The organism is Kitasatospora sp. NPDC088160 (assembly GCF_044741445.1).
In the GTDB taxonomy this organism is placed as follows: Bacteria; Actinomycetota; Actinomycetes; order Streptomycetales; family Streptomycetaceae; genus Kitasatospora.
This window is the reverse complement of the sequence record NZ_JBIUSS010000045.1, coordinates 1-41,171: the sequence shown is the minus strand read 5'-3', so window position 1 is coordinate 41,171 and position 41,171 is coordinate 1. Positions and strand designations below refer to the sequence as shown.

The window sequence follows — 41,171 nt, the reverse complement described above, 5'->3', positions numbered from 1 at the left end:
GTCATCAAGCAGGCCATGGAGATCAACGACCGCCCGGTCGTCATCGACTTCATCGTCCACCAGGACGCCATGGTCTGGCCGATGGTCGCGGCCGGTACCAGCAACGACGAGATCCAGTTCGCCAAGGGCATCCGCCCCGACTTCGGCGACGACCTCGACTAACGCCCCCCTGAACCCCGGTCGTAGGCCCTCGACCCCCGCGAGGGCCTACGACCGGCCTTTTTGTGCCCAGGATCTCGTGCCGTCCGGGCAGACGGCCGTTGGAGCGGGCCGCTCAGCGGGTCGCCGACGCCGACCAGGAGAGCAGGAGGCGCAGGGCGTCGTCCGACGGGGTGTGCGGGTCGGCGGTGTAGGTGACGAGCGCCTGGTCGGGGTCGTCGGCGGGGCGGAGCGTGTCGTAGGCGAGGTCGAGGGGGCCGGCGATGGGGTGGTGGAAGAGCTTGCGGCCGGAGGTCTTGTCGGCGACCGGGTGTTCGGCCCAGAGGTGACGGAACTCCTCGCTGTGGACGCAGAGTTGGCCGACGAGTTCGGCGAGGAGGGGGTCGTGGGGACGGCGGCCCGCCTCCAGGTGGAGGAAGGCGACGTTCTCGCGGGCGCAGGCCGTCCAGTCGCCGTAGAGCTCGCGCGAGGCCGGGTCGAGGAAGGTGCCGCGGGCGATGTTGCGGTCCTCGACCGGCAGGGCGCCGTAGTCGCCGAACAGCGCGACGGCCGCACGGTTCCAGGCCAGGACGTCCATCCGGTGGCCCATCACCAGCGCCGGGACGTGGTCGAGCTGGTCGAGCAGGCGCAGCAGGGAGGGGCGGGGCTGCTGCGGGGCGGTGCGGCGGCGGGGCGCGCGGCGGGTGGGGCGGGCGAGGCGGTGGAGGTGGCCGGACTCGTCGGGGGCGAGTTGCAGGGCGCGGGCGACGGCGTCGAGGACGGCTTCGGAGGGGTTGCCGACGCGGCCCTGTTCGAGGCGGGTGTAGTAGTCGACGCTGACCCCGGCGAGGTGGGCGAGCTCCTCGCGGCGCAGCCCCGCGACCCGGCGGCGTCCGCCGTAGTCGGGCAGGTCGACGTCCTCGGGCCGCAGCTGGGCGCGGCGGGTGCGGAGGAACTCGCTCAGGGCACTGGTCGGGTTCATGGGGATGATTCTCACCCGGAGGCGGCCGGCCGTGCCTGGCCCTGCCAGGACCAGGCACGGCCGGCACCGGGGCGCGGGGGGTAGCGGGGGGGGGCAGGCGGTAGCGGGGCGCGGCCGGGGGCAGCCGGGGATCAACCGGACGTCAGCCCGCGACGGCCTGGACGGCGGGCACCAGGCCGCCGTCGATGACGATGTCCTGGGACGTGATGTAGGAGGACCGGTCGGAGAGCAGGAAGGCGACGGTTTCGGCGACGTCCTCGGCCCGGCCCAGGCGGCCGAGCGGGATGCGCGCGCGGATCGGCTCGTGAGCGGCCGGGTCGGGGATCACCGCGTGGAACATCTCGGTGGCGATGTAGCCGGGGCTGACGGAGTTGACCCGGATGCCGCGCGCGGCGAGGCCGCTGCCGAGGGTGCGGGCGAGGCTGAGGACGGCCGCCTTGGTCGCGGCGTAGACGGGGGCGTCGGGCAGGCCGCGGTGCGGGGTCCAGGAGGCGTTGAGCACGATGGAGCCGCCGCCGGCCGCCTCCAGCAGGGGCAGGGCGTGCTGGACGGTGAAGAACACGCCCTTGAAGTTGACGTCGACGGTGTGGTCGAAGTCGTCCTCGGTGACGTCGGCGGCGGGCTGGAAGACGCCGACGCCCGCGTTGGCGAAGACGCCGTCGAGCGCGCCGTGGCGCTCCCGGACGGTGGCGGCGAGCCGGGCGAGGTCGGCCCGGGCGGCGACGTCGGCGCGGACGGCGAGCAGCCGGTCGCCGCCGTCGAGCCGTTCGGCGGCGCGGGCGAGCCGGGCGTCGTCACGGCCGGTGATGACCACCCGGGCGCCGGCGGCGAGGAGGCGGCGGGCGGTGGCGAGGCCCATGCCGCTGGTGCCGCCGGTGATCAGGACGGTGCGGTCGGCGAATTCCCGGGAGTCGGCGGGATCCCGGGTCATGGCGTTGTCGGACGGGGCGTTGTCGGTCATGGCACCCACTCTCCCGACGGCCGTGGAGCCGGGGCCAGGCCCGGCCCGACCCTGGGTCCGGAAGAACCACCCTGCACCGGGAATCGACGGCGCCACCGGGTGGTTGGGGCAGGACGACAAGCGTGTGACACTCGCGAACAGGGGTCTGACATGAAGATCGGCATCATCGGTGCGGGCAACATCGGCGGCAACCTGACCCGACGGCTGACGGCGCTCGGGCACGACGTCTCGGTGGCCAACTCGCGCGGTCCACAGTCGCTGGCCGCCCTGGCCGAGGAGACGGGCGCGACGGCCGTGCCGGCCACCGAGGCGGCGCGCGGAGCGCAGGTCGTGGTGGTGACGGTGCCGCTGAAGAACGTGCCGGACCTGCCGGCCGGGCTGCTGGACGGCGCGGCCGAGGGCGCGGCGGTGATCGACACCGGCAACTACTACCCGCAGCAGCGCGACGGCCGGATCGACGAGATCGAGGACGACGGGCTGACCGAGAGCCGGTGGACGGAGCGGCACCTCGGCCACCCCGTGGTGAAGGCGTTCAACGGCACCTACGCGCAGGACCTGCTGGAGCGGCCGCGGCCGGAGGGCGACCCGGAGCGGATCGCCCTGCCGGTGGCGGCGGACGACGAGGCGGCCAAGCACGTGGTGCGGGCGCTGATCGACGAGTTGGGCTTCGACACGGTGGACGCGGGCGGGATCGACGAGTCCTGGCGCCAGCAGCCGGGCACGCCGGTGTACGGGCTGCGCGCCGGGGTGGAGGCGGTCACCCGGGCGCTCGCGGAGGCGTCTCCGGAGCGCCCGGCGGACCACAAGGCGTGACCCCGGGAAGGCGTGCTCCCCGCGCCGACCCCGACGGGCCCGGTCAGCCCGTGCGGCGGGCCCCCTCGGCCGGGACGGCCGTGAGGGTGCGCGGGGCGGCGTAGCCGGCCGCGCGGAACGCGGTGGTGACGGCGGCGGCGACGGTGTCGGCGGCCGGTGCGTCGACGAGGGCGATCACCGAGCCGCCGAAGCCGCCGCCGGTCATCCGCGCGCCGTGGGCGCCGGCGGCGAGGGCGGCCTCGACGGCGAGGTCGGTCTCGGGGCAGGAGACCCGGTAGTCGTCGCGCAGCGAGGCGTGGCCGGCGGTGAGGATCGGGCCGAGCGCGGCGGGCCGGCCGGCGTCCAGGTGGGCGACGGCGGCCGTGACGCGCTCGTTCTCGGTGACCACGTGGCGCACCAACGGCCTCAGCTCCTCGGGGAGTCGGGGCAGGGCGGCCGGCAGGGCGGCGGGCGTCAGCTCGCGCAGCGCGGGCAGTCCGAGCAGCGCGGCCGCCCGCTCGCAGCCGGCCCGCAGGGCGGCGTAGGCACCGTCGCCGAGGTCGTGCTTGACCCGGGTGTCGAGGACCAGCAGGGCGAGGCCGGAACCGGCGAGGTCCAGCGGCACCTGCCGCATCGCCAGGTCCCGGCTGTCGAGGTGCAGGGCGGCGCCCGGGCGGCAGCACATCGAGGCCATCTGGTCCATGATCCCGCAGGGGACGCCGACGAAGTCGTTCTCGGCCCGCTGTGCGATCAGGGCGAGGTCGGGTGCGGACAGGCCCAGCCCGTACAGGTCGTTGTACGCGATCGCGACGACGCATTCCAGGGCGGCCGAGGAGGACAGCCCGGCACCACCGGGCACGTCGCTCTCCAGTCGGAACTCGGCACCGCCGACGGGGTGCCCGGCCTCGCGCAGCGCCCACACCACGGCGGCCGGGAAGGCCGCCCAGCCGGGCACCGAGCCCGGGGCCAGGTCCGCGACGGCCAGGTCGGCGACCACCCCGTCGCCCTGGGCGGACCAGAGCCGCAGCCGGCCGTCGTCGCGGCGCCGGGCCTGGGCGCGGACGGCCTGCGGGAGGGCGATCGGCAGCACGAACCCGAGGTTGTAGTCGGTGTGTTCGCCGATCAGGTTGACCCGGCCGGGGGCGGCCCACTCCCCCTCGGGGGCGTGGCCGTGGAGCTCTTCGAAGGAGGCCGCGGGGGTGTTCACAGGAGTCTCCACGGGCGTGGTCACGGGCGTCGTCACGGGCGTACTTAGGGGCGTGGTCACAGGGCTACCTCCCGCAGCCGGCGGGCCGCGTCCTCGGGGGTGACGTCGTTGACGAAGGCGTCCATGCCGGATTCCACCCCGGCCAGGAACTTGAGCTTGTCGGCCGCGCGCCGGATGGTGAACAGCTCCAGGTGGAGGGCGAGTTCGTCCTCCTGGCCGGCGGGCGCCTGGTGCCAGGCGGAGATGTACGGGGTGCGGCCGGCGCCGAAGAGGCGGTCGAAGCGGCGCAGCAACTCCAGATAGAGGCGCGGGAATTCGGCGCGCTGCGGCTCGTCCAGGCCGGTCAGGTCGGCGACCCGGCGGTGCGGGTAGAGGTGCACCTCGTACGGCCAGCGGGCGGCGAAGGGGACGAAGGCCGTCCAGTGCTCTCCGGCGAGCACCACCCGGGCGCCGTCGGCGCGTTCGGCGGCGAGCAGGTCGTCGAAGAGGCTGCGGCCGGTGGCGGCGCGGTGTTCGGCCGCGCGCGCGGCCATCCGGGCGGTGCGCGGGGTGGTGAAGGGGAAGGCGTAGATCTGGCCGTGCGGGTGGGCGAGGGTGACGCCGATCTCGGCGCCCCGGTTCTCGAAGCAGTAGACCTGCCGGACGCCGGGGAGGGTGGCGAGTTCGGCAGTGCGGTCGGTCCAGGCGTCGAGGACGAGGCGGGCGCGCCGCTCGTCGAGGTCGGCGAAGGAGGCGTCGTGGTCGGCGGTGAAGCAGACCACCTCGCAGCGCCCGGCGCCGGGGCCGCTGACCCGCAGTCCGTCGACGCCTTCCAGCGCCGCCGGGGGGCCGGCCAGCGAGGGGAAGCGGTTCTCGAAGACGGCCACCTGGTAGTCGTCGGCGGGGATCTCGCTGTGCCGGCCGTCCCGGGAGGGGCAGAGCGGGCACTCCTCGGCGGGGGGCTGGTAGGTGCGGGCCTGGCGGTGCGCGGCGACGGTGACCCAGGCTCCGGTGGCCGGGTCGAGCCGGACCTCGGAGCCGTGGGCGGGCGGGTCGAGCGGGCGCCGGTCGACGGCGTCCCGGGGGACGGCCTCGCCGCTGTCGTAGTAGATCAGCTGTCGCCCGTCCGCGAGTGTGGTCGCGGTCTTGGCGGTGGGCTGGGTCAGGGTCCCGGCCATGGCCTTCTTCCCTCTATCCGACACGAAACAACAATATCCAACATTATCCATCAAGCCCGGCTGTCCGGAAGAGGCCCGCGCCTGCCATGATGGCGGTGACCGTGGCCCGCCGGGCGGCCAGTCGAACGGACGGCTGGACGGACGGCCGGCCGAACGGTCACGCCGACCACACCGACCCGAGGAGCCCCCCGATGGCTGACAGCGCCCAACCGCTCGCCGGACAGCGCCGCGTGCTGATCCTGGAGCGGGTCCGCGCGCGCGGCGGCGTCCGGGTGACCGAACTGGTCCGGGACCTCGGGGTGTCCGACATGACCATCCGCCGCGACCTGGACGCGCTGGCCCGCCGCGGCCTGGTGCACAAGGTGCACGGCGGGGCGGTGCGGACGGAGGCGGCGGCCAGCGGCGAGCCCGGGTTCGAGACCAAGGCCAACTGGCAGCTCCCCGCCAAGGAGGCCATCGCCCGGGCCGCCGCCGCCCTGGTGCCGCCCGGCTCGGCGGTCGGGCTGGCCGCCGGGACGACCACCTTCGCGGTCGCCCGGCAGCTGCGCGCCGTCGAGGGCCTCACCGTCGTCACCAACTCGCTGCGGATCGCGGAACTGCTGGAGGAACCCGACGAGGACGGCACCCCCGCCACCGCGACGGTGATCCGCACCGGCGGCGTCCGCACGCCCTCCGACGCGCTGGTCGGGCCGGTCGCCGACCAGGCGATCCGCTCGCTGCACGTCAACGTGCTGGTCATGGGCTGCCACGGCCTCTCGGCCGAGACCGGGCTGACCACCCCGAACCTGGCCGAGGCGGAGACCAACCGGACCTTCCTCCAGTCCGCCCGCCGGGTCGTCGTGGTGGCCGACCACACCAAGTGGAACGCGGTCGGCCTGGCCTCCTTCGCCGCACTGGAGCAACTGGACGTGCTGGTCACCGACGACGCACTGGCGGCCGAACACCGTTCGTCGGCCGCCCAGTTGGTGGGCGAGCTGATCGTCGCGCCGACCGGGGAGCAGGGCCCCCAGGCCTGACGGGCCCCCTACGGACCCGTCCGGGAACTCGCCCGCACCACCAGCTCGGCGGCCAACTCAAGACCGCCCGCCGGCGGCGCCTCCCCGCGCACCTGGCCGAGCAGCCGCTCCACCAGGGCGGCGGCGATCGCCCGCAGCGGGAGCCGCACCGAGGTCAGCGCGGGGTGCAGGTGGCGGCAGAGCGGCGTGTCGTGGAAACCGGTGACCGCCACCCCCGCCGGCCCGACCGCCGATCCCTCCGCCCGGACCGCCTCGTAGACGTCCAGCGCCAGCAGGTCGCTGCCCGCCGCGAAGGCCGTCGGCCGCTCGGGCCCGCGCAGCAGCTCCCGCACGGCCGCGACGTCCGGCCGCGCCGCCGTCACCGCGGACAGGCCCAGCCGGGCCGCCTCGGCGAGGAAGCCCGCCCGCCGGGCGGCCATCCACGGCAGGTCCTCGGCGCGGCCGACGTACCCGATCCGGCGGTGGCCGAGCCCCGCCAGATGCCGCACCACCACGGCCATCGCCGTGTCGTTGGCGATGTCGACCCAGTGCTGGGGCTGCCCCGGGCCCGTCCGCCCGAAGGTGACGAACGGGAGGCCGGCCCGGACGACGTGCCCGATCCGGGGGTCGTCGCCCAGCACGTCCGCCAGCACCAGCCCGTCGACCTGACGGGCCGCCACCAGTTCGTCGATGGCCGCCAGCGGGCCGGCCGCCCGCTGGACCCCGCTCTCGGCCGCACCCTGCCCCGGACGGAACAGCAGCACCCGCTGCCCCTGCGCCCCCGCCGCGTCGACCAGCGCCTCCAGGAAGCCGGCCATCAGCGGGTTGGGGTCGAACGGGTCGTCCACCGGGGCGAGGTAGCCGAGGGTGCGCCGGGCGCCGCTGCGCAGCGAACGCGCCGACTGGTCGGGCTGGTAGCCGAGTTCGCGGATCGCCGCGGTCACCCGGGCCAGCGTGTCCGGGCGGACCCGCTGGGGGGCGTTGAGCGCGTTGGAGACGGTCTGCCGGGACACCCCGGCCGCGCGGGCCACCTCCTCGATGGTGGTGGCGCCGCGGCGCGGTCGGGGTGTTCCCTCGGGCATCGGAGGCTCCAGGACGGCTGCTCGGGTCTGACGGGTGCTCGGTACCACTGCTCGGTTCTACGGACGGCGCAGGGTCAGCAGCCCACCGCGCGGCACGGCGATGCCGCCCGCCCGGTCGAGCTCGACCTCGCCCTGCCGGACGATACGCCCTCGGGCGTCCTGCACGGTGGCCTCGGCCGTCCCGCCCCCGCCGGTGAGCCGGACGTCCGGGTCGGCGTCGGCGTTGGCGACCAGCAGGGTGCGCCAGTCCGCGCCGGAGACGTCCACCGGCAGCGCGGCGTAGCGGGCCACCGCGACGGTGCCGCCGCCGACGGCGGTGACCATCGGGTAGCCGAGGTCCGGCCGGGCCGGGCGCAGCTCGCCGAGCTGCAGGGTGGCGACGTGCTCGCGGAAGACGCCGAGCCAGAAGGCGATCGCCTCGCGCTGCCCGGGGCTCTGCGCCGCGAGGTCGACGGAGACCTGCGGCACCGAGAACAGCACGTTGATCAGGTGGCAGGCGATCTGCTCGGGCGGCTCGGCCGGGTGCCACATCAGCATGTCGGCGTGGACCGGGACGGGCCCGGCGGCGAGCCGCACGTCGATGGTGCGCTGCCGGTTCTCCTGCGGGCTGAGCGGGCAGTCGGTGGCGCGGACCATGGTGACGTACGGCCACAGGCCGGGGCTGACGTACGGCTGGCGGTGCTCGATCATCGCCCCCGGCTTGACCGCGGTGATCCGGCGGCGGATGGCGGCGAGCAGCCGCTCGACGCCCTCGTCCACGGTGGCGCAGTCGGCCTCGGGCCCGGCCTCCGGCGCGTCGGCGCGGGCGAACCAGTCGACGAAGTCGACCTTCAGTCCGTCCATGCCCCACTCCTCGACGGCGCGGGCGAGCCGGCCGGTCAGGAACTCGCGGACCTCGGGGTAGCGCGGGTCGGCGACGACCGCGCCCATGTGGGCGGCGTCGGCGAGCGCGTAGCGGCCGATCGCCTCGAAGGCTGCGCTGTCCTTGCCGATGAACGGCAGCGCGTACCAGAGCAGGTACTGCACGCCGAGGTCGTGGACGCGCTGGACGTGGGCGGCGGTGTCGGGCAGCGAGACCGGCTCCCAGTCCCCGCAGTGCGCGTAGCCGCGGGTGCGGTCGGCGGTCATCCAGCCGTCGTCGACGATGATGACGTCCATGCCGAGCTCCTTGCCGAGCGCGGCCTGGGTCTCGACGGCCTTCGGCGAGACGTCCTGGTGCATCGAGTACCAGGTGGAGTAGGCGGGGCGGCGGGCGGCCTCGGGGATGTCGGCCTCGCGGTCGGTCCACCACCAGGCGGCGAGGCCGGCCAGGCAGCGGGCGAAGTGCCGGCGGGATGTGTCGATGCGGACGGTCAGCCGGCCGGCGGCCTGCGCCCAGAACCGGAACTCCCCGGTCTCCTCCAGCACTCCGGCGCCGGCCAGGACGTCGGCGCGCTCGGCCGCGAAGGCGCAGATGGCGATGTCGCCGGTGCCGATCAGGGCGGCGATCGGGGCGCCGTTGGCCAGGCTGGTGCGGCGCGGAGCGCTCCACGCGGCGGGCAGCCAGCCGGTGCCGCGCGGCTCGGGCGTCCAGAACGCGGTGGCGTCCACGCACGGCACCCGCCACTCGATCCGGACGTCGCCCGTCCCTTCGGCGGTCACCTCAACGATTCCGTCACCCGCCCCGCGGGCGCTCGCGTTCCCGCTGACCCGCAGGTCCAGGCCCTCTGCGTAGAGCGAACGCAGGCCGCCGGCGACGGCGGGGGCGTGCGGTTCCCAGATCTCGGTCATGTTCAGCCCTTCGTGGCGCCGGCCAGCAGGCCGGAGATGAACTGCCGCTGGAGGACCAGGAAGAGGACCATCATCGGCAGGGTGGACAGCGCGGTGCCGGAGAGGATCGCGCCGTAGTCGGTGTTGCTCTTGTTGCCGTGCAGGGTCGCGAGGGCGACCGGCAGGGTGTGCATCCCGGGGCTGCGCAGAGCGATCAGCGGCCAGACGAACTGGTTCCAGGAGCCGAGGAAGAGGAAGATCGAGAGGGCTGCCAGCACGGGCCTCATGACCGGTACCACCACGCTGAACAGCACCCGGAACTCGCCCGCGCCGTCGACCCGGGCGGCGTCCAGGAGTTCGTCCGGCAGGCTGCTCAGCGACTGCCGCATCAGGAAGATGGCGAAGGGCACGCACAGGCCGGGCAGGATCAGCGCCTGGTAGGTGTCCAGCAGGCCGAAGTTCGTCATCATCTTGAACAGCGGTACCAGCATGACCTGTTCGGGCACCACGAGGGTGGAGAACAGCAGGGCGAACAGCAGGGTCCGGCCGCGGAAGCGGAACTTGGCGAAGGCGTAGCCCGCGAGCAGCGCCACCACGAGGGCGCCCAGCGTCTGGACCCCCGCCACCAGCAGGGAGTTCCCGACGACCCTGAGCAGGCCGATCTTCTGCTCCAGGTGGCTCAGGTTCTCGCCGAGGCTCCCGCCGGGCAGCAGCTTGGGCGGCCAGTCGAAGACCTCGGTGTCCTTGCGGGTGGCGGAGACCACCAGCCAGTAGAAGGGGGCGATCGACAGCCCGGTGATGCCGGCGAGGAGGAAGGTCAGCGGCCAGCCGCGCAGCTTCTTGAGGGGGTTCACGCGCTCGGAGGCCTCGCTCTGGGGGGTATCGCTCTTGGAGGTATCGCTTTGGGAGGTATCGCTTTGGGAGGTCACTTGTCGCGCTCTCCCATCAGGCGCATCTGGACGGCGCCGAGCACCGTCACGAGCAGGGTGAGCGCGTAGGCGACGGCGGAGGCGTAGCCGAAGTCGTAGTACCGGAAGCCGTTCTGGTACAGGTACATGGAGACGGTCAGGGTGGCGTTGTCCGGCCCGCCGCCGGTCAGTACGTACGGCTCGTCGAAGAGCTGGAGCGTTCCGATGGTCGAGAGCACGACCGTGAACAGCAGCACCGGGCGCAGCGCGGGGACGGTGACGGAGGTGAAGCGGCGGATCGGTCCGGCGCCGTCGACCATCGCGGCCTCGTACAACTCCCTAGGAATGGACTGGAGTCCGGCGAGGTAGATGACGGCGTTGTATCCGGTGTAGTGCCAGGTGAGCACCACGACGACGGCCGCCCGGGCCCAGACGGGCTGGCCCAGCCAGTCGACGGAGGGCAGGCCGACGGCGTTCAGCACCCAGTTGACCGCACCGTCGTCGGTCTTGAGCAGGTAGGCGAAGATCACGCCGGTGGCGACCAGGCCGGTGACCGAGGGCATGAAGACGCCGAGGCGCCACACCGTGCGCCAGCGCACCACCGCGGAGTTGATGCCGACGGCCATCAGCAGGGCCAGTCCGAGCATCAGCGGGACCTGCATGACGAGGATCTCGCCGGTGTTGGACAGGGCCGTCCAGAACAGCGGGTCGTCCAGCAGGCGCCGGTAGTTGGCGAGGCCTGCGTCGCGGGTGGCGGCGCCGGAGCCGGTGGTGAAGGAGAGCAGCAGCGACTCGACGACCGGGTAGGCCTTGAACACGCCGAAGGTCAGCAGGGCGGGCGCGAGCAGCAGGTACGGTACGGCGGCGCGCCGCCGGCGGGACCGGCGCCGCGCTGCGGACCTCCTGGAGAGGGCGGCGGGCGGGCTGGCGGCACTCATGCGATACCGCGCCCGGTCTGCTGGGCGAGCTGCTTGGCGGCGTCCTGGAGGACGGCGGCCGGGTCGGCGCCCTTGAGGAGGACCTTGACCTGGGCGTCGCTGACGAGCTTGAGGGCGCGGGCGTAGTCACCGGAGTAGTTGGTGGGGTAGCCGCCCTCGGTGGCGAGGTCGGCGAAGGTCCTGAGCACCGGCTGCCCGCCGTAGTAGGCGCTCGGCGCGGCGTACAGCGGGTCGGCGTAGGCCTCGGTGAGGGCCGGGAAGACGCCGCCCGCGTTGAACATGGCGTTCACCGAGGCCGGGCGGGTGACCGTGTACTCGACGAACTTCCAGGCGGCGCGGCGGCGCGGGCTGGAGGCGGCGACGGCCAGGTGGGTGGAGTTGACCAGGGCGGTGCGCTTGCCGCCGGGGGTGACCGCCGGGGGCTTGGTGAGACGCCAGTTGCCGCTCTGGTCGGGGATCTTCTTCTCCAGGTAGTGCGCGACCCAGGCGGGCATCGCGGCCACCGCGAGCTTGCCGGCCTTCATCACGGGCGGCCAGCTCTGGACGCCGGGGGTGTCGCCGATCAGCCCGGCCTCGTCCAGCCGCTTGACGATGGTCAGGGCGCGCACGGCCGCCTCCGAGCCGACGGTGATCTTGCCCTGGAGGTCGAAGTAGAAGGCGCCCTGGAGCTGCATCAGGGCCTGGACGAAGTCCAGGTCGGGGGTGGGGTTGGCGGCCCTGTTGATGCCGATCAGGGCGACGCCGGGGTTGGCGGCCTTGAAACGGTCGGCCACGGCGAGCAGGTCGTCCCAGGTGGCGAAGGACTCGGGGTCGATGCCCGCCTTGTCGAAGTAGTCCTTGCGGTAGAAGAAGCCGAGCGGGTTGACCTCCCAGGGCAGTGCGTAGGCGTGGCCGTCCTTGCCGCTGACGACGGGCCACAGGCCCTTGGCGAACTTGTCCTTGTGCGCGTCGGCGCCGAGCGCGGAGAGGTCGGCCAGGCCGCCGGGGAACTTCTCCTGGTATCCGGGCAGGTAGTCGCAGCCGATGTGCAGCACGTCGCCGAGGCCTTGGCCGCCGGCCGCCAGGCCGACGGTGATCTTGTCCCAGATGGCCGGTTCGCCGATGTCCTGGACGTCGACCGTGATCCCCGGGTTGTCCTTCTGGAAGGCCGGGACGATCCCGCGCAGGGCTTCGGCGGCCGTGGCCCAGGACCAGACGGTGATGTTGCCGGTGTCGGCGTCCCCGCCCGAGGCGCCCCCGGAGCCGGAGTCGCCGCAGGCTGCGAGCGTGCCGCCGGCGGTCAGGGCCAGCAGGCCCGCTCCTGAGGCTCGGAGCAGATCACGACGGGAAAGGTGTGACATTGCATTCCTCTCTGAGGGGTGGCGAGGAAGGGTTTGAGGCAGGAAGGGCGAGGCAAGGGGAGGGAGCTTGAAGGGTTTTGAACGTTCAAATACACAAAACAAACCAGAACCAAACAGGTTCGAACGAGCGGGTCACAGCAAACGCCCACCCTCCCCGCGCCGTCAAGACCTGGGCGCGGAGAGGGTGGGCTCCGAAACCGTTCTGTTATCCCAGGACCGCGTCCGGAGCGCCGAACACGGTTCCCGGGGTGACCGGGATCCCCCGCGCCATGGCCTCGAAGTCCAGGATCGGATGGGTCAGGATCTCCTCGACCTCGTCGGTCAGGAGGTTGCCCAGGATGAACTCCTCCTCCGCGCCCGACCCGAAGGTGACCACCTGCCCGCTCGACTGGATCATCCAGTTCAGCAGCTCCCGCTCGCTGCTCTCCGCGAGGTGGATCTCCCGGCCGGGGTGGTCGCGCCGGATCCCGTCGACGACCGCGCGGACCTCCTCCACCGCCACGCCGAGCCTGCGCACCGTGGCCGGCGAGGCCCGCCGGCCCCACCACTGGAAGATCACCCACTGGGCGACCGACGGGTGGGACAGCACCTCCGCGGCGAGCTCCGGCAGCTGGTGGAGGTTCTCGGCACTCGCCACGGTGTGCACCCGCACCCGGTCGAAGCCCTCGGCGTCGCACAGGGCCAGGGACTCCAGCAGCGCGTCGAGGAGCCTGTCGTCCGGGCTCCGGCGGAAGGCGCGCTGCACCTCCGGCGTGACGGCGTCCAGTGGCAGCCGCAGCGAGGACAGGCCGTGGAGCCGGGAGAGCTTCTCGGCGGTGAGCGTGTAGCCGGTGGTGTCGAGGCCGACCTTGAGACCACTGGCGATGGCGTGGTCAACCACGTCGAAGACCGGCGGCCACAGCAGCGGGTCACCTCCGGCCAGGACCAGGTCGGTGGTCCCGTGCGCGGCCAGCTTCCCGACGATCCGCCTGGCCTGGTCGAGGTCGATCTGCTCCGCCGCGAACGGGTTGTAGCAGCCCTGGCAGGACATCGGACAGCGGTTGTTGATCGACCAGTTGACCCGCCGGACGCGGCGGCCGGTACGCGGCTGGTCGGCCCTGCTGCGGATCCCGGCCACCAGCCGGGCCAGGCGGACGGCCTGCGGGAGGGTGGAGCCGGCGAGCAGTTCCCCGGCCCGTTCGACGCCGGCCGCGGTGGCGTTGTTCTGGAGCAGGAGGAAGGCCAGGCGCCACCGCATGGCCTCGTCCCCCGGGTCCTGGCCCAGGGCCTGTTCGACCCGCTCGGTCAGGGCGCCGAGGTAGCCGGGGGTGAAGTTGGCGGGTTCCAGGCGCCTTTGGAACGCATCGGCTATCGACCCGCGCGCCAGGGCCCGGTCGTAGCCGGCCCGCAACGGGTGCGGGGGCAGGATCTCCACGTGCTGCCGGGTGGGCATTCGGTGTTCTCCGGTACGGGTCAGTTCGGGGCGGACGGCAGCATGACGACCATCGAGTCGGCGGACGACAGGCCCATGCCCTCGACGAAGACCGCGTCGCGGACGAGCTGTGCGATGGCGGGGTGGGTGGGGGCGGCGAGGTAGCGGGCGGTGGATTCGAGCGGGGTGATGTCGTGCTTGGCGATCAAGGTGCGCAGCGAGCCCGGCAGGTCGTCGAGGCCCTCGCGGATGTCCTCCAGGTCGAACCGGTCGGCCAGTCGCATCGCCGCCCTGCGGGCCTTGGCGAGGTTGGTCGTCGGGTCCAGGATGGTCGCCTTGGCCAGGTAGTAGGGGACGGGCTGCATCATCCAGGCCAGCGCCTCGCCCGGGTCGTCCTCGTCGTGGCCGGAGTGGTCGAAGGCCTCCGGCCCGAGCCCGAGGCCGTCGCAGAACCACTCGGGCCGCATGCTGATCCGGTAGTGGGCGTGGCCGGCCAGCCGGAACGCCGGGAGCCTGGCTATGACGGACGTCGTCTCGATCCGGAACGTGTCGGAGATCCGCCGCATCGTCCGCCCCAGCACGGCCCGGACCTCCGGCACGTCGGCCCCGTCGGCCACGACGTGGATCAGGTCGAGGTTGGAGACGATGTCGCCGGCGGGCCCGGTGCGGTGCTCGCCTCGGGCCAACGAGCCGGTCGCCGCCACTGACATGTCGGTCACGTCCGCGAACTCGCGGGCCAGCTCCTGGAACAGCAGGGGGACGTCTTCGGCTCTCACGCGCTTCCTCGGGTGTCGGCTACGGAGGTGGAGTCGACGCCCTCTCTTCCAATGCCGCTCACATCATGGAGAGTTGGCGTTCAGATGGGCACCCTAACAGCGACCCGCCACAAATGGTCGTGTTTGCACCACATATCTCACACACCACAGCTGACGGACCGACACAAGCGGTCTCAACCAGTCACTCAAGTGCCGCCCGCGACACGTGGATCGGGTGGGCATCGAGACATCTGAACCACACCTGCGCGAGAAGTCGGCCGGGCCGACTTCTCGCGCAAACCTCATCCGGCCAGCACGACCGGCGTGCCCGTCAGGTCCACGCCCGCCTGCCGGAGTTCGCCGAGGGCGGTGACCGTGGTGTCGGTGGCCACGCCCGCCGTGTAGTCCAGCAGCACCCTGGTCGCGAACCCGGCCTTCACGGCGTCCAGCGCCGTCGCCTTCACGCAGTGGTCGGTGGCGATCCCGACCACGTCCACCGCGTCCACGCCCTGGCCGCGCAGCCAGTCGGCGAGCCGGGTGCCGTCCGCCGCGAAGCCCTCGAACCCGCTCTTGGACGCCGAGTGCGCGCCCTTGAAGAACACCTCGTCCACCGCGCCCGCGTCGACGGCGGGCGCGAAGGACGGGTGGAACTCGCCGCCCTCGCTGCCGACCACGCAGTGCACCGGGAAGGACTCCCGGAAGTCCGGCCGCGCGGAGAAGTGCGGGCCCGGGTCGATGTGGTGGTCCCGGGTCGCGACCACCCGCGCCCAGCCCTCCCGCTCCGGGCCCTGGACCAGCTCGGCGATCGCCCGGGCCCGGTCGGCGCCCCCGCCGACCGGGACGCTCCCTCCCTCACAGAAGTCCTTCTGCACATCCACCACGATCAGCGCGCGAGCCATCGACCGGCCTTTCCTCGGGGGTACGGATTTCGCGGCCAGCTTGACGCCTTCGAGGTGCGTGGACGAAGCAACCCGGGCTGCCGTTCACCCGGACGGGCCTGGCGCGGCGATCAGCACGCCCCGGCGGCGCCGCCAAGGCCCGCAGCGGAGCGTTCGAGGGAGTCGGTCAGCCACAGGTAGGACAGGCCGACGGTGACCGGATCCCCGCTCGCCTCGGCCACGAGCCGCCAGTAGCGGCGCATCCGCGGGTCCCGGTCGACGGCCACGTAAGCCAGCAGGCGGCCCCTGAACTTCGGGGTGTCGCGGTCGCCGCGGACGGCGGCGTGGGCCGCGACGAACCGGTCGAGCGCGGGGCCCGCCCGGGGCTGCTCACCCGCCCGCACCAGGGGCTGGGCCAGCGCGCACGCCTCGCCGATCCCGCTCACCAACTCGTCCTCGTCGGCGATCAGCGTGGCGCCGGCCCGCGCCCTGGCCAGCAGGCCGCGGCTCAGTTCCCGGTCACCGGCCAGGGCGAACAGTTCGGCGAACGCGACCACCTGCGGCGGGGTCGGGTCGGCGGGCGGCTCGGGTACGGCGATCGCCACGAACGCGGTGAGCATCGCCTCCGACACCGGGGCGGCCATCGCGCGCCTCCAGAAGCCGATCAGCGCGTCACGGGCGGCTCCCCCGCCCTCCATCGCGGCCAGCAGCTCCAGCCTGGCGGCCCGGTCGGCCGGTCCGGCCTCCTCGACAGCGCGCAGCGAGGCCCGCCGCCAGGCCAGGTCCGCGAGCCGCACGTCGAGCGCGGCCCGCTCGGCCGCGACGACCTCGGCCACGGAACGTTCTCCGGCGAGCACCTGCCTGACCGAGGGCAGCCCGAGCCCGAGCCTGCGCAGCCGTCTGACCAGGCCCAGCCGCTCCACGGCCACGTGGTCGAACCTGCGGTGCCCGCCCGTGCTGCGCACCGAGTCGACGATGCCCTCGTCGCAGTAGAAGCGGATGGTCCGCACCGGCACGCCGGTCAGCCGGGCCAGCTCGCCGATCCCCAACGTCTCATCGAGCAAAGGCACTTGAACCTCCACCGGACTGGAGTTCCTACCGTACCCAGGTAACCCCGAGAGAGGAGCGCCGTCATGACATCAACACTGGACACCGCACGGCTCGTGGAGGGACTGCGGGAGCAGAGCGCGAGGACAGGCCGCGCGGTCGCCGGAAGGGACCCGGACACCCCGGTGCCCACCTGCCCGCAGTGGCCGCTGCGCACCCTCGTCGGGCACGTCGGCCAGGAGCACCGGTGGGCGGCCGAACTCGTGCGCACGCGCGAGCAGTTGCCCGCCCCCGACCCGTGGCAGGCCGATCCCGGCGCCCCGGACGGGTGGGCTCGGTGGCTGCGCGAGGGCGCGGAGGACCTGGTCCGCGCGGTCCAGGAGACCGGCGCGGACACCGAGTTGCCCACGTTCTTCGGGCCACGGCCGGCGGCGTTCTGGCTCCGCAGGCAGCTGAGCGACACCTGCGTCCATCACTACGACGCGGCGTCGGCGACGGGCACCGCGTTCGAGATCGCCGACGACCTCGCGGCCGACGTGATCAGCGAGAACCTCGACCTGCTGTGCACGCCGGCCTTCGAGTCGGTCAGGCCGGCGGTCGCCGAGCTGCGCGGCCGGGGCGAGCGGGTCGGGTTCCGGCCGAGGTCCACGGAGGGCTGGGTGGTCACCAGGGCGCCCGAGGCGCTGCGGTGGGAGCGCGGGCGGGTCGAGGCCGACGTGGTGGTGTCGGGCGCGGTGGCGGACCTCATGCTGGTGGTCTCCCGCCGCCTCCCGCCGCAGGACGACCGGGTGACGGTGACGGGCGACCGCGCTTTGCTGGACCACTGGCTGATCCACACGGCCTTCTAGCTACCAGAGCTGCGTGAGAAGTCGGCGGGGCCGACTTCTCACGCAACGGTATTCGGCTACCGGCCGACCTCGCGGAGGCGGAAGTCCTCGACCGTCTCCCGGCGGATCAGCAGGCGGGCCCGGCCGTCCTTGACGGCGGCCACCGCCGGGCGGCCGACCAGGTTGTAGCCGGAGGCCATCGACAGCTGGTACGCCCCGGCCGCCGGGACGGCCAGCAGGTCCCCCGCACGCAGGTCGGCGGGCAGCACGGCGTCACGGACCAGCACGTCGCCGGCCTCGCAGTGCCGGCCCACCACGTCCACCCGGGCCGCGCCCGCCTCCGAACGGCGGCCCACCAGGCGGACGCTGTACGGCGATCCGTACAGCGCCGGGCGCGGGTTGTCGCTCATCCCGCCGTCCACGGCGGCGAAGCAGTGGCCGTCCGCGGTGTGCTTCACCGACAGCACCCGGTACACGGCGACGGCGGCCGGGCCGGCCAGCGCGCGGCCGGGCTCGACGATCAGCCGCGGCACCTCCAGGCCCGCCTCGGCGCAGCGCACCGCCAGCCGGTCGGTCACCCGGACGGCGAAGTCGGCGACGTCGAACTCGGCGTCCCCCGGCAGGTAGCGGATGCCGTGGCCGCCGCCGAGGTCCAGTTCGGGCAGTTCCACGCCGTGCTGCTCCCGGATCTCCGCGAGCAGCCGCACCAGCGCGTCCACCGCCTGGAGGTAGGGCTCGACCTCGGTGATCTGCGAGCCCAGGTGGCAGTGCAGGCCGGCCAGTTCGAGCCCGGGCTGGTCGAGCACCCGGGCGATCGCGTCGGCCGCGTCGCCGCCCTCGATCGGGAAGCCGAACTTCTGCCCGCCCACTCCCGTCTGGACCGCCGTGTGGTGCCCGGCGGCGATCCCCGGGACGACCCGGACGAGTACCCGCTGCGGGGTGTCGGCGGCCACCAGGGCGGCCAGCCGGGCGATCTCCGCCGGTCCGTCGATCACGATCCGCCCGACCCGCAGCCGCCGGGCCAGCCGCAGTTCCTCCGGGGACTTGGCGTTGCCGTGCAGCAGGATCCGCTGCGCCGGGAAGCCGGCCGAGGCGGCCAGCCACAGCTCGCCGGAGGAGCAGACGTCCAGGCCCAGGCCCTCCTCGGCCACCCAGTCGGCCATCGCGCTGCACAGGAACGCCTTGGCGGCGTACAGCACCTCGGCGTGCGGCAGCGCCCGCCGGTACGCCCGGGCGCGGTTGCGCACCTCGGCCTCGTCCAGGACGTACAGCGGGGTGCCGAACCGCTCGGCCGCCTCCGCCAGCCCCACCCCGCCGACCAGCACGTCGCCGCCGGGGCCGGGCCGCGCCGAGGCCGGCCAGGGGCCGCCGAGCGCGTCGACGGCCGGGGCGTCGGGGCGGGCGGTGGAGGTGCCGGTGGAGGGGGCGGGGACGGCGGAGGGGACGGACGGGGCGGTCAGCTGCGTCATGGCGGTACTCCTACGGGGCGGGGCGGGGTTGCGGCACGCGGTGGGCGGGGTCAGTCCTCGAACTGCATCGCGATCCGGCAGTGCGCCGGGCGGCCGCGGTCGCGGCCGACCGTGGGCGCGGGCGCCGGTTCGGGCGGCTCGGGGCTGTCCTGAAGCTCCTGCCGGTCCTGCCGGACACCGGCGGGCACCAGGCGGACCAGGCGGCGCGGCGACTGGTCGACGGCGGTGACGATCGTGCTGCTCACGGAAGGCTCCTCGGGCTCGGGCGGGCCACCGTGGTGCGGCCCTCGGTTCCAGTGGATGCCCACCGAACGCCGATCGCACCGGGCCTTGACGCGTGGCCTACGCTCCGCCGTGCGTCCTTGACGCCTTCCTGACATCCGCCGCCCCGGTCATCACCCGTACGGCCGCACCCGACCCCGAACGTCCGTACGACCGCCCGAATGCCCACCCGGTCCGGATGTCAGGGAGCCGTCAAGGACGGCCGCCCGCACGCCAAGCCCGCGTCAAGAGGCGCGTGGCGGGCGCGGATCCGGTGGTGGGCTGGCCGCCGTCCCCGCCGCCACCGAGTCCGCCGCCCCGTTGCCCCGCAGCCCGGGGCGGCCCGGAAGGTCTTCCGAGACGATGCGCCGTTCGGCCCTCACTCCCCCGGACACCACCACGCCCCGAACCGACTGGTTCCGCCGCCCGGAGGGCGTCCGCGAGCAACCCCCGCACGACCGACCGGACGACCGGCCGCACCAACCGCAGCACCACCCGAGCCACCACCCGAGCCACCGGCCGACCGGCCCGGACGGCGGCCGCCGCCGGCTCATCACCCGCCGCCAGCTCACCGAGGCCCTGCCCGCCGCCGTCCGCAAGCTCCACCCGCGCACCATGATGCGCAACCCGGTGATGCTCGTGGTGGAGACCGGCTCCGCGCTCACCACGCTCAGCGCGGTGATCCACCCGAGCGTGTTCGCCTGGGTGATCGGCTTCTGGCTCTGGCTGACCGTGCTGTTCGCCAACCTCGCCGAGGCCGTCGCCGAGAGCCGGGGCAAGGCGCAGGCCGAGTCGCTGCGCCGCACCCAGGCCGGGACCACCGCCCGGCGGCTGCTGCACTGGCGGGTCGGCACCCGCGACCACCGCCACGAGGTGATCCCCGCCGAGCAGTTGATGCTGCACGACGTGGTGCTGGTGCCGGCCGGCGAGGTCGTGCCGCAGGACGGCGAGGTGGTCGAGGGGGTGGCCTCCGTCGACGAGTCGGCGATCACCGGGGAGTCCGCGCCGGTGATCCGCGAGTCCGGCGGTGACCGCACCGGCGTCACCGGCGGCACCAGGGTGCTTTCCGACCACCTGGTCGTCCGGGTCACCTCCCGGCCCGGGCAGAGCTTCGTCGACCGCATGATCGCCCTGGTGGAGGGCGCCAACCGGCAGAAGACCCCGAACGAGATCGCGCTCAACATCCTGCTCGCCTCGCTCACCATCGTCTTCCTGCTCTCGGTGGTCTCGCTCCAGCCGATGGCGATCTACGCGCACGCGCCGCAGACTACCGTGGTGCTGGTCGCCCTGATGGTCGCGCTCATCCCGACCACCATCGGCGCACTGCTGTCCGCGATCGGCATCGCCGGGATGGACCGGCTGGTCCAGCGCAACGTCGTCGCCCTCTCCGGCCGGGCCGTCGAGGCCGCCGGGGACGTCGACGTGCTGCTGCTCGACAAGACCGGCACCATCACCCACGGCAACCGCCGGGCTGTCGCACTGCACCCGCTGCCCGGCGCGAGCACCGAACAGCTCGCCGAGGCCGCCCAGTTGGCCTCCGTCGCGGACGAGACCCCCGAGGGGCGCTCGCTCGTCGAACTGACGAACCGTCAGTACTGGGTGCCGCCCCGCGCCCCCGGCGAACTCGGCGAGCAGCGGCCCGTCCCGTTCACCGCTCACAGCCGGATGAGCGGCGTCGACCTGACCTGGCCCGACGGGACGAACTGCCTGATCCGCAAGGGCGCCGCCGGCGCCGTCGCCCGCTGGGTGGTGGAGTCCGGCGGGCGGATGCCGATGGAGGCCAAGCCGCTGGTGGACCGGATCGCCGAGGCCGGCGGCACCCCGCTGCTGGTCGCCGTCCACGACCGGCACGGCGCCCGCGCGCTGGGCGTGGTCGAACTCAAGGACGTGGTGAAGGAGGGCATCGCCGAGCGCTTCGCCGAGCTGCGCAGGATGGGCATCCGCACCGTCATGGTCACCGGCGACAACCCGCTCACCGCCCGCGCCATCGCCGCCGAGGCCGGGGTGGACGACTTCCTCGCCGAGGCCACCCCCGAGGACAAGCTCGCCCACCTGCGCCGCGAGCAGGCCGCCGGGAACATGGTCGCGATGACCGGCGACGGCACCAACGACGCCCCCGCGCTCGCCCAGGCCGACGTCGGGGTCGCGATGAACTCCGGCACCCCGGCCGCCAAGGAGGCCGGCAACATGGTCGACCTCGACTCCAACCCGGCGAAGCTGATCGACATCATCCGGGTCGGCAAGCAACTCCTCATCACCCGCGGTGCGTTGACCACCTTCTCGATCACCAACGACGTGGCCAAGTTCTTCGCGATCATCCCCGCGATGTTCGCGAACGCCTACCCCGGGCTGCACCACCTCAACATCATGGAACTGCACAGCCCGACCTCGGCGATCGCCTCCGCGATCATCTTCAACGCGCTGATCATCGTCGCCCTGATCCCGCTGGCCCTGCGCGGCGTCCGCTACCAGCCCGCCTCCGCCACCGACCTGCTCCGCCGCAACCTGCGGGTGTACGGGCTGGGCGGGCTGATCCTGCCGTTCCTCGGCATCAAGGCGATCGACCTGCTGATCCAGTTCGTGCCGGGCCTCGGCTGAGCCGCACGGCGCGCCGGAGCTGTCAGAAGGCCGTCAAGAAGTGTGCGACCGGCGTCATGGAGCCATCAGCGGCGGTACGGACGGACCGGTTCCGGGGTTCACTGGAATCATCCGAACCAAGGAGTACGGAACCGGGAGTACCCGACCGGAGAAACGGAGGCGAACGGCCATGACCGGGACCACCCGAGTGATCGTCGGCCTGAGCGGATCACTGAGCAGTCTGGCCGCCCTCTACCACGCCGTCGGCGAGGCGGCCCGCAGCGAGGCCGTGCTGGTGCCGGTGGCCGCGTGGAACGCGGGCGAACGCGACGGCCTGCGCCCGCTGTCCGAACTGGAGCACGCCGCCCGGCGGCGGCTGGACATCGCCTTCGAACAGGCCTACGGCGGCTACCCGGCCGGGCTGGTCATCCACCCGCTGGTGGTCAAGGCCGAGCCCGGGCCGGCCCTGGTCGGCGCCGTCACCGGGCCGGAGGACCTGCTGGTCCTCGGCGCCGCCACCCGCCGACGGTTCGACCGGCTGCGGCACGGCTCGGTGGCCCGGCACTGCCGCCACCGCGCGGGCTGCCGGGTGGTCGAGGTGTCGCCCTCCGCGCTGCTGACCCGGCTCGAACTCCCCGCCCGCACCGGGGCACCGCTCCCGCTGCTGGGGCGCGCCTAGCTGGGGCGTGTCCCCCGGATCTCGCCGGACAGGCCCTGAGCAGCTCCCCCGAACCCGCCCGCCGGCTCGACGCGTCACCTCACCCACGCCGAGCCGGCGGGCGCCATCGCGCCCGGGCCCGCCGGTCCAGGGCCCCTGGTCCGGGCCCGCCCCGGCGCCTCCCCCAACTGCACCACCGCGTCCGCGTGTTCGCGCACCAGCGGTAGGTCGTGGCTGATCAGCGCCAGCGCCACCCCGCGCTCGGCGCGCAGCCGGCCCAGCAGGGTCACGATGCCCGCGGCCGTGTCGGCGTCCAGCCCGGAGGTCACCTCGTCGCACAGCAGGACGTCCGGCTCGGCCGCCAACGCCCGGGCGATGGCGACGCGTTGACGCTGGCCGCCGGACAGCTCGGGCGGGTGCCGGGCGGCCAGGTCGGCGGGAAGGCCGACGGCGGCCAGCAGTTCGGCGACCCGGCCGGGGCACTGCTCGTGCGGGGTGGTGTGGTGCAGCCTCAGCGGACGGGTGAGGGTGGCGCCGACCGTCCGGGCCGGGTTGAGCGCGCCGAGCGGGTTCTGCGGGACGAGTTGGACGCTGCGGCGCTGCTCGCGGGTGCGGGCGTGGTGCGAGCCGGCCAGCGGGGCGCCGTCCAGGGTGAGGGTGCCGCCGGTGGGCGGGTGGAGCCCGGCGAGGACCCGGACGAGGGTGGTCTTGCCCGCGCCGGAGGGGCCGATGATGCCGGTGCAGCTGCCGGGCGCGAGGTGCAGGTCGACCCCGGTGAGGATCCGGCGCCGCCCGCGCCCGTACCCGACGTGGGCTTCGACGCCGAGCGCGGCCAGCCCGACGGCGGTGCGCGCCGCGACCGGTCCGGACGTACGGCCGGCCCCGGTCCGGATGGCGCCGCCGCCCGCCCCGGGGCGGGCCGGGGCGAGGACGAGCACCTCGTCGGCGCAGCGGGCGACGAAGGCGGCGTCGTGGCTGGCGAGCGCGACGGCGATGCCGTGCCGGCGGGCGAGTTCGCGCAACAGGTCGGCGATCTCGTCCCGCAGGGCGGGGTCCAGGCCGGCGCCGGGTTCGTCGAGGAGCAGCAGGTCGGGGCGGCGGGCGAGGGCCCGGGTGAGGGCGACGCGGCGCTGCTGACCGCCGGAGGGGGCACCTGGGAGGGCGAGGGCGCCGGGGAGGCGGCGTTCGAGCCGCTGGTCGGCGGGCAGTCGGACCCGGGCGAGCAGGTCGCCCACGGCTTCGGGGCCGCGGTCGGCGGCGGCCCCGGCGGGCAGTCCGGCGACCCGCGTCCGGGGGTTGAGGCCCGAACCCTGGTCCTGGCCGAGGAAGGCGAGCCGGTGACGGCGCAACCGGCGCAGCGCTTCGGGAGCGAGGGAGAGGACGTCCTGGCCGAGGACGGTGACCAGCCCGGTGGCCCGGGCGCCCGGGGGCAGGGCTCCGGCGAGGGCGTGCAGCAGGGTGGTCTTGCCCGCGCCCGAGGGGCCGGTGACGGCGTGCACGCGTCCGGGGCGCAGATCGAGGCTGACCGGGGCGAGCAGCGGGGTGCCATCCGCGAGGGCGATGGCGAGCCGGTCGACCCGGGCGGTCGGGTTCTCGGTCACAGTCATTCCGCGCGTCCTCACCCCCGAACCGAAAGCACTTAGGTTTGCCTATCCTGAAGTTGAGCCCCCGGCAACCCTCCTGCCACACAATGGCTCAGGAGTGACCACCCCGCCGACGTTCTCGGCCGCCGTCCGGCCGTCGGCACCAGAACGTGCCCGGCGCGTGCCCGCCGCGCGGCTGGTGTCACTGCGGGTCGTGCAGGTGGTCGCTCAACCAGGTCAGCGACGGCGGGAGCAGCCTGGTCCAGGTGGTGAAGTTGTGCCCGCCGGTCTCCACGGTGGCCTGGGCGACCACCAGCGGCGGGCGGGCGGCCGCGGCGAAGGCCACGGAGTCGGCGTAGCCGTGGCCGTCCTCCTTGCTGTCGGCGAGGAGCACGGCCAGGGCGGGCATCGGCAGGTGGGCCAGGCGCCAGTTCAGGTCGGCCTCGTCGCGCCGCTGCCGGCTGCCGCCGAAGAGGTCGCCGGTGGTCACGTCCTCGGCGGCCTTGAAGTAGCCGGACAGCGAGACCGCCACCGGGAAGGTCTCCGGGTGGACCATGCCGAGCTTGACGGCGCAGTAGCCCCCGGTGGAGTCGCCGATCACGCCGAGGCTGCCGGTGCCGTCGAGCACCCGGTAGGAGGCCCGCAGGTCGGCCGGCACGTCGGTGGTGAAGTAGCGCTGGGCCTGCGGGCCGTTCGGGACGTCCTCGCACTCGCTGTCGCGCGGCATCGACGGCGAGGGGCGCACCAGCACCAGGACGGTCGGCTTCATCGCCCCCCGGCGCAGCAGGTCGAGTTCGTACGCCGGGTAGCGCAGCTTGGTGACCAGGTTGGCGGCGTCCCCCGGGAAGCCGGTCATCACCAGCACGGCCGGGAAGTGCCGGGTCTCGGCGCCGGGCCGGAAGTACTGCGGCGGCAGGTAGACGTACCCGTCGGTGCTGAGCCCGGTGGTGCCGCCGGGCAGCCGCACCCGGTCGAGCCGCCCGATGGTGGCCGGGCCGCGGTCGGCCCCGTCCGCGCCGGTGATCTCGGCGGTGCCGAGCACCTGCACCCCGGCGGGCACCTCGGCCGGGGTGCCGCCGGGGGTGCCGCCAGGCCCTCCGGACGGAACGACGGTCGGGCTGGCAGACGGGCCGCCCGCCTGGATGACGCCCGCCCCGCGGTCGCGCCCGAACAGGTCGGACCAACTGCTGTAGAACACGAAGTCGTCGTTGACGGCGAGCCCGAGGGTGGCCAGCAGCGCGAACTGGGTGACGGCGATCGTCCCGAGCCGCAGGAACACCGCGGGCCAGCTGCGGACGGCCAGCCGGGGCCAGACCCAGAGCGTGCCGAGCACCGTGCACACCGCGAACAGCGCCGCCAGCGCCAGCAGCTTGTGACTGGTGAGTCCCATCCGGCCTCCCTGGGCGCGTCCGACGGCGCGACCCAGGGTAACCAGGGCGGGACCGAACGTCACTCCCTCCGGTCGGCCACCGTGTTCAGATCCATGTCGCTCCATCGCCCCCGGCCGGTCCCGTTCCTTCGGTACGGCGATTGAAGCGGCGGCGACCGGCCGGGCGCGAGTGGGCCCGCACATCAGCCGCACCCGGCCCCACCTGGTCGATCGTCCAACGGCGGGCTCTCCCACCGGCGCCAACTTCGACAAGGGTGTCGAAGTTGGCGTGAGGCCCGGGCTATGCTGTCCCGAAGTCCGAGGATGACCCCCCCTTGCCCCGTCGACGAACGCACCAGCATGGCGCGCCCGACCGGAAGGAGGCGAGACGCATGGACAGCAGCAGTGCGGGCCGCACCACCCACCCCCACCCCCGCATACCCCGGTCCGCCTCCGGCAGACGGTGAGCACGGTCGAGACGGTGAACACGCCCGTCGCCCGGACTTCCTGACGCAACGTCAAGTCTTCTTGGCGCCACGTCCCACACGTCGGCCCTGCCGCCACCGCCGTCCGCGGCCCCTTCGCCCGCCCCGGTCTCCCCCGCCGAGGAGAGGTATCCCATGACGACGTCCCGGCCCTACCCGCGCCCCGCCGAAGCCGCGGTGCTGCTCACCGTCCTCGCCCTGCTCGTCGCCGAGGAACTCGCCCTCGGCCTGGCCGAGGAGGAGGACCGCCCGGTCATCAACGCCGTCCTGATCGGCGCCTCCGGCTCCGGCCTCCTGGCGGTCGGCGCGGTGCTGCTCGGACGCTGGCTCGACACCCGCCGCCCACTCCCGTTACCCCCGCCCGGCCCCAACGGCCGCGAGTACAGCGCCCGCGCCCTCGAAGACTTCCCGATGGACGCCGTGCGCCCACTCCTCCTCGCCCACCAGGCCCCGCAGCTGGGCCAGTTGTACTCCGCCTGGATGCTCGCCCGGGCCGGCCGCCCGGCCCCGTGGATCGCCCGCCGACTCGGCATCCCGCTCGACGCCGCCCACCTCCTCGTCGACGCCGCCCGCACCCGCCACGACTGAGCCGACGGCGTCAGCGGCGCCGGCCGGGCGCCCCCGCGCCCGCCTGCGCCAGCAGGAACGGCACCAGGCCGCGCTCCGCCAGCGCCGACCGCCAGGCGTCCCGCGCCAGCCCCAGCTCCCCCAGCACGCCGGTCTCCCCGCCGGACTCCGCCGACCTCGACCGCGAGGCCGCGCCCAGCAGTCCCAGTCCGCCCACCAGCAGGCTCACCGCGGCCACCCCGGCCGCCACCCACCCGGCGCCGACCAGCGCGTGCCCCAGCACCTCGGCGTCGTCCGCCAGCCCCAGCGCGTACCCGAGCAGCAGGAAGATCGCGGCGGCCACCCCGGCGACGATCGGCACGATCACCCCCAGCACCCCCCACCACCCGGACACCCGCTGCCGCCCCGGCTCGTCCACCGGCAGCCGCGCCACCGCGTCCTGGTCCGCCCGCAGCGCCGCGTACCGCTCGTACTCGGGCGCCGCCGCCGCCAGCACGAACTCCGCGTTCTCCCGGGCGCTCCGCCGCAACCGCTCCACCCCCGGCCCCTCGTCCCCCACCGCCCGCAGGGCCGCCCGCACCTGCGACCCGGCCAGCGCCCTCCCCAGTTCCGTCTCGAAGTCGGCCCGATCCTGCTGCGGCAGTCGAAGCGGCCTGTCCATGCCGTGCCCCCGTTCACTGTTCTCCTAGTTCTACAGAACTGTAGAACATGGCGGCGGATAGCAGCAGCCCCGTTCACCTGTGGGCTTGCGATTCAGGAGCGGCCGGCACCCGCGCGGCCGACGGACCGGTCGGCTCAGGACACCGTCAGGATCCCCCGCATGAAGTGGTGCAGGGTGCACAGGTACGAGGAGGCGCCCGGCCGGGCCGGCGCGGTGAAGGTCGCGGACGCGCCCGGGGCAATGGTGCCGGTGTCGAAACTGCGGTCCTGGGCGGTGAGGGTGTGGTCGACGGTGTCGGCGTTGCGGACCGTGACGACGGCGCCCGGGCGGATGGTGAAGTCGGCCGGCTCGAACGCGAAGTCCCTGATGGCCACCACCCCCGGGGCGGGAGCGGTGGCCGAGGACGGCGAGGCGGCCGGGGTCGCCGAAACGGACCCGGTCGGCCCCGGGCCCGAGGTCACGCCCGAGGTCGCGACTGAGGTCGAGCCCGAGTCCGGGCCTGAGTCCGGGCCGCCCACGCGGACGGAGCAGGCGGCGAGGGCGGCGCCGAGGAGCACGGCGGCCACGGCCCGGGCCCGCGGACGCATCAGGAGCCGAAGAGCGGGACCCGCCGGGCGTCGGAGGACGCGGGCGGGGTGGCGCCGAGGTCGGAGACCGTGGCGATCAGGACGGCGTCCGCGCCCGGGATCCAGTTGACCGTCTTGGACTGGACGACGAGCTGCCGCTGCCGCGCCGTGCCGTCGCAGATCACGTCCGCCTCGGCCGTCCGGCTGGAGCCGAAGGCCATCGAGGAGGTGTCCTCCGGGTCCCGCTGCTCGACCGAGACGGTGAGCGACCGGGCCTCCTCCGCGACCCCGCAGACGTACTCGACGTCGACCCGGACCCGGCCGGGCACCTTCGGGTCGATCCGGGCCTCACCGAGAGTGACGCCCGTGGGGGCCGCGTCCCCGTCCCGCACCCGGGCCGGGGCGGCCACCGAAGCCGCGGCCGGCGCCGGGTCGGCGGCCAGGGCGGGTGCCGTGAGCCCGCCGAGGGCCGTGGTGAGGGCCGTCACAATGATCCACCGCTGCACTGCCAACCTCCCATAACTGAAACCGTGTTGCGGCCGACGCTAACCGCCCCGCCAGTGGCCCGCGCGCCGAGGCGGGGACCCGTCGCACGGACAGCCCAGCCACGGCGGCGACCCGCCGTCACCAACGGCCCAGCGCGGCGGTGACCCGGCATCACCACCGGCCCAACCCGCCGCCGACCGACCGTCACCACCGGGCCGGGCCGCCGCGACGACCCTCCGTCACCACTCACCCCGCATGGACCGGCGCCCGCTCGGCCGCCGTCCCCGGAACCGTCTGAACGGACGAGGGGCCCGCCGCGCGGTACGCGCGACGGGCCCCTCAGGGACGCGAGGCGTTACCGGCGCCCGGCGCCGACCTCGGAGCCGGTGTTCTCGTCCTCGCCCTGCTCGTCGTTCCGGTCGTCGCTCCGGTCCCGGTCGCCCCAGCCGTCGCTGCGGTCGCGGTACAGGGTGAAGCGGTCGAAGAGCACCGGCGTCGGGAACGGGTTGGCCGCGGTGGCGGACGGGGAGTGGTAGTAGCTGACGGTGATGGTGGTGCGGCCGCCCGGCAGCGGCCCGGGGTCGACGTCGAAGACCGCGACGCCGTAGGGGAAGGCGGTGTCCGGGTCGGTGACCGCGGACCAGTGGGCCTTCTCCTTGGCATCCGGGTCGGCCTTGAAGGTGAGCCGCTGGGTGCGCACGGAGGCCTGGCGGACGCCGTCCGCGTCGGCGGGCAGGTAGACGTCGTCGTGGCCGGCGGTGCCGCCACCGCCGAGGATCAGGTGGACGGTGCCCTGCGAGGTATCGATCCGGCGCAGGTCGTCGTCGGCGACGGCCGGGGTGAGCAGGCCACCCGGCTCGGTGCCGCGGACGGGGTGGGTGCGCTCGTAGTCGTGGTCGTGCCCGGCCAGGACGAGGTCGACGCCGTAGCGGTCGAGCAGCGGCAGCAGCTTCTCGCGGATGCCCATGTCACCGCCGTGGCTGGCGGCCGAGGAGGACATCGCGAACTGGTGCAGGTTGACGACGACCCAGTCCACCGCGCGGCCGCGCCGGGCGCGCGCCAGGGTGCGTTCCAGCCAGCGGAGTTGGGCGCCCTCGCTGTAGTCGCTGATGTAGATGGACAGGCCGGTGGCCGGGTCGAGGCTGGCGTCGTCCTCGACGGCGATCTCGTTGCCGTCGAGGCTGACGAACAGCACCGAACCGACCTGGAAGCTGTACCAGTTGCCGCAGTAGTCGCGGGTGCCGTTGTCGGGCAGTTCGAAGCGCGTCAGGTAGGAGGCGTAGCCGAGGTCCCCGCCGCCGGCCTCGACCTCGTGGTTGCCGGGCGCGGGCATCCAGGGCCGACTGGCGGCCGACTTGGCGAGGTTGTTCATGAACGCGTTCCAGCACTGCGGCTGGCGCTGCGGGTTGTTGTTGGCGTACGCGAGGTCGCCGTTGAGCAGGTGGAACAGCGGCGCGAACTGCTCGACCTGGCGGACGGCGGCGGCGCCGTGGATCGAGGACTTGCTGAACACGTTGTCGCCGGTGCCGAGATCGCCGAAGCTGGTGAAGCGGAACGCGGCCCGGCCACGCGCGGGCGCCGTGCGGAAGGTGCCGCGCACCGGGCCGGAGCCGTCGTGCAGCACCTCGTAGACGTACGTGGTGTCGGGCCGCAGGCCGTCCAGGCGGACGTGGTGGGTGTACGTCTCGACCTTGTTGAGCCCGTCGACGTAGGTGCGGGTCTCGGCGTCCACGGTGTGGCCGGCGCCGCCGCGGGGGGTGCCGATCCGCACCCGGGGGCGGCGCACACTGGCGGGCGTCGCCCAGGAGACGGTCATCTCGCGGGACGGCTCGTTGCCCCACTGGAGGTGGATCTGCTCCGGTCCGGGGGTGCCCGCCAGGGCCGGCTGCGTCCAGAGGAGGGCGGACGCGGGCAGCGCGGCCAGCGCACCGGCCGCGGTACCCGTCCGAAGGACCGTTCTGCGCGAGGGATGTGACACTGCCGCCTCCAAGGCTCCGGGAAACGCCCTGGAGAGTCCCAGCCGAACCGGGCGCCCGGGCCACCGGGGAAGGTTCTTCCGGCGAACGCCAGTTGAACGCCGGATCGGATCGGGCGGCGATCGACCGTGACACCGGTCAGGCCGGTCAGGCCGGTCACACCGGTTACGCCGGCCACGCCGATTACGCCGGGAGGATTACCGATCCCTGACGGCCGGTCCGTCCACGCCCGATCCGCCGCACCGCGCGGCTAGCGTCGGCGGCATGGAGATTCTGGTCACCGGCGGAGCCGGGTTCATCGGGTCGGCCGTGGTCCGCGCACTGGTCGCGGCCGGGCACGGGGTGCGGGTGCTGGACGCGCTGCTGCCCGCCGTCCACCGCTCGGGGCGGGCCCCCGAACTGCCCGGGGGCGTGGCCTTCGAGCAGGGGGACGTCCGGGACGCCGCCGCCGTGCAGCGGGCGCTGGCCGGGGTGGACGCGGTCTGCCACCAGGCGGCGATGGTCGGCCTCGGGCTGGACCTCGACGACGCCCCCGCCTACGCGGGCTGCAACGACCTCGGCACGGCCGTCCTGCTCGCCGCGATGGCCCGCGCCGGGGTCCGCCGGCTCGTCCTGGCCGGCTCGATGGTGGTGTACGGGGAGGGCCGCTACCGCTGCCCCGCGCACGGCGACGTGGCCCCGGGCCCGCGCCGCCCGGCCGACCTGGAGGCCGGGCGCTTCGAGCCGCCCTGCCCGGTCTGCGGCCGCGCCCTGAGCCCCGGCCTGGTCGCCGAGGACGCCCCGGCCGACCCGCGCAGCGTGTACGCGGCCACCAAGCTCGCCCAGGAGCACCTGGCCTCCGTGTGGGCCCGGGCCTGCCAGGGCACCGTCCTGACGCTCCGCTACCACAACGTGTACGGCCCGGACATGCCGCGCGACACCCCGTACGCGGGGGTCGCCTCGCTGTTCCGCTCGGCGCTGGCCCGGGGCGAGGCCCCCCGGGTGTTCGAGGACGGCAGTCAGCGCCGGGACTTCGTCCACGTCGAGGACGTCGCCGCGGCCAACCTCGCCGCGCTGGAGGCCCTTGCCGCCCGCGCGCCGGGCAGCTCCCGCGCCTACAACGTGGGCAGCGGCGAGGTCCGCACGATCGGCGAGATGGCCGGGGCGCTGGCGGCGGCGTACGGCGGCCCGGCACCGCTGGTGACCGGCGAGTACCGCCTGGGCGACGTCCGGCACATCACCGCCGACTCCTCCCGGCTGCGCGCCGAACTCGGCTGGCGCCCGCAGGTGCCGTTCCCCGCCGGGATGGCCGAGTTCGCGGCGGCACCGCGGTCCGGCGCCACACCTGACGGTCCGTCCGATATCGGCCGGAACTCACCGGTGAAGAGCGGAGGATGGGGCTAGCCTTGCAACATGGTTGCAAACTACAAGGAAGAAGTGGCCATGAACGACCAGGAATTCGTCAGCGCACCCGCCCTGATCCTCCGGTCCCTCTCCGCCGATCCGGAGCGGCGGGCCATCGTCACCGCCGACGGCGTCGAGATCACCGCCGGCGACTTCGCCACCGCCACCTACCGCCTCGCCCACGAGCTCATCGCCCGGGGCGTCACCCGCGGGGACACCGTCACCCTGCTCACCGGCAACACCGCCGAGGCGCTCGGCGCCCGCTACGCCGCGGGCCTCGCAGGTGCGCGGGTGGTCACCCTGTACGACGGCATGAGCACCCCCGTCCTGGCCGAGATCGCGGCGAGCGTCGACACCGCCGTCCTCCTCGTGGACGCCGAACGGTACGCGGAGGCCGCCGAGTTGCTGCCCCTGATCGCCGTGCCGACGGTCCTCCGCCTCGGCCCCGGACCGGATGCGATCGGCGAGGACGTGATCGCCGCCTCCGCCAACCGCCCCGCCGAGCCGCCCGCCGTCCGGATCGGCCCGGACGACGACCTCGGCATCCGCCACACCGGCGGCACCACCGGGGTCCCGAAGGGCATCCTCAGCCTGCACGGCCCCTACCGCGGCGTCTTCGACACCTCGTTCGGCTCCGCCGGCACGGCCGGCGAGGCGCCCCGCTTCCTCGCCGCCACCTCGCTCGCCCACCTCGCCGGGATCTTCTCCGACCTGACGCTCCACCACGGCGGCACGGTGGTCCTCCAGCGCACCTTCGACCCCGGCGAGGTACTGGCCGCCGTCGAGCGCGAGCGCATCACCAGCCTCTGGGTGCTGCCGCCGCTGCTCTACCAGCTGCTCGACCACCCGGCGATCGGCCGCACCGACCTGTCCAGCCTGCGGCAGATCACGTACGGGGGCTGCGCCGCCTCGCCGACCCGGATCCGCGAGGCGCTCAAGGTGTTCGGGCCGGTCCTGGTGGGCGTCTACGGGATGTCCGAGGCGCAGCTGATCTCCTTCCTCACCCCAGAGGGGCACGACCGGATCGCGCAGGGCGGCCAGGTCTCGGTCGGCCGCCCTCTCCCGGGCGTCGAGGTGGTGATCCGGTCCGCCGACGGCACCGAGCTGCCCACGGGGGAGCAGGGCGAGGTCCACGTCCGATCGGCCGGACTCATGGCCGGGTACTGGAAGCGGCCCGACCTGACCGCCGAGGTGCTGCGCGACGGCTGGCTGAACACCGGCGACGTCGGCTACTTCGACGCGGACGGCTGCCTCTACCTGGCCGACCGGGTCAAGGACCTGATTATCGTGGTCGGCGGGCACGTCTACCCGTCCGAGGTGGAGGACCTCCTCCTCACCCACCCGGCGATCGCCCGCTGCGCGGTCTTCGGCGTGCGCGACGCGCAGGAGGCGGAGCACGTCCACGTCGCCGTCGCTCCCGCTCCGGGGCAGCAGCCCGAGTTGGCGGACGTCCAGGCGTTCGTCACGGCCCGCAAGGGGCGGATCTACGCGCCGGAGGCCCTGCACCTCGTGGACGAGATCCCGCTGACGTCGGTCGGCAAGCCGGACAAGAAGCGGCTGCGCGAGGCCGTGGCCGAGTAGGCCGAGCGGGCCAAGTAGGCCGAGCGCGCCGCGCGTCCGAAGGGCGGACCCCGGGACCTGCCTCGTCATTCCCGCCGGGCGCGCGGCGCGGGCAGGGCGATCTCGAAGCAGCAGCCCCCGGCGACGTTGCGCACCTCCGCGCGCCCGGCGTGCGCCTCGACGATGCCGCGCACGATGGCGAGCCCGAGCCCGGCACCGCTCTCGCCGGGCTCGCCGGCGGCCCGGCCGTCGTCGCGGCGGGGCGTGCGGGCGGAGCCGCCGCGCCAGCCCGTCTCGAACACCCGGGGCAGGTCCTGTTCCGGGATGCCGCCGCAGCCGTCGGTCACCGACAGCACCACCTCGTCGGCCTCCCGCCGGGCGGCGACGGCCACCACGCCGTCCGCGGGGGTCGAGCGGATCGCGTTGACCAGCAGGTTGCCGAGCACCCGGGTGATCTCCCCGCTGTCCACCTCGACCGGCTCGGCCGCCGCCGGCTCGTCGGCCACCTGCCGCCCCTCCAGCCGGACGCCGCGCCGCCGGGCCAGCGGGTACGCCCCGGCGAGCGCGTCGTCCACCAGGTCGTACACCGAGACCCGGGTGAGCGAGAGGGCGAGCGCGCCCGCCTGGATCCGGGAGAGCTCGAACAGGTCGTCCACCATGCCGGTGAGCCGTTCGACCTCGGTGCCGATCCGCACCAGGTAGCGGTCGGGGTCCTCGGCGACGCCGTCCTCCAGCGCCTCGGCCATCGCCCGCAGGCCGGCCAGCGGGGTGCGCAGGTCGTGCGAGATCCACGCGACCAGCTCCCGGCGGGAGTGTTCCAGGGCCTGCTCGCGCGCCCGGGACTCCGCCAGCCGGGCGCTGGTGGCAGCCAACTCCTCGCTCAGCGCGGCGAGTTCCGCGCCGAGCGGGTGCGCGGGCGCGGTGAACCCGGCGTCACTGCCGACCGTCCGGACGGCCTCGGTCAGCGCCCGGCTACCGGCCACCACCTGACGGCCGAGCAGCGCGGCGGTGAGCAGCGAGACGACGGCGGCCATGCCGAGCACCGTGATGACCACGCCGAGGTCGTGGGTGGACAGGAACATCGCCTGCGCCACGGCGAACGTCCCGGACGTCACCGCGAGGACGGTCACCACCGCCACGCAGAACAGGGACAGGGCGACGGAGCGGCGGCGCAGCAGCCGGATCGCCGCCCAGCCGAGCAGGCCGGCCCCGCCCGCGCCGAGGGCGGCGAACAGGGCGATCAGCAGCAGGTCCTTCACGCCGCACCGCCCTGCGGGTGGTGCGGCATGTCGTGAGCCGGGTCATGGGGAGCCGGGCCGTGGGGCGCCGGGTCGTAGCGGTAGCCGACGCCCCAGACGGTGCTGATCAGGGCGGGCGCGGCCGGGTCGTCCTCGATCTTCTCGCGCAGCCGCCGGACGTGGACGGTGACGGTGGAGAGGTCGCCGAAGTCCCAGCCCCACACCCGCCGCATCAGGCTCTGCCGGGAGAACACCGTGCCGGGGTGCCGGAGCAGGAACGCCAGCAGGTCGAACTCCCGGAGGGTGAGGGCGAGTTCACGCGCACCCCGGTGGGCGCGGCGGGCCTTCGGGTCGAGCGTGACGTCCCCCGAGCGCAGCACCCCGTCGCCCGGCCCGTCGCCCGGCCCGCCGCCCGTCCCGTCGGCGGCCCCGCCCCCCGCCCGGGCGCGGCGCAGCACCGACTGCACCCGCAGCACCAGTTCGCGCGGGCTGAACGGCTTGGTGACGTAGTCGTCCGCGCCCAGCTCCAGGCCGAGGATGCGGTCCGCCTCGTCGCCCTTGGCGGTGAGCAGCACCACCGGCAGCGCGGCGCCCCCGGCGGAGGCCCGCAGCCGGCGCAGCACCTCCAGCCCGTCGAGGCCGGGCAGCATGAGGTCCAGCACCAGCAGGTCGGGGCGGGTGCGCTCGGCGAGGTCCAGGCCCAGCGCACCGTCGGCGGCCCGGTCCACATGGTGCCCGGCGCGGGTGAGGTAGCCGGCGACGACCTCGGCCACGGTCGGGTCGTCGTCGATCACCAGGATGTGCGAGGTGTCGTTCACCTCGCCGAGGATAGGAGGCCTCGGCGGCGGGCGCGGGCGGAAGCGGGCCCGCGTTCGCGTTCCGTAAGATCCGCCGCCCGCACCCTCGCCCGACCCGGACCAGCCCAACCCGATGCGACCCAGCCCAGCCCAGCCCGATGCGGCCCGGCCCAGCCCAGCCCGATGCGGCCCGGGCCGATCCGCCGGACGGGTCAGCCGCCGGGGCGTCCGACTTCCGTAAGGCTGCGCCGCCGCCGCACCCCGCCGTCCCGCACTTAGCGTGGCCGGGTGACCTCACCCACCTCCCCCGTCTCCCCCGTCGACGTCGTGCTGCCCTGCCTCGACGAGGCCGCCGCGCTGCCCTGGGTTCTGGGGCGGATCCCGGACGGCTGGCGGGCCGTCGTCGTCGACAACGGCTCCCGGGACGGCTCCGCCGACCTCGCCCGCTCGCTCGGCGCGACGGTGGTCGAGGAGCCCCGGCGCGGGTTCGGCGCCGCCTGCCACGCCGGGCTGCGCGCCGCCACCGCCGACCTGGTCTGCTTCCTGGACTGCGACGGCTCCCTCGATCCCGCCCAGCTCCCCCTGGTCGCCGGTCCGGTGCTGGCCGGCTCCGCCGACCTGGTGCTGGGCCGCCGCCGCCCGGCCACGGCCGGGGCGTGGCCGCTGCACGCCCGCCTGGCCAACACCGTCCTGGCCCGACGGCTGCGCGCCCGCACCGGCGCGCCGCTGCACGACCTCGGCCCGATGCGGGCCGCCCGCCGGGAACAACTGCTGGCCCTGGGGCTCGGCGACCGCCGGTCCGGCTACCCGCTGGAGATGGTGCTCGCCGCCTCGGCCGCCGGGCTGCGGATCACCGAGACCCCCGTCGACTACCTGCCGCGCGCGGGCCGCTCCAAGGTCACCGGCACCCTGCGCGGCACCCGCCAAGCCATCCGCGACATGCGGGCCGTGCTGGCCGCGCCCCCGCCGACCCTGCTGGTGATCGCCAAGTCGCCCGCCCCCGGCCGGGTGAAGACCCGGCTCACCCCGCCGTGCACCCCCGAACAGGCCGCCGCCCTGGCCTCGGCCGCCCTCGCCGACACCCTGCACACCCTGGGCACGATGCCGGCCGGGCGGCGCGTGCTCGTCCTGGACGGCGAACCGGGCGACTGGCTGCCGCCCGGCTGGGAGGTCGTCGCGCAGACCGGCGGCGGGCTGGACGAACGGCTGGCCGCCGCCTTCGCGCACGCGGCCCGGGTGGCCCCGCACGCCCCGGCGCTGCTGGTCGGGATGGACACCCCGCAGCTGAGCGCCGCCGCGCTGGCCGAGCCGCTGTCGGCCGCACGGCGGGCGGGCACGGACGCCTGGTACGGCCCGGCGGCCGACGGCGGCTTCTGGGCGCTGGGCCTGGCCCGGCCGACCGCCGAACTGGCCGCGCGCCTGCTGCACGGAGTGCCGATGTCCACCCCGAGGACCGGCGCGGCACTCCTGGAACGCCTCGCCGAAGCCGCCTTGACGATTCATCACCTTCCGCTGCTCACCGACGTGGACACCGCCGAGGACGCCCGCCGCGTCGCCGCCGAGGCCCCGGACAGCCGTTTCGCCGCCCAGCTGGGAACGGTCGACCTGAAGCCGGAGGTGGCGAGTTGACGACCGCCACCGCCTGGGTGGACGACCCGTTCGCCGAAGCCGTCCGCACCGGGCGCGGCCCGCTCTGGCTGCGCCGGGAGGACGGCCACCGCCTCCGGCTGGACATCGAACGCTGGTGCGCCCCGGCGGCCGGCGCCGACCACAGCCTGCTCCGGCGCTGCGCCCGCCGGGCCGCGCCCGTCCTCGACCTCGGCTGCGGGCCCGGGCGGCTGGTCGCCGCGCTGCTCGCGCTCGGTGTCCCGGCCCTCGGCGTCGACGTGACCAGGGCGGCCGTCGCCCGCACGGTCGGACTGGGCGGCCCGGCGCTCTGCCGCTCGGTCTTCGACCGGCTTCCCGCCGAGGGCCGCTGGGGCGCCGCGCTCCTCGCCGACGGCAACCTCGGCATCGGCGGCGACCCGGACGCCCTGCTCCACCGGGGCGCCGAACTCATCGCGCCGGACGGTCTGCTGCTGGTCGAGGTGGAGCCCGTGGAGTTGGACGAGCAGGTCACCGTCCAGGTCGAGGGCCCGGACGGCCGGCTCGGGCCGGCCTTCCCCTGGGCCCGGCTCGGCACGGCCGCCGCCCTACGGCGGGCCCACGCCGCCGCCGGACTGGTCGAGGCGGAGCGCTGGACCTCGCACGGCCGCCGCTTCCTCGCCCTGCACAAGCGCTGAGGCGCACAAGGCCGTTGCCCTTGACGGACGCGACCCCACCCTCCTGACGTGTCGGCGGGTCCTCGGCAACGACGGCATCCCGGTCCCGCTGCCATCAGGACGGGCCCCGCAGCCCCTCAGCGGGCCCGCCCACCTGCCCGTTCCGCCGCCGCGCCCACCGACGCCGGCTTCGACTCCGGCTCCTGCTCCAGGCCCGGCGGCGGGGCGGACTCATCCGTCGGCAGCACCCGGTCACGCAGCCGCAGTCCGCAGACCAGGGCGACCAGCAGCACCCCGAGCACCGATCCCAGTACGATGCGCAGCCCGTACGCGTCGGCGATCCGGCCGAGCAGCGGGGCGGCCAGCCCGCCCACCGACATCGCCAGGCCCAGGGTCAGTCCGCTGGCGGTGCCGGGCCGGTTGGGCAGGTAGTCCTGGGCCAGCGTCACCTGGGCGGCGAACGGCAGGAACATCGCCAACCCGAACGCGACGGTGGCGAGTTCGGCCACCGCGAAGGTGGGGGCGAAGGCCACGCCGGCCAGGGCGGGGGCGGCCAGCAGGTAGCCCAGCCGGATCGGGAGGAGCCGCCCGTACCGGTCGCCCAGCCGCCCGCCGAGCAGGGTGCCCGCCGCACCGGCCAGGGTGAGGGAGGTGAGGGCCACCGCCCCCGCGCCCGTCGAGGTGTGCAGGTCGCGCTGGAGGTGCAGGGCGAGCATCGAGGTCACCGTGACGTAGGGCACCGACCAGCAGACCGTGGCGACCACCAGCCGGCCGAAGGCCCGCCAGTCGTCGCGCTGTCCGCTCCCGGCCGCGCCGCCCGTGACCAGCGGCGGCGCGGGGGTGTGGCCCCGGCGGCGCAGCCACGGGCCCTGGGCCGCCCACAGTGCGCCCATCACCACTGCGGGGACGGCGAGCAGCCAGCTGCCGGCCAGGCCGAGCGAGCCGACCACGAGCGTCACCAGGGCCGGCGCCAGCGAGGCACCGAGTGTGCCGCCGACGGAGAACAGGCTCATCGCCTGCTGGGACTGGCCGCCCGCCGCTCTGGCCTGGTTGGTGGCGGGCGGGTGGTAGGCGGCGACGCCGATCCCGGCGAGGGCCACGCAGAGCCAGGTGAGCAGGTAGCTGTCGGCGAGTCCGGCGCAGCCGAGGCCCCCGGCGGCGGTCAGGAAGCCGGCCGGGACGAGCCAGCCGCGGTGGCGGCGGTCGACGAGCAGGCCGAAGAACGGCTGGACCACGCTGGACAGGCCGGTGGCGGCCAGCGCGATCCCCGAGACGGCGGTGTAGCTGTAGTGCCGCTCGGACATCAGGAAGGGCAGCAGTGCCGGGACGGCGCCCTGGTAGAGGTCGTTGACGACGTGGGTGCCGGTCAGGAAGGCCAGCTGGCCGCGCTTCACGTGGTTCCTCCCTCGACCCGGAACGCGAGGCCCCGGTGCGCGGCGTCCCGGTGTGCGGTGTCCTGGTGCGCGGCGTCCCGGTCGAGCACCGGCTGCGAGGTGTCCTCGGCGGCGGCCGGCCGGACCTCGGCCAGGGTCAGTTCATGGAGTTCTGTCACGGTCACTCTCAAGTCCTCGGGTTCTCAGGTCCTCTGAGGAGTTACCTTAGAGTGCTGGTCAGAGCGAAAGCAAGGCATGCCTAACCTGGACGCCGGGTACCTACGAAGCCGGAAGGGCCGCCCGCGATCGACAGGGCGGCGAGGAGAAGATTGGCGCCGGGGTCCAAGGAGCCTTGCAGGATGCCGGTCGTGCACCACGCGTGCGGCTGTCGCCCAACCGCCTCTTGGCCCCACGGTCAGGGGTGCCCCGGCGGCACCCTTCGAGGCGTCCCGGCCGAGCCTGCCACACGCCCCGGGCCACGACAAGACGTCCGACCGGCCGCCTACTCCCGGCCCACCGGCCGCCACTGCGGGTGCTCGCGCTCGGCCCACCGGCGCTCCACCAGCCCGGTCCGCATCCCGAGCCGCGCCTGCGGATCCCGCCAGGCCATCCGGACGTGTCCGACCACCACCACGGCGATGGCGGCGGCCAGCCAGTCGTGGACGAAGGTCGCCCCGGTCCGCCAGGAGGGCGGGGCGAGGCGGGGCAGCCACATCAGCAGCCCGGTGCCGACGATCACCAGCATCGAGCCGAGCGTCCACTGCGCGTAGAGCTTCTGCCCGGCGTTGAACTTGCCCGCCGGCCGGTGCGGGGCGCGGCGCCGGACGGCGCGCAGCCAGTCCCAGTCCGCCGGGGTGAAGCGGCTCAGCCGGGCGGCGTCCGCGCGCAGCGCCCGCGAGGCGAGCCCGAGCAGCAGCGGCACGGGCAGCGCGAGGCCGCACCACACGTGCACCGTCACCACCAGCCGCCGGTTGCCGACCAGTTCGGCGAGCGGGGCGAGGTAGAGGCAGGCCGCCGTGGCCAGGCAGACGCCGGTCAGCGCGGCGGTCGTCCGGTGCACCCAGCGCTCGGCCCGGGTGAAGCGCAGCAGGAGTTCAGCCGGTGGGCGCATCGTCACGTCCGTTCGACCGGCCGACCCAGGCGTCGACGTCGTACCCGTCGCGCTCCCAGTAGCCCGGCTCCACCGAACCGGTCACGGTGATCCCGGAGAGCCACTTGGCGGACTTGTAGAAGTACATCGGCGCGACGTACAGCCGCACCGGGCCGCCGTGGGTGTGGGAGATCGGGCCGTCCTGCATCCGCAGCGCGACCAGTACGTCGTCCCGTCGGGCCTGCGCCAGCGTCAGGCTCTCGGTGTACGCGCCGTCGAAGCAGCTGAACCGGACGGCCCCGGCCCCCGGCCGCACGCCCGCGGCGTCCAGCAGGTGCGCGAGCGGCACCCCCTCGAACGGGGTGTCCGGCACCCGCCACCCGGTCACGCACTGCACGTCCCGCACGAGCCGCCGCTGCGGCATCGCCCGCAGGTCCGGCAGGCGGAACGTCGCGGGCCGCTCGACCATCCCGTCGACGCTGAGCGTGTAGTCCGCCACGCTCCGCTCCGGGACGGACGACACCACCGAGTAGTACCGGAATCCGTTGTTGCCCGGCAGCAGCCCGCTCAGCCCGCTCGGGTCCCGTTCGGCCAACCCCGACTCGGCCCGTTGCAGGTACGGCCCCGCCGCCACCCCGACGGCCCCGAGCCCGAGCAGTCCGAGCACCACCCGCCGCCCCACCGGGGCGCCCCGGCCCTCTTCGCCTGTTCTGTCCACGCCCCCGATTGCACCAGCCCGAGCCCGGCCGGCGCGAGGCCCGGCACCGGTCCGTCAGCCTTTCGTCATCTTCGCCCGCAGGCTCCACGGCCGAGCGGGCGAGCGGGCGAGCGGGCGAGCGGGCGAGCGACCGAGCGACCGAGCGACGCCGAGCGTCCGAGCGGCGGGAGATCGTTTTCCAGTCAAGTTCGACGATCTTTCGAACCCCGTATTCCCCCGGCTCCGGCCACGCCACTACGGTGCCACGCATCCCCGCTGTTCCCCCCTCCCCGGCCGGCCGCGACCGCCGGGGCTACCGATCGGACCGGTGCGCCGTGACCAGAATCCTCCGTCGACTGTGGACCCACGCGGGAAGAGCGGCGGCCGTCGTCGCCCTCCTCGCCGCCGCCCTCACCGGCACGGCGGCCGGAACCGCCACCGCCGCCGCCCCGGCCGCCCCCGCGGCAACCGCCTCGGTGGGCGGCTGGACCTGCCCCGGAACGCCCGTCCCGGACGGCTACGTCATCACCATGTTCAACTCCAGCGGCTGCAACAACCACGGCGCCTGGTTCCAGGCACCCGCCCAGAACCGCCTGTGGACCTGCTCCGGCTCGCCGATCGTCTCCGGCTACGTCCTGACCAACTACAACCCCCAGGGGTGCAGCGGCGTCGGCGCCTGGTTCCACGAACTGGTCCGCAACGGCATCTGGACCTGCCCCTACTCGCCGATCCCGGCCGGCTACCGCAGCACCAGCTACGACGCCCGCGGCTGCAACGGCCTCGGCGCCTGGCTCACCATCAAGGCCTGACCCACACCCGGCGGGGGCCGCCCCGCCCCCCCGGCGGGGCCCCCCCCCCGGGGGGCGGGGGGGGGGCCCGGGGCGCCCCGCCCCCCCGGCCGCCCCCCCCCACCACCCCCACCAACGGCCCCCGCCCCCCCCCCCCGC

General features: G+C 74.6%; 38 protein-coding genes and 1 pseudogene. 12 read left to right on the top strand and 27 right to left on the bottom strand.

Annotated elements, in window-relative coordinates; translation table 11 throughout:
* Positions 1-274: 274 nt before the first annotated feature.
* Both ACIOGZ_RS40785 and ACIOGZ_RS40780 read right to left on the bottom strand, forming a co-directional pair.
* On the bottom strand, positions 275-1,120 hold the full coding sequence (locus ACIOGZ_RS40785) for a helix-turn-helix domain-containing protein (RefSeq protein WP_371516081.1): 846 nt from the start codon (positions 1,118-1,120) through the stop codon (positions 275-277).
* A gap of 142 nt (positions 1,121-1,262) precedes the next feature.
* The gene (locus ACIOGZ_RS40780; RefSeq protein ID WP_400989658.1) at positions 1,263-2,081 is read right to left on the bottom strand and encodes an SDR family NAD(P)-dependent oxidoreductase; all 819 of its coding nucleotides are present in this window, start codon (positions 2,079-2,081) and stop codon (positions 1,263-1,265) included.
* Positions 2,082-2,180: 99 nt separating this feature from the next.
* Here ACIOGZ_RS40780 and ACIOGZ_RS40775 point away from each other — a divergent pair, with 99 nt between their 5' ends.
* Positions 2,181-2,894, top strand: a complete 714-nt coding sequence (locus ACIOGZ_RS40775; protein WP_400989656.1) for an NADPH-dependent F420 reductase — start codon at positions 2,181-2,183, stop codon at positions 2,892-2,894.
* 43 nt (positions 2,895-2,937) lie between these two features.
* On the opposite strand, the gene galK is transcribed toward ACIOGZ_RS40775, so the two are convergent.
* Both galK and galT read right to left on the bottom strand, forming a co-directional pair.
* Complete coding sequence (gene galK / locus ACIOGZ_RS40770) at positions 2,938-4,080, bottom strand: galactokinase (protein ID WP_363632728.1); 1,143 nt, start codon at positions 4,078-4,080, stop codon at positions 2,938-2,940.
* A 56-nt stretch (positions 4,081-4,136) separates the two neighbouring features.
* Entirely contained in the window at positions 4,137-5,237 is a 1,101-nt protein-coding gene (galT, locus tag ACIOGZ_RS40765; RefSeq protein ID WP_363632726.1) for a galactose-1-phosphate uridylyltransferase, read from the bottom strand.
* 191 nt (positions 5,238-5,428) lie between these two features.
* On the opposite strand from galT, the gene ACIOGZ_RS40760 reads away from it, so the two are divergent.
* On the top strand, positions 5,429-6,253 hold the full coding sequence (locus ACIOGZ_RS40760; protein ID WP_363632724.1) for a DeoR/GlpR family DNA-binding transcription regulator: 825 nt from the start codon (positions 5,429-5,431) through the stop codon (positions 6,251-6,253).
* A gap of 8 nt (positions 6,254-6,261) precedes the next feature.
* Here the strand turns inward: ACIOGZ_RS40760 and ACIOGZ_RS40755 are convergent, their stop codons facing one another.
* The 9 genes from ACIOGZ_RS40755 to ACIOGZ_RS40715 form a co-directional block, all read right to left on the bottom strand.
* Positions 6,262-7,314 (bottom strand): LacI family DNA-binding transcriptional regulator, encoded by a 1,053-nt coding sequence (locus ACIOGZ_RS40755; protein WP_363626189.1) that lies wholly within the window; start codon positions 7,312-7,314, stop codon positions 6,262-6,264.
* Between the two features lie 57 nt (positions 7,315-7,371).
* Positions 7,372-9,084 (bottom strand): glycoside hydrolase family 36 protein, encoded by a 1,713-nt coding sequence (locus ACIOGZ_RS40750; protein ID WP_400989653.1) that lies wholly within the window; start codon positions 9,082-9,084, stop codon positions 7,372-7,374.
* A 2-nt stretch (positions 9,085-9,086) separates the two neighbouring features.
* Positions 9,087-9,917: a carbohydrate ABC transporter permease gene (locus tag ACIOGZ_RS40745; protein WP_363579919.1), complete on the bottom strand. Its 831-nt coding sequence runs from the start codon at positions 9,915-9,917 to the stop codon at positions 9,087-9,089.
* Positions 9,918-9,988: 71 nt separating this feature from the next.
* Positions 9,989-10,909 carry a sugar ABC transporter permease gene (locus tag ACIOGZ_RS40740; protein WP_363579918.1) on the bottom strand — a complete coding sequence of 307 codons (921 nt, stop codon included), beginning with the start codon at positions 10,907-10,909 and terminating at the stop codon, positions 9,989-9,991.
* Positions 10,906-12,249 (bottom strand): ABC transporter substrate-binding protein, encoded by a 1,344-nt coding sequence (locus ACIOGZ_RS40735; RefSeq protein WP_400803365.1) that lies wholly within the window; start codon positions 12,247-12,249, stop codon positions 10,906-10,908. Before ACIOGZ_RS40735 ends, ACIOGZ_RS40740 begins: the two co-directional genes overlap by 4 nt.
* Positions 12,250-12,454: 205 nt before the next feature.
* On the bottom strand, positions 12,455-13,681 hold the full coding sequence (locus ACIOGZ_RS40730) for a radical SAM protein (protein ID WP_363579916.1): 1,227 nt from the start codon (positions 13,679-13,681) through the stop codon (positions 12,455-12,457).
* Between the two features lie 20 nt (positions 13,682-13,701).
* Positions 13,702-14,436 carry a hypothetical protein gene (locus ACIOGZ_RS40725; protein ID WP_400989651.1) on the bottom strand — a complete coding sequence of 245 codons (735 nt, stop codon included), beginning with the start codon at positions 14,434-14,436 and terminating at the stop codon, positions 13,702-13,704.
* A 281-nt stretch (positions 14,437-14,717) separates the two neighbouring features.
* A complete protein-coding gene (locus ACIOGZ_RS40720) occupies positions 14,718-15,314 on the bottom strand; it encodes an isochorismatase family protein (protein ID WP_363626198.1) in 597 nt (198 codons plus the stop codon).
* Between the two features lie 110 nt (positions 15,315-15,424).
* Complete coding sequence (locus tag ACIOGZ_RS40715) at positions 15,425-16,363, bottom strand: MerR family transcriptional regulator (RefSeq protein WP_400989649.1); 939 nt, start codon at positions 16,361-16,363, stop codon at positions 15,425-15,427.
* A 63-nt stretch (positions 16,364-16,426) separates the two neighbouring features.
* On the opposite strand from ACIOGZ_RS40715, the gene ACIOGZ_RS40710 reads away from it, so the two are divergent.
* On the top strand, positions 16,427-17,188 hold the full coding sequence (locus tag ACIOGZ_RS40710) for a maleylpyruvate isomerase family mycothiol-dependent enzyme (protein ID WP_400989647.1): 762 nt from the start codon (positions 16,427-16,429) through the stop codon (positions 17,186-17,188).
* A gap of 56 nt (positions 17,189-17,244) precedes the next feature.
* Here the strand turns inward: ACIOGZ_RS40710 and lysA are convergent, their stop codons facing one another.
* Both lysA and ACIOGZ_RS40700 read right to left on the bottom strand, forming a co-directional pair.
* Positions 17,245-18,636, bottom strand: coding sequence for a diaminopimelate decarboxylase (gene lysA, locus ACIOGZ_RS40705; protein WP_363579911.1), 1,392 nt, complete (start codon positions 18,634-18,636; stop codon positions 17,245-17,247).
* A gap of 50 nt (positions 18,637-18,686) precedes the next feature.
* Positions 18,687-18,881 (bottom strand): hypothetical protein, encoded by a 195-nt coding sequence (locus tag ACIOGZ_RS40700; protein WP_400843281.1) that lies wholly within the window; start codon positions 18,879-18,881, stop codon positions 18,687-18,689.
* Between the two features lie 379 nt (positions 18,882-19,260).
* On the opposite strand from ACIOGZ_RS40700, the gene kdpB reads away from it, so the two are divergent.
* Both kdpB and ACIOGZ_RS40690 read left to right on the top strand, forming a co-directional pair.
* The gene (kdpB, locus tag ACIOGZ_RS40695) at positions 19,261-21,495 is read left to right on the top strand and encodes a potassium-transporting ATPase subunit KdpB (RefSeq protein WP_400330107.1); all 2,235 of its coding nucleotides are present in this window, start codon (positions 19,261-19,263) and stop codon (positions 21,493-21,495) included.
* 169 nt (positions 21,496-21,664) lie between these two features.
* Positions 21,665-22,153 (top strand): universal stress protein, encoded by a 489-nt coding sequence (locus tag ACIOGZ_RS40690; RefSeq protein WP_063346559.1) that lies wholly within the window; start codon positions 21,665-21,667, stop codon positions 22,151-22,153.
* A 74-nt stretch (positions 22,154-22,227) separates the two neighbouring features.
* Here the strand turns inward: ACIOGZ_RS40690 and ACIOGZ_RS40685 are convergent, their stop codons facing one another.
* Together ACIOGZ_RS40685 and ACIOGZ_RS40680 are read right to left on the bottom strand one after the other, a co-directional pair.
* Positions 22,228-23,739 (bottom strand): ABC transporter ATP-binding protein, encoded by a 1,512-nt coding sequence (locus ACIOGZ_RS40685; RefSeq protein WP_400989645.1) that lies wholly within the window; start codon positions 23,737-23,739, stop codon positions 22,228-22,230.
* Positions 23,740-23,917: 178 nt separating this feature from the next.
* Complete coding sequence (locus ACIOGZ_RS40680; protein WP_363632708.1) at positions 23,918-25,105, bottom strand: alpha/beta hydrolase-fold protein; 1,188 nt, start codon at positions 25,103-25,105, stop codon at positions 23,918-23,920.
* A gap of 599 nt (positions 25,106-25,704) precedes the next feature.
* On the opposite strand from ACIOGZ_RS40680, the gene ACIOGZ_RS40675 reads away from it, so the two are divergent.
* The gene (locus tag ACIOGZ_RS40675; protein ID WP_363579906.1) at positions 25,705-26,157 is read left to right on the top strand and encodes a hypothetical protein; all 453 of its coding nucleotides are present in this window, start codon (positions 25,705-25,707) and stop codon (positions 26,155-26,157) included.
* A gap of 10 nt (positions 26,158-26,167) precedes the next feature.
* On the opposite strand, the gene ACIOGZ_RS40670 is transcribed toward ACIOGZ_RS40675, so the two are convergent.
* The 4 genes from ACIOGZ_RS40670 to ACIOGZ_RS40655 all read right to left on the bottom strand — a co-directional run bounded on the left by ACIOGZ_RS40670 (position 26,168) and on the right by ACIOGZ_RS40655 (position 29,827).
* Positions 26,168-26,797 (bottom strand): hypothetical protein, encoded by a 630-nt coding sequence (locus ACIOGZ_RS40670; protein WP_400989643.1) that lies wholly within the window; start codon positions 26,795-26,797, stop codon positions 26,168-26,170.
* Between the two features lie 134 nt (positions 26,798-26,931).
* Positions 26,932-27,384: a cupredoxin domain-containing protein gene (locus ACIOGZ_RS40665; protein ID WP_400989641.1), complete on the bottom strand. Its 453-nt coding sequence runs from the start codon at positions 27,382-27,384 to the stop codon at positions 26,932-26,934.
* A complete protein-coding gene (locus tag ACIOGZ_RS40660) occupies positions 27,384-27,851 on the bottom strand; it encodes a hypothetical protein (protein ID WP_400989639.1) in 468 nt (155 codons plus the stop codon). Before ACIOGZ_RS40660 ends, ACIOGZ_RS40665 begins: the two co-directional genes overlap by 1 nt.
* Positions 27,852-28,204: 353 nt before the next feature.
* Positions 28,205-29,827 carry a purple acid phosphatase family protein gene (locus ACIOGZ_RS40655; RefSeq protein WP_400989638.1) on the bottom strand — a complete coding sequence of 541 codons (1,623 nt, stop codon included), beginning with the start codon at positions 29,825-29,827 and terminating at the stop codon, positions 28,205-28,207.
* A gap of 262 nt (positions 29,828-30,089) precedes the next feature.
* Between ACIOGZ_RS40655 and ACIOGZ_RS40650 the strand changes: the two genes are divergently transcribed.
* Positions 30,090-31,208, top strand: a complete 1,119-nt coding sequence (locus tag ACIOGZ_RS40650; protein WP_400989637.1) for an NAD-dependent epimerase/dehydratase family protein — start codon at positions 30,090-30,092, stop codon at positions 31,206-31,208.
* Positions 31,209-31,247: 39 nt separating this feature from the next.
* Positions 31,248-32,789: an AMP-binding protein gene (locus ACIOGZ_RS40645; protein WP_400989636.1), complete on the top strand. Its 1,542-nt coding sequence runs from the start codon at positions 31,248-31,250 to the stop codon at positions 32,787-32,789.
* Between the two features lie 65 nt (positions 32,790-32,854).
* On the opposite strand, the gene ACIOGZ_RS40640 is transcribed toward ACIOGZ_RS40645, so the two are convergent.
* Both ACIOGZ_RS40640 and ACIOGZ_RS40635 read right to left on the bottom strand, forming a co-directional pair.
* Positions 32,855-34,027, bottom strand: a complete 1,173-nt coding sequence (locus ACIOGZ_RS40640) for a HAMP domain-containing sensor histidine kinase (protein ID WP_363618462.1) — start codon at positions 34,025-34,027, stop codon at positions 32,855-32,857.
* Positions 34,024-34,806 (bottom strand): response regulator transcription factor, encoded by a 783-nt coding sequence (locus ACIOGZ_RS40635; protein ID WP_400989663.1) that lies wholly within the window; start codon positions 34,804-34,806, stop codon positions 34,024-34,026. The genes ACIOGZ_RS40640 and ACIOGZ_RS40635 overlap by 4 nt, the downstream gene beginning before the upstream one ends.
* A 285-nt stretch (positions 34,807-35,091) precedes the next feature.
* Here ACIOGZ_RS40635 and ACIOGZ_RS40630 point away from each other — a divergent pair.
* The 3 genes and pseudogenes from ACIOGZ_RS40630 to ACIOGZ_RS40620 all read left to right on the top strand — a co-directional run.
* Positions 35,092-35,805 (top strand): annotated as a pseudogene (locus ACIOGZ_RS40630) (glycosyltransferase family 2 protein); the annotation flags it as partial.
* Positions 35,806-35,904: 99 nt separating this feature from the next.
* A complete protein-coding gene (locus tag ACIOGZ_RS40625) occupies positions 35,905-36,432 on the top strand; it encodes a DUF2064 domain-containing protein (protein WP_400989661.1) in 528 nt (175 codons plus the stop codon).
* The gene (locus tag ACIOGZ_RS40620) at positions 36,429-37,085 is read left to right on the top strand and encodes a class I SAM-dependent methyltransferase (protein WP_363579898.1); all 657 of its coding nucleotides are present in this window, start codon (positions 36,429-36,431) and stop codon (positions 37,083-37,085) included. Before ACIOGZ_RS40625 ends, ACIOGZ_RS40620 begins: the two co-directional genes overlap by 4 nt.
* 116 nt (positions 37,086-37,201) lie before the next feature.
* On the opposite strand, the gene ACIOGZ_RS40615 is transcribed toward ACIOGZ_RS40620, so the two are convergent.
* The 4 genes from ACIOGZ_RS40615 to ACIOGZ_RS40600 all read right to left on the bottom strand — a co-directional run bounded on the left by ACIOGZ_RS40615 (position 37,202) and on the right by ACIOGZ_RS40600 (position 40,245).
* Positions 37,202-38,458, bottom strand: a complete 1,257-nt coding sequence (locus ACIOGZ_RS40615) for an MFS transporter (RefSeq protein WP_363579897.1) — start codon at positions 38,456-38,458, stop codon at positions 37,202-37,204.
* On the bottom strand, positions 38,455-38,622 hold the full coding sequence (locus ACIOGZ_RS40610) for a hypothetical protein (protein WP_400989633.1): 168 nt from the start codon (positions 38,620-38,622) through the stop codon (positions 38,455-38,457). Before ACIOGZ_RS40610 ends, ACIOGZ_RS40615 begins: the two co-directional genes overlap by 4 nt.
* A 317-nt stretch (positions 38,623-38,939) precedes the next feature.
* Positions 38,940-39,548 (bottom strand): cytochrome b/b6 domain-containing protein, encoded by a 609-nt coding sequence (locus ACIOGZ_RS40605; protein WP_363579895.1) that lies wholly within the window; start codon positions 39,546-39,548, stop codon positions 38,940-38,942.
* Positions 39,532-40,245 carry a molybdopterin-dependent oxidoreductase gene (locus ACIOGZ_RS40600; protein WP_363579894.1) on the bottom strand — a complete coding sequence of 238 codons (714 nt, stop codon included), beginning with the start codon at positions 40,243-40,245 and terminating at the stop codon, positions 39,532-39,534. Before ACIOGZ_RS40600 ends, ACIOGZ_RS40605 begins: the two co-directional genes overlap by 17 nt.
* A 314-nt stretch (positions 40,246-40,559) precedes the next feature.
* Here ACIOGZ_RS40600 and ACIOGZ_RS40595 point away from each other — a divergent pair, with 314 nt between their 5' ends.
* Positions 40,560-41,033, top strand: a complete 474-nt coding sequence (locus ACIOGZ_RS40595; protein ID WP_363579893.1) for a hypothetical protein — start codon at positions 40,560-40,562, stop codon at positions 41,031-41,033.
* Positions 41,034-41,171 lie beyond the last annotated feature (138 nt).

Coding starts and splice junctions, on each gene's coding strand:
- kdpB (WP_400330107.1), top strand. CDS start 19,261: ATGCGCCGTTCGGCCCTCACTCCCCCGGACACCACCACGCCCCGAACC.
- ACIOGZ_RS40760 (WP_363632724.1), top strand. CDS start 5,429: ATGGCTGACAGCGCCCAACCGCTCGCCGGACAGCGCCGCGTGCTGATC.
- ACIOGZ_RS40685 (WP_400989645.1), bottom strand. CDS start 23,739: ATGACTGTGACCGAGAACCCGACCGCCCGGGTCGACCGGCTCGCCATC.
- ACIOGZ_RS40690 (WP_063346559.1), top strand. CDS start 21,665: ATGACCGGGACCACCCGAGTGATCGTCGGCCTGAGCGGATCACTGAGC.
- ACIOGZ_RS40625 (WP_400989661.1), top strand. CDS start 35,905: ATGCCGGCCGGGCGGCGCGTGCTCGTCCTGGACGGCGAACCGGGCGAC.
- ACIOGZ_RS40650 (WP_400989637.1), top strand. CDS start 30,090: ATGGAGATTCTGGTCACCGGCGGAGCCGGGTTCATCGGGTCGGCCGTG.
- ACIOGZ_RS40740 (WP_363579918.1), bottom strand. CDS start 10,909: ATGAGTGCCGCCAGCCCGCCCGCCGCCCTCTCCAGGAGGTCCGCAGCG.
- ACIOGZ_RS40645 (WP_400989636.1), top strand. CDS start 31,248: ATGAACGACCAGGAATTCGTCAGCGCACCCGCCCTGATCCTCCGGTCC.
- lysA (WP_363579911.1), bottom strand. CDS start 18,636: ATGACGCAGCTGACCGCCCCGTCCGTCCCCTCCGCCGTCCCCGCCCCC.
- ACIOGZ_RS40675 (WP_363579906.1), top strand. CDS start 25,705: ATGACGACGTCCCGGCCCTACCCGCGCCCCGCCGAAGCCGCGGTGCTG.
- ACIOGZ_RS40680 (WP_363632708.1), bottom strand. CDS start 25,105: ATGGGACTCACCAGTCACAAGCTGCTGGCGCTGGCGGCGCTGTTCGCG.
- ACIOGZ_RS40665 (WP_400989641.1), bottom strand. CDS start 27,384: ATGCGTCCGCGGGCCCGGGCCGTGGCCGCCGTGCTCCTCGGCGCCGCC.
- ACIOGZ_RS40750 (WP_400989653.1), bottom strand. CDS start 9,084: ATGACCGAGATCTGGGAACCGCACGCCCCCGCCGTCGCCGGCGGCCTG.
- ACIOGZ_RS40605 (WP_363579895.1), bottom strand. CDS start 39,548: ATGCGCCCACCGGCTGAACTCCTGCTGCGCTTCACCCGGGCCGAGCGC.
- ACIOGZ_RS40785 (WP_371516081.1), bottom strand. CDS start 1,120: ATGAACCCGACCAGTGCCCTGAGCGAGTTCCTCCGCACCCGCCGCGCC.
- ACIOGZ_RS40735 (WP_400803365.1), bottom strand. CDS start 12,249: ATGTCACACCTTTCCCGTCGTGATCTGCTCCGAGCCTCAGGAGCGGGC.
- ACIOGZ_RS40730 (WP_363579916.1), bottom strand. CDS start 13,681: ATGCCCACCCGGCAGCACGTGGAGATCCTGCCCCCGCACCCGTTGCGG.
- ACIOGZ_RS40720 (WP_363626198.1), bottom strand. CDS start 15,314: ATGGCTCGCGCGCTGATCGTGGTGGATGTGCAGAAGGACTTCTGTGAG.
- ACIOGZ_RS40755 (WP_363626189.1), bottom strand. CDS start 7,314: ATGCCCGAGGGAACACCCCGACCGCGCCGCGGCGCCACCACCATCGAG.
- ACIOGZ_RS40780 (WP_400989658.1), bottom strand. CDS start 2,081: ATGACCGACAACGCCCCGTCCGACAACGCCATGACCCGGGATCCCGCC.
- ACIOGZ_RS40710 (WP_400989647.1), top strand. CDS start 16,427: ATGACATCAACACTGGACACCGCACGGCTCGTGGAGGGACTGCGGGAG.
- galT (WP_363632726.1), bottom strand. CDS start 5,237: ATGGCCGGGACCCTGACCCAGCCCACCGCCAAGACCGCGACCACACTC.
- ACIOGZ_RS40670 (WP_400989643.1), bottom strand. CDS start 26,797: ATGGACAGGCCGCTTCGACTGCCGCAGCAGGATCGGGCCGACTTCGAG.